The sequence below is a fragment of the Nonlabens spongiae genome (genome assembly GCF_002117125.1).
GTDB lineage: Bacteria > Bacteroidota > Bacteroidia > Flavobacteriales > Flavobacteriaceae > Nonlabens > Nonlabens spongiae.
Window position 1 is genome coordinate 1,095,756 of sequence record NZ_CP019344.1, and the last position, 57,671, is coordinate 1,153,426.

Genomic DNA, 57,671 nt, shown 5'->3' on the forward strand with positions numbered 1-57,671 from the left:
TCTGAATTCTGAACTCTTAACTCATAAGTCTCCATTCTTCACCTTCTCTGCAATATCCTTATCAAACTTGATAAACATGTGTGCCCAGATGGATTTAGATACTGCACCTATATAGGGGAAAGTCAAAATTAAAGTACCCAAAATGGCTAGAAAGATGATTAGAGGATCATCGATAAGGTCAAAGATGGCTAAGATTACAAAAACCGCAACAGCGACCGCAACTCCCACTCCATAAGAAACATACATTGAACCTGTGTAGAAACTAGGCTCTATATGATATTTCAGCCCACATTTTGGACAATGCTCGCGCACCTTATTCATTTTTGACAACTTATAAGGATTAGCTTCCAGAAAAGCTCCTTGCCTACAACGAGGACATTTTAAAGTGAGAATACTTACCAGCATAGACTTGTGCTTCATCTCTTAATCTTTGTAACAAAATTAAGGATTGGCCAATTGCCAAAAGGTAACAAAAATCACAATTATTGACTTATTACATAAAAATGTGTAACTCAAAAGCAATTCAGTTATTTTCAAAATCATGTATTATCTTAGAGCAGATATTTCTGCCATTAAATCAACCATGAATCGATATAAACCGACTTTTAGCATCCATGAGATAGGTAAAGTTAGGTTTTATGGAGGGGTTTTGTTTGGTTTTGTTTTGAGTTTAGTGCTTTTTTGTTCGTTTGTGATGTTATTTAAATGTCAATTCATTTATGCTGGAATAATTGACGGCGATTGGAATCGTTATCTCAAGTTTTGAACTTAATAATTATTCTCTATACTTTTTCTCACTAGCCTCATCTAGTCTTGGTTCTTGTATTACAACTCAATTTTGGTTGAATTCTAACCACAGGTATCTTCAAAGAAAAAGAGCAAAAAGTAGATCATCTAATACTCAAATCATACTGATCTATTTTATTTCACTGATGATGATTTTTAGGTATGTCTCAAGTTTGATCAGCTTTGATTTGTGGGAACATGAAAAATATCTATATGATGAATACACGCTCGTCGCTTACCTTCTACTCACATTCATATTTCTCTACAACTGGAATATGATCGCGACCATTTATCAATCTTTAAAAGCTCAACTTCTATCCATTCCTATCTGGTTAGTTGTTTCCTATCTCATTAGTCTTACCTATTATCTGATCTAGATCTATAAAACAGCCAGTGTAAATAACAATTATAGCTCGTTATAGCTTGCTATTGCTATAAATTGTATTTTTGTAGATATAGCGATGAAAGTTGCATGCCAGATGGATTGCCTTGCAACACCAATAATTTGAAATTATGACAAATATACCTAGCGTAGATCTCGCAGATTTTCTAAGCGATGATCCTAAAAGAAAACAGAAGTTCATCAATGAGATAGGTAAAGCCTATGAAGAAATAGGTTTCGTATCCTTGAAAAACCACTTTTTGGATGATGAACTCACTGAAAAGTTATACAGCCAGGTAGAACAATTCTTTAAACTTCCCGTAGACGTAAAACGCGGTTATGAGCGTGAAGAAATAGGTGGCCAGCGTGGTTATGTGTCTTTTGGTAAAGAACATGCCAAAGGAAAGAAAGAAGGTGATCTCAAAGAATTTTGGCATTTCGGTCAGGAGGTAGATCCAGAGGTAAAACTTGAGGAGGATTATCCAGATAATGTGATCGTAAACGAGCTCCCAGAATTCAACAAAGTAGGTATGGAAGCTTACCGCATGCTCGAGAAAACCGGTATCTATGTATTGCGTGCTCTTGCACTTTATATAGGTCTTGATGAAAAGTATTTTGATCCATGGGCCAGCAACGGTAACAGTATTTTGCGTCCCATCCATTACCCGCCTATCACAGAGGAGCCTGATAACGCCGTGCGTGCAGGAGCTCATGGTGACATCAACCTTATTACGCTTCTTATGGGAGCGAGCGCGCCAGGTTTACAAGTAAAAAACAGAGAAGGTGAATGGCTGGATGCCATCGCCGGTGAAGATGAACTCGTGATCAATGTAGGCGACATGCTGGAACGTCACACAAATAACAAATTGCGCTCTACGATCCACCGTGTGGTAAATCCGCCGAGAGAATTGTGGAATACCAGCCGCTACTCCATACCTTTTTTCATGCACCCGCGTAGCGACATGAGACTGGACTGCCTGGAGGAATGTATCACAGAGGAGAACCCTAAACAATATGAAGACATCAGCGCCGGTGAATTCTTGCACCAGCGTCTCGTTGAAATAGGACTGATCAAAAAATAATTTCAATCCCATAGTAAATAAGAACCGGCTTCGGCCGGTTTTTGTATTTAATTTACTTAAAATGAATAAAGGTCAAGCGACAACATTTCAAGATTACTAGTTTAATTATTCTGATTAGCGTGATAGGTATTTCCGCTTTCGCGAAAGCGTATATCAAGTTGAGTTCTGTTAATGAATTAGTCTTGTTCGGAGCATAACATTTTTTTCCATATCTAATACACTTGTTCACCAAGTTTATTATGCACTGAATTATATAATTTTCAATGAATTACGCGAATAATTGAACAATTTTAAAACTAAACTCATTTTAACAGATTTCGGCGGTTATTTATTAGGCTAGCATAGTAAAATGTATTTTTTTTACCAAGATTGAATTATTTTGAGGCAAATGAAGTCGAAGATTACTGGCGTAGGAAGCTATATACCCGATGTGGTTAGGAAAAATGAGGAATTTATGAATCATGAATTTCTCAACACGGATGGTTCATCTTTTGGGAGTGATAATGCTACAATAATTGAAAAATTTGTCGCGATCACTGGTATCGAAGAACGCAGATACATACAAGAGCACCAAAATACGAGTGATATCGCAAGCTTTGCGGGCGCCAAGGCTATAGAAGATGCTGGAATTGATAAAGAAGATCTGGACTTCATCATCGTAGCTCATAACTATGGAGACGTTAAGCCAGACGGTGGAACCAGCGACCTCGTTCCCAGCCTTGCCAGCAGAGTAAAGAATAAGCTGGAAATCAAAAATCCGGCTTGCGTTGCTTACGATGTTCTTTTTGGTTGTCCAGGATGGATTCTCGGAGTCACTCAAGCAGATAGTTTTATTAAAAGTGGTCTAGCAAAAAAAGTCCTAGTTATAGGTGCAGAGGCTTTATCACGAGTGGTAGATCCTCACGATCGCGATAGCATGATTTATAGTGATGGTGCCGGTGCAGCCTTGTTAGAACCCAGCAATTCAGGTCAAGGAATTTTGGGTCAAGCTACAGCAACCTACACCGAGGAGGAGACCTATTTCATTTTTAATGAAAAATCCTATAACCAGCAACTAGAAGACAAAACCCAATACATAAAAATGTATGGGCGTCGCATCTATAATTTTGCACTGTCTAAAGTTCCTGAGGGTATGAAAGCAGCGATGGAAAATGCGGGTGTAGACATTAAAGATCTTAAAAAGATATTCATCCATCAGGCTAATGAGAAAATGGATGAAGCCATCGTTCAGCGATTTTACGGTCTATATGATATGGAGGTCCCGACTGATGTGATGCCTATGATTATCCATAAACTAGGAAACAGCTCAGTGGCTACAGTACCTACGGTTATGGATCTAGTTGCCAAAGGAAAAATGCCTCAACACCAAATCAACGATGGCGATGTAGTCATGTTTGCCAGCGTGGGTGCCGGTATGAATATCAACGCTATCGTTTATCGTATTTGATGGGGTTAAAGGTGTTCTGCTTTCCCTCGGTCGCCAGAGGCTTGCCGACGGCGATGCGCGAAAGCGGAAACACAAAGTGCTACTGAAAATTTATTCAGGTAACTCCGTCCACATTTGATCACCGAGCAAAGTCATTTTCTCACTTCCAGACAATTCCTGAAGCTCGACACTAGATCTCGGGAATGAGGATGGGATCCTGCCATTTAAGGCGATATCATTTAAACAACGTGCCAGCAATGGCTCACTAGGATCACCCAACTCACCGAGGTTTTCAAAATCTTCTCGCTGCTCAATATCAGGAGCAAGTCCGTCAATATAATCAGTAAAGCCAACTGAATTGACAGATTTTAAAACCAGCGGCTGTAACGCATATCGATGTGAAGGATCAGCCTCTGCTCGTCTGAAGTTAGGGCTATCGTACAGCGTAATACTCGCTTGAAACTTACCGGCTGTATTATCGCCCACTTGTATCACATCAATGTACGGATTTAAGGCGTTTATCACCAGCTCGCTGGCACTAGCGCTACTTCCTGTAGTGATGATGTGCACCTTAGAAAGATTAAGTGCGGCAAATGAGCTACTTCCTTCAATGCTGTTCACAAAATAATTGATCAATTGTTCGGGATCAGCATCGCTCAAAGCCTGCTGCACGTCAGGATTCCACTGTTCAGTAGAAAATACATCTGTGGTAGGGTTTCCAGAAATGAGACTTCCTAATGCAATAGCGCTCGATACGGCTCCTCCCCCATTATACCGCAAGTCAAGCACTAAATGTGTAATTCCTTGAGCCTGAAAATCAGCAAAGGCATTATTCAGTTCATCATCGTAATCAGATAAGAAACTATTATACATCAAGTAACCTACTTTTTGTGATCCTTGATCAATTACACTAGTCACATGAATAGGATCTTCCTGCATTACCATTTTAGTCAAACTGATCTCCAGACCGGTAGAGGTAGTCACTCCCCCACTCAAAGTTGCTAACCCAATCGTATAAGAATCTGGTGCAAGAAGTTCATTAAAATTGGTACGTGACAATCTGGTCCCATCTATCGAGTTAAAAATCATTCCTCTTTGAACGCCTTGAGCATCAGCATCTGATCCATCGAGAACGTAACGTACATAACCAAAAACATCCGTAGAGCTTCCATTTTCAGCTACGAGACCGAATTTCATTCCATTAGTCTTAGTATTTCCAGAAAGAGCGTTTTCCAAAGCGACATAATCACTCACGATAATACTGAAGCGATCTGTACGTTCTGGATCAAAAAGTAAGGTTTGAAAAAACTCTTCAGGAGTGGCAAACTGATCGTGATAAGCTTCTAATTCTGCCGTATTTGCAAATCGATCATTAGCAAGTACATCGATTTGAGGCTTATACAGATAAAAGGCATTCATACCTCTCCACACGAAATTTTTGATCGATCCTCCAGCCGCTATATTATCGTCTAAATCATCAGAACAACTGATGAGAACAGTAAGAGAAATTATGCTAAGGAGAGCTATTTTGAACTTTTGAAACATGGATTTCTTATTTAGGCACAAGTTATGAAAAACATATAATCACATTATTAGGTTTAACGTGATTGTATGCTTACTATTTTAAAGTGCTCATTTAAATTGACACTTGCAAAACCTGCGCCTATATAAAATCTAAGGAAAATTAATCCCACTTAGTTCCAAAAAACTTAGAGCGGCCTTTACCTCCCTTTTTCTTGTTAGAATTGCTTTTTCCTTCTCTCTTTCCCGAAGAATCACCTTTGGGTTTAGTCTTACGATCCTTAAAGCGAGGTGGAGCGTCATCAGAGTTAGAGTCGGGTCGGGAAGGTCTTCCCTTGAAGCTTGTAGGTTTTCGATCGTCTCTTCTACCTCTACCTCTTCCGCTGCGTTCTCTTGAGCTGGTGACCTTACCTTTGTGCTCGTTAGCACGCAATTCACGGCCATCTCTTTCGGCGCCGTTGATTTTAGACATCTTGTTAGCCACCTCGTCCTTCACATCAATGAATGAATGAGCACCGTCTAAAACTATGCGACCTATATCATTTCCAGTAAGCCCGGTTACATCACAAACAAATCCTAGCAGGGCACCCTTGTTCATATTGTCTTTGCGGCCGAGATTGATAAAGAACGTCTTCATCCCTTCCTCTTTACCATGGCTACGTCTTCCTCCTCGATCTCTAGAATCACCTGAATCTTTATACTCACGCCTATCGTTGAGATCTGTTATGGAATTTCTTTTATAGATACTGTTATATTCTCTAGTCAGAAGTTTAGCAACAAGTTCCTCTTTAGAAATATCGTCAAAGTGATCAAGAACTTCCTTGAGCAAGTCACCTTCTACCTTGTCATTTACCTTTTGCTTGATCAGATTTTCAGACCATCTGTTAATACGCTTTGAAGTTATTGCGTCTAGTGCTGGAATTTCAGCTTTTTCAAAAGTAATTCCCAGTTTGCTTGCGATAAATTTGAGCTTACGGTTATCACCTTTGGTGATTAACGCGAGTGAAACACCTTTTTTACCTGCCCTCGCTGTTCTACCTGATCTGTGCGTATAAAACTCTGGATCGTCTGGTAAAGCAAAGTGAATTACGTGGGTGATGTCATCTACATCTATTCCTCTCGCAGCGACGTCTGTCGCAATCAACAACTTGAGGTTTTTGTCTCGGAAACGCTTCATCGCAGCATCACGCTGCGCTTGAGACATATCGCCGTGCAAAGCTTCAGTAGAATAGCCGTTGTTGTTTAACTCATCGGCAACTTTTTGGGTATCGCGTTTGGTACGGCAAAAAACCACTCCAAACATCTCTTCGTCATAATCAAGATACCTACGCAGAGCCTCAATCTTATCAGAAGCTTTAAGCTGAACTACCTTGTGTTCAATATTTGTATTTACAATATGCTCCCTATTGATCTTCACCTCTTCTGGCTGGACCATATAGGTATCTACAATCTTCTTGATGTCTCTCGCCATCGTGGCTGAGAACAACCAGATATTGCGGCCTACATCAGTTTTAGAAAGAATGTAATCGATATCTTCTCTAAATCCCATGTTAAGCATCTCATCTGCCTCATCAAGGATCAAGAATTTCAGAGCATTTAATGAAATCTCCTTACGTTTCATAAGATCCATAAGTCGACCAGGAGTCGCCACAACAACTTGTGCCCCCCTGCGCAAATCCTTGATTTGCCCCATAATGTTTGCTCCACCAAAAACGGGAACAACATTCAATTTTCCCATTTTTTTTGACATCAGCTCGAGCTGACCGCAAATTTGCTGGGCTAGTTCTCTAGTAGGTGCTAAGATCAACGCCTGAAGATCTTTAGACGAGGTATCCATAAGTTCCAGTAATGGGATACCAAATGCAGCAGTTTTACCTGTACCGGTCTGCGCCAGACCTATAAAATCACCATCATGCTGCATGAGGATGGGGATCGCTTGCTGTTGAATTTCAGTAGGATTTTCAAATCCCATTTCGGCAAGTCCTTTAAGTAAAGGTTGTGAGAGCCCTAAGGCTTCAAAATTTTTCAAATAGCTGTTTTTAAATATTTTGCAAAAGTACGATTTTAAAATGCTTCGATTAATCGCACGATGATTCCATAATTTTATTTAACTCAAAAAGTGAGCGATTTCATTAACGCTCAGTCGCTCTGGCATTTCTATCTCATTGTCATCTATAGTGCCCACAAAAAAGAATCCCAGAAACCGTTCACGATCCTGAACCTGGAGCTCATTTAGGTTGCTCATGTCAGCAAAAGATTTCGGTGAACTCCAGTAGGCACCATATCCCATGGCGCAGGTTGCGAGCCACATGTTTTGCACGCTCATGCTGGTTGCCGCGATCTCCTCCCATTCTGGAACGCTTTCTTTTTCATCGCGATTCATAAATATCAGAACAATAGCTGATGCTTGTTCCATCTTTTCGGCCAGTTTGCGGATCTTCAGGGTGGGCTTTTTTTTTTCAGAGCGTTCAAATTCTGACATTAAAAATGCGCCCAGCCGTTCCAGAGCCGCTCCTTGTAAAACACGGTATCGCCAGGGCTCGGTTTTCTTGTGATTGGGCGCCCAGCGTGCGGCGTCAAGAATTTCTTCAAGATCATCACGGTTGATTTCACCACCTGTGTAGGAGGCTGGAAATACGCTGCGTCTCGATTTTATTACTTCTAGAACATTTTTCATTGCTTTGTTATAGGGTTATTGATTTGTTACGCTTTCGCGAAAGCGTACTAAAAACGATTTTTTGTGCTGGTATCAGAATAATTGCGCCTTACAAACTCAAGAGCAGAACTTACCAATCCACCCATATTACGGCAGTTTCTAAATTTAATATCGCCGGTGAAGTCAAATAACTCCCTGCGCAGCTGTTTGAATTTAGCGGGAGAAGAAAGATAATCGGCTTTCATGCACTTCATAAGGTGGCGGTAGCGGGTCTGGGTGTTTATCAATCTTTTTGCGATGAGGGAGCGCTCCTCCTTTTTATATTGCTCGATACTCTCATTTTTGAGATGCTCTGCCACGTTCATCACCATGGGTAAGTTTTCCTTAAAAAATTGTGGACGATACACCTTGAGCCGACCTTCATAAGACTGCTGGTCAAAGTCGATCGCACGGATCGCGTAGCTCACCCGATCAAAGTCGTGTGTAGGAATCACCACATAATTATAGGCTCGCATATCTCCCAGTAAACGAATCAAACAACGCTCATTAAATTTCACAAATTCCTTTGCGATTTGTGTGAGTTCTTGATGATCACAACTTTCCATATAGTCCTCAATAAATTCATCACCAGGAATACCGGCGATGTGTTCCTCTATGAGAGTATCCTGATAAACTAGAAAATTGATCCTGTGAGGAGACAATAGGTGTTCCAGCTCTAAACCATATACACGAGAGGCGTCTGCGCGCTTTACATAGAAATAGGTAAACCCATCATTTAAAGTATTTCTAATCTTGATGCGGAAAGGTTTTGTGTTTCCAAATGTGCAATAATCTACAGCGTCAACACTCAAATAGTCTAGGGTCTCGTCCCTACCGTCTGAGTGGAGAATGTCATAGATTTTTTTAAGATTCTTATCAATGTGGATGCGTTCATGATCAGGATAATAACAGCGTACCCACAGGGTATCTTCATCGTTTTTATCATAGACGGTTATACTACCCGAGAAGCGTAGCAAATCTTCATAGGAAACTGGTATGGAGGTTCCCCTGCGGTATTTTTTGACATAGTCTGCCAGAGATTTTGCGATGGGGAAATTGGGTTTTTTATTAGACAATAATTTGTCTTCTATTACCTTTTGTGACATATTCGGTAACAAATTTACTTTTGACCAGTCGTATAATACAACAAATAACTGTGATTCATGGAATACATCCTTGAAATTGATCAACTTCATAAAAAATATGGGGGTCTCACGGCCGTAGACCATATTTCATTCAGAATTGAAAAAGGACATGTTTATGGGATTTTGGGCCCTAATGGTAGTGGAAAATCTACCACGCTAGGTTTGGTCCTGAACGTAGTGAATCCTACCAGCGGAACTTATAGATGGTTCGGCGGGACAGTTTCTACTCATGACGCCTTAAAACGAATAGGCGCGATTATCGAGCGACCCAACTTTTACCCGAGCATGAGTGCCGTGCAAAATTTGCAGTTGGTTTGTAAAATAAAAGGTGCCTCTCCATCGAGAATAGATGAGACACTTAGCTTGGTAGGGCTACTAGAGCGAAAGAATAGCCCTTTTAAGACTTATTCATTAGGTATGAAACAACGACTTGCCATTGCGAGTGCGCTGCTTAATGAACCAGAGATTTTAATTTTGGACGAGCCGACCAACGGGCTGGATCCTCAAGGGATAAGAGCCATACGCGACATTATCAAAAAAATAGCAGAGCAAGGAACTACTATTTTACTAGCATCCCACCTACTGGATGAAGTGGAAAAAGTTTGTACCCACGTGGTGGTATTGAGGCAGGGAAAAATGCTTTACACTGGACGCGTAGATGAGATGAATAAGAATTTTGGATCTGTAATCTTGGATGCTGAGGATCGTGATCGACTTATTTACTTTATCAATCAACAGAATGATCTGGGAAGTTATGAAGTAGGTATGGAGGGCATAGAAGTCACCTTAACCCGAGAGCCTGATCTAGCTTCAATCAATAAGAGCGCCTATGAGGCAGGAACGATACTTACTAAAATCGTTCATAAGAAGCAGAGTCTAGAAGATCAGTTTATAGAACTTACCAAACAAAACCAATAAGATGCTACGATTACTTGATATAGAATTTCATAAATTCAAACATAGCAAAAGCAGTAAGGTACTTACTATAATCTATCTAGCTGTGATTATACTTTTATTATCAGCTGGAGCCTGGCGTATTGATATCAATGGGCAATCAATGAGTCTTGCTGATATAGGTGTATTCAATTTCCCTTTTTTATGGCATCTGAGCACTTATATGGTAAGTTTTTTAAAGTTTTTGATTGCCATTGTGATTGTTTCAATTACAGCCAGTGAATACAGTAATAGAACATTAAAACAAAATTTAATTGATGGCCTCAGTAAGAAAGAGCTGATCTTATCTAAGTTTTATCTTGTATTTACACTTGCCATCGCCGTAACTGTGGTATTAGTTCTAGCCGTATTAGTTTTGGGACTTTTATATTCTGACTATACTGAAGCTTCCCTAATTTTTAGAGATTTGCAATATGTGGGCGGGTTTTTCATAAGCCATCTCACATTTTTTAGCATGTGCCTTTTTGCAGGTATACTCGTGAAGCGTAGTGCTTTTGCTTTAGGATTGATAGGAATATGGGGGATTTTTGAATTGGTTCTACTAGGTATAAGTCAATACGTGAATTATAGATTCAACGTAGACATATGGGAATATCTAGGAAATATCCTACCTCTTCATTCCATCTCAAATTTAATCGTTGAACCTTTTACTAAGGTTACATTGGTTAAAGCAACTATGGAACAAATATCCCAAGGTGAGTTCATTAAAGACTATAGTGTACCACTTTTGAATACGGTTATCTGCCTTGGTTGGACATTTCTATTTACATACTGGTCTTATGCGCTGTTGAAACGTCGCGATTTATAACTTTTGTGAGTTAAATTCGCGGCATGATGATGAAAAGGATTTATGCCGCGCTAGCGATAACATTATCGCTTTTTTTACCCCAGCAGTTATTTTCTCAGCTTGAAGCTTCAAATTGGTACTTTGGATTCGGAGCAGGAATCCAGTTTGATCAGACTACAGGAAATGTAACAGCCTTGACCGATGGGCAGCTCAATACAAATGAAGGTTGTACCGCTATAAGTGATGATCAAGGAAATTTACTTTTTTATACAGACGGTTCAACCGTGTACAACCGCAACCATGTGGTAATGCAAAATGGTAATGGGCTGAAAGGAAATTCTTCAAGTTCTCAAAGTGCTGTAATCATCCCAAAACCCCAAGATGATAATATCTATTATATCTTTACCGTAGATGCTCCAAATGGTGCTGGTCCAGGAGCACAGGACTCAGGTTTACATTACTACGAGGTGGATATGTCACTGGATTCTGGTCTAGGAGCCGTAACGTCTAGTATTGCACAACCTAACAATCTTATAGCTACTACCTCTGAGAAGATCGTAGCAATCAATCATGAGACTCGAGATGAGATTCTAGTCACTGTTTATGCTAATGCCAATGGTTTTACATCAAATGCCTACAATACGTTTTACACTTTTACCATAAGCGCTTCTGGTGTTGATCCGAATCCAGTTGTAAGCGCAAATTTTGGTAATCGAACAATAAGCGACCCTCGTGGCTATTTGAAGATTTCTGCAAATGGACGATTTTTAGTGAGCTGCAATATGGGAGACGGTACTTTCCTCTACGACTACGACAGAACGACGGGTATCGTAAGCAATGAGAGAAGACTAGTCCTAACAGGTAGTGCTGCTAATCAAGGATATGGCGCAGAATTTTCACCCGACGGACGTTTATTATATGTTTCAGCAGTTAGAGCTGGTACTGCAGGTGACCCATTATCACAACAAACGGCTGCTCTCTATCAATTTGACTTATCAGATAATACCGCAATATCTCAAGACAATATTAGAAATAGTATAATTGTCGATCAAACTAATACCTATAGAGGCGCAATGCAATTGGGTATTGACGGTAGGATATATAGGTCTCTATCTGAAAATTTTGATACAGGTTATCCGTTTTTAGGAGTAATCAATAATCCTAATGCTCGTGGTACAGCGTGTAATTACGTTCATGATGCTATACCTCTTAGTGGTAAATTGTCAACTCAGGGTCTACCTCCTTTCATTCAAAGTTTCTTTGCCGCAATTGATGTAGAAAACTTATGTTTAGGCAATGCAACAACATTTTCCTTTGAGGCAGATACGCTACCAGATTCCATTCTATGGGAATTTGGAGATGGAACTGGAACTTCCACCATAGAAAATCCTTCCTACACCTATTCCAGTCCAGGTCAGTATGAAGTAAAGCTTACCTTGAACACAGCTGGAGCAACGAGAATTTACCGGACGAACATCGAAATTTATAACGTGCCAGTTGCGGCCCAAATCAGTGATATAGAAGTTTGTGATCTAGATCTAAGTGGTGACGAAACCATAGATTTAGATGCAGAGGTAGGTCAGTTAGTTAGAGGCTCACAAAACACCCAAGAATTTGAGATACGCTACTATAATAATATCAATGATGCTCAGAATAATGAAAATGAGCTCTCCAGTTCTTTAGATATCACCACTGGAATGGTAACGGTTGTTGCAAAAATTTTCAATATAAATAACCAGGATTGTTTTGACACAGCGAGTGTTGATATCACTCTCTACGCTCAACCAGTTGCTAATCCACTTGAAAACTTAGAAGAATGCGACGACGATTTTGATGGGTTTGTAAATTTTGACCTTACACAGCAAAACAGTGATCTTCTAGGTACTGCCCAAAACGCGGCGGATTTTGTTATCACATATCATAGAACTCAAGCTGATGCACAATCTGGTGATGATCCAATAACCAACGCCTCAAATTATAGAAATGAAGATCCTTTTAGTCAAACTATTTACGCTCGCATTGAAAATAGGCTGACTGACCAATGTGCGGATGTTTCTGAACCTTTTGAATTGATTGTCAATCCAAAACCAGTAGCTCTTGATTTTGCTGCTTTCCAATGTGATGAAGATGGAATCGCAGACCGTAGAACGATTTTCTCCCTACAAAGTTTTGATGAATCCATTTCAGATAATGCAATGGGCGTTCAAGTGAGTTACTACGCAACCAGAAATCAAGCACAAACTGGTGATTTTCAGAATGCCCTTAATCCTGTGAGTTATAGAAACACTGCTCCATCGCAGGTGATTTTTGCTCGTGTAGAAAACGAGTCCACACGTTGTTTCAGTGTCTCTGAGGTAACACTTGACGTAAGCGCAAGTGATGCTCAAGATACAACTCTTGAACTGTGTGATGATGATGGGACTGAAGACGGGTTTACAGAATTTGATCTCTTTACAGCAAACGATGTCGTATTATTAAACGCTCCAAGTGACGTTACCGTAAATTACTATGAAACACTTGAAGGCGCGCAAACAGAGCAAAATCCTTTGCCTCGATTCTACACAAACACGACGGCAGGTAGACAACTTATCTATGCAAGAGCAGAGTCTGAAGATGGTAATTGCTTCGGTTTTGGTGAGGTCACGCTAATTGTAAATGAGTTACCACAAATCGAGACCTACGAATTTATAAGAAACTGTGGTACGCCAGAACCTCCCATTACCATAGACGCTGGATTGCCTGCCGGTGCTATTGAGACAGACTTCACCTATTTATGGAGTACGGGTGAGACCACCCAGGCCATAGAGATAGATGCAAGCGGCACCTACGAGGTAATTGTAACTAATGAAAACAATTGTACCAAGATCAGGGAAGTGGAGGTCATTTTAAGTGAGGTTGCCACGATTGAAGGAATAAGCGTGAGCAATGCTGTTTCTGGCGGGCGCTCAGGCAATGTTGCTATCTCGGTGAGTGGGCGCGGTGACTACGTTTTCAGTATTGAGGACGGATTTGGCTTTCAAGAAAACCCTGTTTTTAATGATTTGAGAGCTGGATTTTATGACGTGGTAGTACTGGATCGTTTAGGTTGTGGAGAAGCCACTACACGTTTTGCCGTTTTAGGCTACCCTAGATTTTTTACCCCAAATGATGATGGGTTCAACGATTTCTGGAATTTGAAAGGAACTGACGGTATGCTGGAACCGGAAGCCGAAGTCTTCATTTTTGATAGATACGGTAAATTATTGACTCGAGTCACGCCCTCAGGTCCTGGCTGGGATGGAACTTTCAACGGTCAGCCTCTGCCATCGAGCGACTATTGGTTCAGAGCGACGCTTACAGATGGGAGTGAGTTCTCAGGTCACTTCTCATTGAAGAGATAGTTTTTCTGATTTCGCTTTCGCGAAAGCGTAACAATCATAAAACTACTGAACACATTTTAACTTTGGTAAAGAGTAATTTTAAATAAATACCTTTACCTCACTATGAAATACAAGGTGTTTTGGATGCTTTTTTTGCTGTGTGCTTTCGCGAAAGCGCAACAGGAATCCTCCTGCTGGTATTTTGGGATAAACGCTGGAATTGATTTCAGCTCGGGAACACCACAACCTTTGTCTGACGGGCAAATTGTAACTCTAGAAGGATGTGCAACCATATCTGATAGATCGGGAAACCTTCTTTTTTACACAGATGGAACGAGTGTTTATAATCGCGATAACGCGTTGATGCCTAACGGTGATGACCTCAAAGGAGATAGTTCCAGTACCAGTAGCGCGATTATCGTGCCTATTCCTAACGATCCTTCAAGATACTATATCATTACCGTGGATACTGACGATAACCGATATCGCAACAATGAAGGCATGTTTTACAGTGTTGTGGACATGAATTTAGATAACGGCAACGGAGATATAGATGTCTTTGAGAAGAACATCAATCTTTTGACACTGACCTCAGAGAAATTGACATCAGTTAAAAACGCAACAGATGATGGCTACTGGATCCTTACGCAATTTGAAGACAGGTTCTATGCCTATGAACTAACGAGTAGCGGTTTGAATACCTCGCCCGTAGTCTCTACCGTAGATCCTTTTATAGAGCTGATTACTTCTAGTATTACTAATGTAGATGTTTCTGCAATGCGAGGTTATATAAAATTAAATTCTGCTGGTGATAAACTTGTCGCGGCACATTTCAGCAATAATTCGACAAGTGAATTTTCTGGAATTACTGATGTAACTACCGCGCGAAGCCTAGCTTACAATAATGGTGGTGAATTGTATCTCTATGATTTTGATAACGCAACGGGCATCGTTTCTAATCCTGTACCACTCGCTACTAAACAAGATGGTGGTTCCTATTACGGTGTGGAATTTTCTAGTGACAATAGATATCTATATACTGAGGCAGATTATCTGATTCCCTCCACTACTCAGGTAATCAATTTAGATCGAGCGGAGATTCAGCGATTTGACCTCACATCATCAAACATCGCTGCTTCAAAAGAAGTTCTTTATACCGATGATACTAATACGCTACGAGGAGCTTTACAAATAGGATTAGATGGGAATATTTACCATGCGACGATCGGTTTAGAAAGTCTGGCACGCATTGAGAACCCAAATGATCCAAATGCGACCTATGAACAAAATGCTTTTGCTCTTGCTCCAGGCACTTTGTCACAATATGGGCTGCCCATATTTGTTCAATCCTTTATTGTAAATGCCGACATTAATGGCGAAGACAGCTGTCTGGGTGATCCTGCTCAGTTTAGCGCTAGTTCCCCTGATTCTATTCTATCCATAGAATGGAATTTTGGGGATCCTGCGTCTGGGAATGACAATACCTCTACTCTAATCAACCCAGAACACACGTTTACCACTACGGGAGATTTTACTGTTACAGCAGAGATAACTACAGCCTTTGGTGTGACTATTCAGAGTATAACAGTTTCTGTTTTTCCAGATGTGGTCGTAAATCCTTTTCAAGACAGTTTTACCGTTTGTAACGAAGGTTTTGAAATCGGCACATTTGATTTAACCTCAGTGATCACCGAGCTTGAACAAGATGTTGATAATCAAACTATAGAATTATATCCTTCAGAAGAGCACGCCCAGAACCAGACCTCTCCTATTACAGATATCTCAGCCATCAACAACACAACTAATCCTGAGACCATTGCCGTGCACATTGCCAATGATAATTGTGAGGAAATCCTCCCCATCTATCTAGCGATAGAAAACTGTGACGTTGAAATATTCAACATTCTTACTCCTAATGAAGATGGGAAAAATGATGAATTTGTCATCACCGGATTAAGAAATATATACTTCAATCATAAACTTTCCATTTACAATAGATACGGAGCAAAAGTTTGGGAAGGAGACAATGACGATTCTCCTTGGAACGGTACAGCAAATACTGGATTACTCAGTACAGGAGAAGTTCTTCCATCTGGGACCTATTTTTATATTCTTGATTTTAATGAGGCCGAAAAAGAACCAAAATCTGGTTATGTTTACCTTCACTGAGATTAATTTGATTTTTTCCTAACATTTAATTTACTTATTTTCAGTACTTAAGACCTAATTTTAAAAATATTCTAAATTTACTATGCACGCATAGTAAAAGTTCTTATCTTGCCTACGCAATCGTAATAGATGAGAGACAAAACTTTAGATTATATATTAAGGACGACCTGGATGTCCATTTCAAAGATGTATAACGAGCAGGCTGCAACTAAAGGAAGTACCATGGCGACTGGATTTGCACTCATAAGCATCGATCCAGAAAATGGTACGCCATCAACAGCATTAGGACCCAAAATGGGAATGGAAGCGACATCACTTTCCAGAACCCTCAAAATGATGGAAGATAAGGGCCTAATTGAACGCAAACGTAACCCAGAAGATGGACGCAGTGTTTTAATACACCTTACCGATTTTGGGCAAGACATGAGAGAGTTCTCAAAAGAAGTGGTAAAAACCTTTGATAAGAAGGTCAGAGAAGAAATAGAGGCTGAAAAGATTAAAACTTTTCTGGAGGTAGCTTATAAAATTAACGAGATAGTCTGTTCAAAAAAGATTTTTAAAAAACAAACAATACTAGCGACTAAATAATATGGGAAAAAGAAGAATAAAACACGTTACCGTTATAGGTTCTGGTATCATGGGAAGCGGGATCGCCTGCCATTTTGCTAATATAGGTTGCGAGGTGCTCCTTCTGGACATCGTACCTAGAGAACTTAACGATAAAGAAAAGTCAAAAGGATTAACTCTAGAGGATAAGGTTGTGCGCAATCGCATGGTAAATGAAAACCTGCAATCTGCTATAAAGAGTAAACCGGCACCACTTTACGACAAATCATTTGCAAAACGTATCACGACTGGTAACCTTGAAGATGATCTGAAGAAAATTGCAGATACTGACTGGATCATAGAAGTGGTAGTTGAAAGACTTGATATTAAAAAATCAGTCTTTGAGCAAATTGAGAAGTATCGTAAACCTGAAACGCTGATCACTTCAAATACTTCTGGAATTCCTATCGCCTTTATGAATGAGGGCCGTAGCGAGGATTTCAGAAAACATTTTGCAGTAACACATTTCTTTAATCCACCACGATACTTAAAACTGTTTGAAGTTGTTCCTGGTCCAGATTGTAAATCAGAAGTCACTGATTTCTTAATGGATTATGGAGACCGCTACCTAGGTAAAACATCAGTGCTTGCAAAAGACACTCCAGCATTTATAGGGAATCGTATCGGTATTTTTAGTATACAGAGTCTTTTCCACCAAGTGAAAAAAATGGGGCTCACGGTAACTGAAGTTGATAAACTCACCGGTCCGGTGATCGGCCGTCAGAAGTCAGCTACTTTTAGAACTGTTGATGTAGTAGGTCTCGACACCCTAGTCCATGTGGCAAATGGCGTTTATGAAAACTGCCCTGAGGATGAACATCGAGACACTTTTAAATTACCAGATTTCATCAACACTATGATGGAAAATAAATGGTTAGGTTCTAAGACAGGTCAAGGTTTCTATAAAAAAGAGGTTGATAAGGACGGTAAGAAACAAATTCTAGCTCTCAATCTTGATTCTATGGAATACGAGAATCAAGGCAGAGCAAAGTTTGCCACCCTTGAAATGACTAAATCTATTGATAAAGTCGCTGATCGTTTTGCAGTATTAATAAACGGTAAAGACAAGGCTGGAGAGTTTTACAGAAAAAGCTTTGCATCGCTTTTTGCATATGTGCAACACCGCATCCCTGAAATTTCAGACGAGCTTTACAGAATTGATGATGCGATGAGCGCCGGTTTTGGTTGGGAACATGGACCTTTTCAGGTTTGGGATGCTGTAGGGATCAAAAAAGGTGTTGAACTCATGAAGGCCATCGGTAAAGAGCCCGCAAGCTGGGTCACAGAGATGCTGGATAAGGGATTTGAGAGTTTCTACACTGTTAAAAATGGTAACACCTACTACTACTCCATACCAGATAAAGACTATGTGAAGAAACCAGGTCAGGACAGCATGATCATTCTTGATAATTTGAGAGAGCAATCGCCAGTTTTCAAAAATTCAGGAGTAACTGTTCATGATTTAGGTGATGGTATCTTAAATGTAGAATTCACTTCTAAAATGAATAGCATCGGTGGCGATGTTCTGGCTGGAATGAACAAAGCCATTGATATTGCTGAGGATCGCTTTGACGGTCTGGTGGTTGCAAATAATGGAGCTAACTTTTCAGTAGGTGCAAACATCGGGATGATTTTTATGATGGCGGTAGAGCAGGAATATGACGAGCTCAACATGGCGATCAGACAATTCCAGAACACCGTAATGCGCCTGCGATACAGTAGTGTACCAGTTATCGTCGCTCCTCATCAAATGACTCTGGGTGGAGGCTGCGAGATGACTATGCATAGTGATATGGCTGTTGCGAGTGCTGAGACCTACATAGGATTGGTAGAATTTGGTGTGGGAGTAATCCCAGGCGGTGGAGGTTCTAAGGAAATGGCGCTACGCGCTAGTGACACCTTTGAAGAGAATGATGTTGAATTGAACCGTTTGAGAGAGCACTTTCTAACCATCGGTATGGCAAAAGTAGCTACAAGTGCTTATGAAGCTTACGATCTAGGCATTCTGAGAAAAGGTTTGGATCAAGTTGTCGTAAATGATAATAGACGTATCGCTTTCGCGAAAGCGCAGGCACGCCTCATGGCAAACAAAGGATATACACAACCCGCTCCACGCAAAGACATCAAGGTACTGGGTAAACAGGCTCTAGGAATGTTCCTCGTAGGAACCGATCAGATGGAAGCTGGAAAATACATCTCTGAACACGACAGGAAAATCGCCAATAAGCTTGCCTATGTAATGGCCGGTGGAGATTTGAGTGCCCCTACCATGGTATCTGAACAATACTTATTGGATCTAGAACGAGAGGCCTTCTTGAGCCTTACAGGTGAGCGCAAAACACTAGAAAGACTGCAACACATGATTCAGAAAGGGAAACCTCTTAGAAATTGATGCAAAGATCAATTTCTTGACGGTCGACCTATTGACATTTGACGACCGACAAATTGAAGATAAAATGATACAACACAATTTTAGAAAGCTGAATATCTGGAAAGAGGGAATTCAAGTGGTTAAAGAAACCTACGCGATGACCAAAGTTTTTCCGAAAGAAGAGAGGTTTGGTTTGTCAAGTCAGTTGCAACGAAGTGCTGTTTCAATTCCTTCAAATATAGCTGAAGGAACTTCTCGATCCAGGAACAGACATTTCAGACAATATCTTGAAACAGCGTTGGGGTCAGCGTTTGAATGGGAAACGCAACTAATAGTAAGTTTTGAAGTTAATTATTTATCTAGAGAAACGTTTGATCACCTTTCGGAGAAAATCCAAAAAATTCAAAATCAAATAATAAAATTCATGAACTCACTGAAAGACTAGTCGGTCGTCCGTCGTCAATCAGTCAATAGTCGTTAAAATATGAAAACCGCATACATAGTCGCAGCAAAAAGAACAGCTGTAGGAAAAGCTCCCAGAGGAGTATTTAGATTTAAAAGACCAGATGAGCTGGCAGCAGAAACTATTGAGGCACTTTTGAAAGATGTACCAGGTCTCGATAAAAAACGCATTGACGATGTTATCGTAGGTAACGCAATGCCCGAAGCTGAGCAAGGCTTAAACATGGCACGGTTGATCTCCCTTATGGGACTGAAAATCGATGATGTACCTGGAGTTACGGTGAATAGATACTGTGCAAGCGGTGTCGAGACCATCGCCATGGCAACTGCAAAAATCCAATCTGGAATGGCAGATTGTATCATCGCAGGAGGTGCTGAGTCCATGTCCTACATACCTATGGGAGGTTATAAACCCACTCCTGATTATAAGGTGGCTCAAGCCGGTAACGAGGATTATTACTGGGGAATGGGTTTAACCGCTGAGGCCGTCGCTAAAGAATTCAATGTTTCCAGAGAAGATCAGGATGAGTTTGCCTACAAATCGCATCAAAAGGCACTCAAAGCACAAGCAGAAGGTCGTTTCCAAGATCAAATCGTCCCGATTGAAGTAGAGGAAACTTTTCTTAATGATGCTGGAAAGAAAGAAACACGTACTTACACTGTAAATAAAGATGAAGGTCCTCGCGCCGATACTAAGCTGGAAGTATTGGCTAAACTGCGACCCGTATTTGTTGACGGTGGCTCAGTTACCGCTGGTAATTCTTCACAAATGAGTGATGGGGCTGCCATGGTGCTGGTAATGAGTGAGGAGATGGTTAAGGAATTAAACCTGGAGCCCATTGCGCGCATGGTCAACTTTGCCGCAGCAGGAGTACCTCCTAGAATCATGGGAATAGGACCAGTAAAGGCAATTCCGAAAGCTTTGAAACAAGCTGGCCTGGATCAAAAAGATATCGATCTTATAGAATTGAATGAAGCTTTTGCTAGTCAATCACTAGCCGTAATTCGCGAGCTTAATTTGAATCCCGATATCACCAACGTTAATGGTGGGGCCATTTCTTTAGGTCACCCCTTAGGTTGTACAGGTGCAAAACTGAGCGTCCAACTCTTTGATGAAATGCGTAAGCGCGATATGAAAAACAAATATGGTATCGTAACCATGTGCGTAGGAACCGGACAGGGAGCCTGCGGAATTTATGAGTTTCTTTCGTAAAGACTGAAAGATGAAAGAAAAAAGATGAAAGACTAGTTCATATCTCATGAAAAGACATAACTATAAAGAGCTTAAAATTTGGCAGAAAGGAATTGAAATAGCATTTGAAGTAAGCGACTTGGTCGATTCGTTCCCAAAACATGAACGATATGATTTAAGCTCGCAAATTTCTAGATGCTCCGTTTCAATGCCCTCAAATATTGCTGAAGGAAGCGCAAGAACTAATAAGTCTTTTAGTCATTTCATTGATATTTCACTCGGTTCTTCTTTCGAATTGGGAACTCAACTTTTGATTGCAAATCACAAAAAATATATAACAGCAGAAAAATTAAATCAATTAGAAGAAATGAATGCTGAATTTCAGAGAATGAGTGCTGGATTTCAAAACAAACTAAAAAGAGGCTGATTTATGTCTATTCTCTTTTTTCTTTCTTCTTTATTCTAAAATTGAGCAACAATGGGAACAACAGCAGAACAAACAAAAAAAGACACAATCCGCGGTGGTCAGTTCATCGTGAAAGAAGCAAATCCACAAGACATTTTTACTCCAGAAGACTTTACGGAGGAGCAGGTTATGATGAAAGAATCTGTGAGAGAGTTTGTGGATAAGGAAATCGTACCTCACAAGGAGCGTTTCGAGAAAAAAGATTACGCTTTAACTGAAGAGGTCATGCGTAAAGCAGGGGAAATGGGCTTCTTAGGTGTAGCCGTACCTGAGGAGTATGACGGCCTAGGAATGGGATTTGTCTCTACCATGCTCGTTTGTGACTACATCTCAGGAGCTACTGGATCAATTGCGACCGCTTTTGGTGCACATACTGGAATTGGTACCATGCCTATTACCCTTTATGGAACTGAAGAGCAGAAGAAGAAATACGTTCCTAAACTAGCTACCGGTGAGTGGTTTGGAGCCTACTGTTTGACAGAACCAGGTGCTGGATCAGACGCTAACTCTGGTAAAACAAAGGCAGAGCTTACAGAAGATGGGAAGCATTACAAGATTAACGGTCAGAAAATGTGGATTTCAAACGCTGGTTTCTGTGATGTATTTGTTGTTTTCGCTCGTATTGAAGACGATAAAAACATCACCGGTTTCATCGTTGAGAATGACTCAGAAAATGGAATCTCAATGAACCCAGAGGAGCACAAATTGGGAATCCACTCCTCCTCTACCCGTCAGGTGTTTTTTAATGACACTTTAGTTCCTGTAGAGAACATGCTAGCCGGTCGCGGAGAAGGATTTAAAATAGCTATGAACGCACTCAACGTGGGACGTATCAAACTCGCTGCAGCCTGTCTTGACGCACAGAGAAGAGTGATTTCACTTGCTACCCAATATGCAAATGAGCGCGAGCAATTCAAGACACCTATTGCAAAATTTGGCGCGATCCGTAAGAAACTGGCAGATATGGCTACCAGTGCGTACGTGGGAGAAAGTGCAAGTTACCGTGCAGCAAAAGATATAGAAGACCGTATTCATGAGAGGCTTGAAAATGGTGACGCTTTCGCGAAAGCGGAACTAAAAGGAGTTGAGGAATACGCGATTGAGTGCTCGATTCTCAAGGTCGCAGTTTCAGAGGATATCCAGAACTGTAGTGATGAGGGAATTCAGGTTTATGGAGGAATGGGATTCAGCGCAGATGCGCCTATGGAAGCCGCATGGAGAGATGCTCGTATATCACGCATCTATGAAGGAACTAACGAGATCAACCGCATGCTCGCGGTGGGAATGCTGGTGAAAAAAGCCATGAAAGGTCATGTAAATTTATTGGAACCAGCAATGGCGGTGGCTAATGAGTTGACCTCTATCCCTTCTTTTGATGTGCCAGATTTCTCAGAGCCACTATCTGAGGAAATGGACATGATCAAAAAACTGAAGAAAGTCTTCTTAATGGTTGCTGGAAGTGCGGTACAGAAGTTTGGTACAGAGCTGGAAGAGCACCAGCAGTTGCTACTCGCGGCATCTGACATTTTGATCGAGATCTACATGGCAGAAAGTGCGATACTCAGAACCCAAAAGAACATCACACGCACAAGTGCTGAAGAGCAAAAAGAGCAAATCGCGATGAGCAAGTTGTATTTATACAATGCTGTAAAGACCATTCAAAACAGAGCTGAGGAAGGTATCTCAAGCTTTGCCGAGGGTGATGAACAACGCATGATGCTTATGGGATTGAAACGCTTCACTAAATACACAAATCTGCCTAACATCGTTGAGCTACGCAATACAATCGCCGATACAGTAACAGTAGAAAATAAGTACCCTTTTTAATAAGTTGAGTTAAGTTAAGTTGATCAAGCCCGATTCAGAAATGGATCGGGTTTTTTTGTTCCAAACTCAAAATGAAATAAGCTTTTAAGGTAATTATATCATAATCAGAAACAGGAAATCTCGATATTCGTGAAACGAGTTGAGGAATTTTGACAAGCAGCACAGGCCTATTTTTATTAATCACTTTAAATAGATAGGTATCAGCTAATAAATGAAAAATAAAATATGAAATACCAAATTGAACTGCTGAGTTTCAAAACCATAGATGAAATTAAAGATAAATGGTTGCACGATGATTATGTGAACCTACTGGAGGCAATCGAATTTGGCGATATTGGAGATGCCGATGATCAGGATTTAAAAGAGCTGCTATTTCTAGGACTGTCTGAATCTGAACCACAAGAAGCTGCTGAAATTGTTTTGAGGTATAAGTTCAAAGATGAACTCAATGATGGGCAGTATCAGCAAATTTCCAATGATATGCTTAAGGAAAATGTTGCAGAACATTATTCTGACATATCATTTCACAGCAGGCTTTTTGATGTCAATGTATTTCTGTATAAGGCATTCAACGGTAAATTTCCTCGGGCAAGAGCGAGCGTAATAAAATTCAAGGCCATAAGCAAGGATCCCCAAGCCTCGTTACTTAACAAAGCAGATGCTCTTAGGCTTTTAAGTTCTGGTATGGATGGTCATACTGTATTCAAACGTCTTTATAAAAGACAGATAAGTGGTGAAGAAGAGTTTGAAGAAGCCGAGCATATCGCTTGGTATTTTGAGCATCTTGATGATGATACTTATCAACTTATCACCTCTGACTATTGGATCAGCGAGGATGAGATGATCGCAAACGAGTTTGAGTCCACTTTGCCAGAAGTTGATTAGTCTTTCTTTCCATATAATAAGTAAGTAGCTCATTGAGTTTTCCGCTTTCGCGCTGCGCCGTCGGCAAGCCTATGGCGACCGAGGGAAAGCGTAACTAATATTAAACTTAACTGGAAGCCAGGCTGAGTGTCTCCCTAAGCTTGTCAAAGGGCGGTCAAAGACTCATAATGAATATGTGGCTATATCCTATTTTACAAATTTGTCAGAGTAAATGACAGGATGTCACAGGGATTGCCGTGGCATAAACCTTGACTTATGCAAAACGTAAAATTGAGAAACTAAACATAAAACCATTTATAATGAGTAAGATTATAGGAATTGACTTGGGTACTACAAACAGTTGTGTTTCCGTAATGGAAGGTAGCGAGCCTGTAGTAATCCCAAATGCCGAGGGTAAAAGAACAACTCCCTCAGTCATTGCCTTTGTAGAAGGCGGTGAGATAAAAGTAGGTGACCCTGCAAAAAGACAGGCAGTTACTAACCCTACCAAAACGGTAGCATCCATAAAACGTTTTATGGGTAATAAGCACAGCGAGGTGTCTAACGAGATTTCACGCGTTCCTTATAAAGTAGTAAAAGGTGACAACGACACGGCTCGTGTAGATATAGACGGCCGTTTGTACACTCCACAAGAACTGAGCGCCATGATTCTTCAAAAAATGAAGAAAACGGCTGAAGATTACCTAGGAACTGAAGTGACTGGTGCGGTGATTACGGTACCGGCATATTTTAACGACTCTCAGCGTCAAGCGACAAAAGAGGCTGGTGAGATCGCAGGTCTTAAAGTAGAGCGTATTATTAACGAGCCTACTGCTGCGGCCTTGGCTTATGGATTGGACAAAAAAGATACTGATCAAAAAATCGTTGTATTCGACTTTGGTGGTGGTACGCATGACGTTTCTATTCTAGAATTAGGTGATGGTGTATTTGAAGTACTTGCTACTGATGGTGATACACACTTAGGAGGTGATGACGTGGACGAAAAATTGATCGATTTCCTTGCTGACGAATTCAATACTGCAGAAGGCATAGATCTTAGAAAAGACCCTATGGCTTTGCAACGGTTAAAAGAAGCTGCTGAAAAAGCTAAAATAGAGCTTTCTTCAAGCTCTCAGACTGAGGTTAATTTACCTTATGTTACTGCAACAGCTTCAGGACCTAAGCACTTGGTTAAAACAATCACGCGTTCAAAATTTGAACAGTTGATTTCTGATCTAGTAAAAAGAACTATTGAGCCATGTCAAGCTGCATTGAAAAGTGCAGGACTGAGTACAGGTGATATCGATGAAATCATCTTAGTAGGTGGTTCAACTCGTATACCTGCCGTGCAGGAAGCTGTTGAGAAATTCTTCGGTAAGAAGCCTTCTAAAGGGGTGAACCCTGACGAGGTTGTTGCCGTAGGTGCTGCTATTCAAGGTGGTGTATTAACTGGAGATGTCAAGGATGTATTGCTTCTAGATGTAACACCACTTTCATTAGGTATTGAAACCATGGGAGGTGTAATGACTAAGTTGATCGAAGCAAATACTACCATCCCTACTAAAAAGTCACAGGTATTCTCTACAGCTCAGGATAATCAACCTAGCGTTGAGATCCATGTACTTCAAGGAGAGCGTAGCATGGCTGCTGATAACAAAACCATAGGTCGTTTCCACTTAAGTGATATACCACCAGCGCGTCGAGGTACGCCACAGATTGAGGTTACTTTTGATATTGATGCAAATGGTATTATTAAGGTAAGTGCTGAAGACAAAGCTACTGGTAAGAAACAAGATATCAGAATCGAAGCTTCTTCAGGATTGAGCGAGGAAGAAATCGAGAAAATGAAACGCGATGCAGAGGCAAATGCTGAAGCTGATAAGCAAGCTAAAGAGAAAGCTGATAAGCTGAACCAAGCTGATCAATTGATTTTCCAGACGGAGCAACAATTAGAAGAGTTTGGTGACAAGCTTCCAGCTGATAAAAAAGCTCCGATTGATGAAGCTCTAGCTGAATTGAAAACAGCTTATGAGTCTAAAGAAATCGAGAAAATCGATCCAGCACTTGAAAAAATGAATCAAGTATGGACCGCTGCTAGTGAAGAAATGTACAAAGCACAAGCCGATGCTCAAGGCGGTCAACCAGGTCCTGATGCTGGAGCAGATCAAGCTCAAAGCGGCGACGATACTAGCGATGTTGAAGACGTAGACTTCGAAGAAGTAAAGTAAGCTTCGTCAAAATAGATAGACAAAAGGCTCTGAGTTTTCAGAGCCTTTTTTTTATTGTATGGATTTAAATAAAATTTAATCATCAACCCGATACGCATTCAATTCATTCATAAAAAAGTCATCATTTGGCACGTCAAAAGAGATTCCAGTTACGTTATTATAAGCATCTTTTTCAATTTCAACCGTCCCGAAATCAAACCATACTTGTGGATGATTCCATTCCATCACGTAAGAATCATAATTAAAATGTTTCAAGGTACTTGACAAAAGTGGACTATGTTCCCAGAAAAGCTTGAGTTCATCACCTTCCTTTTTTACAGTAAAATGTCCATAAGCTGGCGTATAATATCTTCCTATAATATCTTCTTCGTCAAGAATAGGAACCGTGCCTTCTACCCTAGCCGTTTTACGATCTGCCACGCGCGTGTCACTTGCTTTCCACTTGTTGTAACCTTCTAGCATTTCTGTACTCCAGTCCTTTTCTGGACGGTTGAGGTACTGATCAAAGATGTAGTAAACAATCGCATTAGTCGGGACCTTTACGCCGTTTGTGAGCACGATTACTCCTAGGTTTTCATCTGGTAACATCTGAACGCTAGAGATCATCCCATCATAACCACCGCCGTGACCCACTTGGAAAGCATTGTGGTAATTTGTGATAAACCAGCCCAAACCATAGCCATTGAATCGCTGACCTCTTGAATTAGGGTCAGCTTGATTCACTTCAAATGAGTTTTGAAGGCTCCACATTTTATTACGGTTTGATTTACTTATCAGCGTATCTCCATTTATAATACCATCATTCATGTTGAAAATGAGCCATTTAGCCATATCATGAACACTGGAAATCAAGCCTCCCGTAGATTGGACATTATCCCAAGCTACATGATCAATTTTATAGTTTCCATCATTTCTTCTTCCATGAGGTGTGGCTACGTTAGTATTATCACCGTAATCATTGACACTTACTACCGCATCGTCCATATTTAGCGGCTGTAGAAATCGTTCGGTTACATTTTCTTTGAAAGATTTTCCCGTTACTTTCTCAATGAGATCACCAGCAGTTATAAACATCAGATTAGAGTAACCATATCCATTTCTGAATTCATAGGCAGGCTTCACATATTTAATTCTTTTGACAATTTCTTCAGTGCTTAATTCACTTTTATACCAGATTGCATCTCCTGAAAAAGTTCCCAATCCCACATTATGACTCAATAAATCTTGGATGGTGACCATCTTTGAGATCGCTGCATCGTAAAGTTCAAAATAAGGCAAGTACTTTTGTACCTTATCATCCCAATCGAGTTTCCCCTCGTCCACTAACTGTGAAATAATCGCTGCTGTAAAAGCTTTTGTATTACTGGCAATTGCATAGAGCGTGTGCTCGTCTGGCTTTTTGCTAGTATTAACTTCCATAGTTCCATAACCCTTCTCAAAAACGATTTCCCCATCCTTAACTATAGCAACACTCAATCCAGGCACATCCCAGTCCGTTTGTGCCTTTTGTATAAAACGATCTATTTTTTTGAGGTTGGTTTTTTGAGCTGCAGCAGTGAATATTACTGCGATAAAAAAGATAATTGAAAGTGACTTTCTCATAATTTTTGAAAATTGATAATGTAATTTCGTCCCGTTAACTATCGGGATCGCGAAAGCGTGAATTTATCAAATAATGGATATTTATTGAGTCTATCAACAAAAAACCGTGACCTTAATAAGATCACGGTTTACAAACAATCAAGTTTTCAATTTATTTAATCACAATCTTCTTGGAAGTAGATTGTTCATTTTGCAAGATAGTCACATGGTAGATCCCAGCCTTGAAGCTGTTTACACCGCTGATGGCAACCTGACCATTTCCTGACATTTCTTTAGTCTCGATCACAAGTTGCCCTAGCAAATTTGTGATGGTGAGTTCCACATCTCCGGCCTGTAGACCCGAGATGTTCAACACATCCCAGTTACGGAATTTGGGTAGAGCTGTACCGCTTTCGCGAAAGCGTAAACCCTCACCTACCCCTCCACAAAATGTTCATTCTTAAAGCCTATAAGGTATAATTGTTTCTTTGCTCTCGTGACTGCAGTATATAACCAGCGTAGGTAGTCGCGACTGGGGCCTTCTGGGAGATAGGGTTGCTCGATGATCACGTTTTCCCATTGCCCACCCTGAGATTTATGACAGGTGATCGCATAAGAAAACTTGACCTGTAACGCATTAAAAAATGGATTCTCCTTGATGGCCTTATACTGTTTCCATTTGGGCAACTTGAGGTAATCCATACGCACTTCTTGATAAAGCTTATTACTATCCTCATAGGTGAGCGAGGGAGTCTCGGCTGTTAGTGTGTCAAGAATAAGGACTGTTTCAAAAGGTTTCATGTTAGAATAATCCACCATCCTGACCTTGACCTCGGCAAACTTGAAGGTATAGATCTCTTTGATCGCAAAAATCTCCAAAACCTCAACGATATCGCCATTGGCAATAAAACCTGCATCGCTTTTTGCCTCCAGCCAGTGGTAATTGTTCTTAACTACCATGAGGAAATCTCCTGGTTCTATATCGCTTTCGCGAAAGAGGATACGCGACCGGATCTGTTGGTTATAAAGATTTGCTCGTTTGTTAGAGCGCACAATTATTGCGGTTTCTTCATGCCCGTGCTGATCGTAAGCGGTTTGAATGGTTTCTAGAATCTCATATCCATCAATGAGTCTATGGATATCTTGATAATGAGTGACATCAAATTTATAATCGTATTCCTCATGCTCGATATGCTGTCTGATTCCTGTTGCATTATCCAGAATTCCTGAATTCTGCGCTTGTCTCTTTACTTCATCCAGTTCAATTTCTGTCACCTTCATCAAATAGCGCTGTTCCAATAAACTTGAGTCCAGCGCTGGTGAAACATCTAATTTTACTGGAGGTAATTGTGCTGTGTCTCCTATTATAAGGAGTTTGCAGTTAGTGCCGCTGTAAACGTATTCCAGTAAATCATCCAGCAAGGAGCCGTTACCACCAAACATTTTATTCTCAGCAGCCACATCAGGAATCATGGAGGCCTCGTCAACTACAAAAAGCGTATCGCGGTATTTGTTTTTCTTGAGTGTAAACTCCACTTTACTACCTCCTTGACCTTTGGGATAATAAATTTCCCTATGGATGGTCGCGGCCTGCTTGTTTGCATAATTACTGATCACTTTTGCAGCCCTACCCGTGGGAGCCAGCAAAACATATTTGAGTCTGATCTTCCAGAGGCTTTTTACGAGTGACCCTATAATGGTTGTTTTTCCAGTACCTGCATACCCTCTCAATAGAAAAAGTCTATTGCGCTCGCGGTCGTGCAAAAAATCTGAAAGTGCTTCTAAGGCTCTATCTTGTTGATAGGTAGGCTTAAAGGGAAAATCAGAAAGGAGTATTTTGTAGAATTCGTTTTGATTCATGCGAGGCTGTGGAAAAACAAGGGATAAACTTAACCATAAAGTTACTTAGCCTATTAGGACGAGCGAAAAAATATTGTAGATTTGTTAGCTTTGAAACTCATAAAAAACCATTAATTATATGCTAACGCTAGTATTGTCGATTGTAGGAGGTCTCATAGCAGTGTTCCTTCTAGCCATCTTTATCAATAAGATCCCTAAGAAGTTTCACATCATCATGGTGGTACTTCTGCTAGGACTGAGTGGTTTTTTTGGTTACAAGCTTTACAAAGCCATTGAAGAGCCGGTAAAATTTGAAGCGGTAAAAGAGAAACGCTACAGAAAGGTAATTGAAAAACTGATTCATTTGAGAGAGGCTCAAATGGCTCACAAAACCATTACGGGAGATTACAGTGGCGATATAGATAAGTTGGCAAAGTTTGTAGATACGGCAAAGTTTGCATTAACCATGCAAAGAGATAGTACCATTCCAGACCGTGAAAAGAATAAAAAGTTCAGACTGGACGAGGAAACTGGTGGTTATTATAAAGAAATTACGCTTACTGATACTCTAGGTTTTAAATCTGTAAAGGATTCACTTTTCAAGGAAGTTGAAATACGCAACCTGCTTAAGTACGATATCAAGGACGCTCCAGGTCAAATAGAGTTGGAAACCGATTACGTTTTTGACAAAGAAAATAGAATCCCTGTTTTTAGAGCTCGTGCCGATAAAAAAGATATCCTCTTTGATCAACCAGAGCGTTTGCTAGAAAGAGAGCTGGAAGTGATCGCCATTGAAGCCGTACCTGGTAGATACATCAGAGTAGGTTCACTAGACGAGATATCAACAAGTGGAAACTGGCCTAGACAATATGCCCCAGGAGCTTCAGAATAATATATCTGCAATACATAAAAGTCTGTCCGTCTTGATTTCTCAAGATGGACTTTCTTTTTATATCTACCACGATCAAAAAGTGCTGGATCAGTGGAACACCTCTTTTGAGCGATCCATGAATCCCTCCTTTATTCTAGAACAGGTTGAGAAAGAATTTGAGCGAAACCAGGCTTTATCATCCGCATTTCAAAAAGTGACATTGCTCTATAATCATGATTTGTTCTGTCTAGTTCCTGCTGCCATTTTTCAGGAAAGCAATGCCGCTGATTATTTAAAATATAATGCCCGTCTGCTCAAAACTGACCTCATCAGTCATGAGAAAGTGGACAATGTGGTTATGGTTTACATCGCATTTGAAAATATCAATAATTACTTTTTTGAGAAGGTAGGAAGCTTTGATTATTATCATTATGGATCACAATTGTTGAAGCTGCAAACAGATACAGCTCCAAAAGATCAGAATGTCATTTACACCGATTTTTTTGACAACAAGTTCTACATGAGCATTTACAAGTCTGCAGAATTGCAATCGCTTAACTTGTTTCCCTATGAAAGCATAGAAGATGCTTTATATTATGTTATGTTCGGTTTGCAGCAGCACGATTTTGATCCTGCAAAAGTCCTATTGATCTTACGAGGCGAGGATTCAATAAGTAAGGTAGAAGAATTACTCAACGCTTACGTTTCTAACATTCAGGTAAAAGTTAATCAAGCTACCTATCAAGAAAAATTACTATGCGTATAATTTCAGGAACCCATAGAGGACGTCGCATCTTAGCGCCAAAAAACTTGCCTGTGCGCCCCACGACGGACATGGCAAAAGAAGCCTTATTCAACATATTACGCAATCAAGTAGAGCTTTCAGTGCTTCATGTTTTGGAACTCTTTTCTGGTAGTGGCAACATATCTTATGAATTTTGCAGCAGAGGAGCCCAGAGCGTAGTCGCCGTAGACCAGCATCACGCTTGCGTGTCGTTTGTTCAAAAAACTGCAGAGGAATTAGAATTCCCCATCACTGCGGTCAAGTCAGATGTTTTCCCCTTTCTCAACCAACATAGTGGTACTTACGATCTCGTTTTTGCTGACCCACCTTATGCCTTGGAATTAGATGACTTTATGAGTCTCGTAGATCTTATTTTTGATCAGAATCTGTTGCAAACAGAAACTGATGAAAAATATGCTGGGATGCTTATCATAGAACATTCTAAACATACTGACCTGAGCACCCACGCAAGATTTGACAACGCTCGCAAATACGGCGGTACGGTCTTTAGTTTCTTTAAATAAATTCAACACATCATGTTTCCTTTCCAAATTTCACATCACTTTGCTGATGCACTTCCTAAGGATCCTATAGATGAGAATTACACGAGACAGGTAGGAAATGTAGCATTTTCACGGGTAGAACCGGTCAAGTTCCCAAAAGCGCGACTTTTACATGTTTCTAATTTTGCCAATGATTTGGGCTTTGACGAAGCCTTTATAAATTCAAAAGAATTTCAAGAGATTTTTACGGGTCAGAAAATACCTAGCGAAGCCCAACCCTACGCCATGGCTTATGCTGGACATCAGTTTGGACACTGGGCTGGTCAGTTGGGAGATGGTAGGGCGATCAATCTTTTTGAAGCAAATTCAGAAAATAAAAACTGGACTTACCAGCTCAAAGGCGCCGGACCTACGCCCTACTCCCGTAGAGGTGATGGTTTTGCTGTCTTGAGATCCAGCATCAGGGAACACCTTTGTAGTGAGGCGATGCATCATTTGGGAATTGCGACGACTCGATCATTAAGTCTTTCTCTTACCGGAGAAAAAATTTTACGCGACATGCTCTACGATGGTAATCCAGAATTTGAGCCCGGCGCTATAGTGTGTCGTGTGGCCGAGAGCTTTGTGCGGTTCGGTAATTTTCAACATTTTGCCGCTCAAGGCGAAAACGAATCCTTGAAAAAGCTCACAGATCATATCATCCTTCATCACTATCCCAAAATTGCTGAAAGTCCTAATAAATACATGGAATTTTTCAGTGCCGTTTGCGATCGCACCCTTAAAATGATCATCGACTGGCAACGTGTGGGCTTTGTTCACGGCGTTATGAATACAGATAACATGTCCATTTTAGGACTCACCATCGATTATGGGCCCTACGGCTGGCTGGAACCTTATGAACTGGACTGGACGCCTAACACGACAGACCGCAACGGCCGTTATACGTTTGGCCAGCAACCTGAGATCGCGTTATGGAATCTGTTGCAGCTCGCAAATGCGCTCTATCCCCTCATCGAGGATAGCAAACCGCTGGAAGCGCGGCTCATGCAGTATAAAACCGATTATTTCAACTCTTACCATACCATGATGAGTGATAAGTTAGGTCTGTTTAATGAAAAAAATCAGGATCAGAAACTCATTGCAGACTTAGAATCTACTCTTCAACTCCACGAGTGTGACATGACGCTATTTTTTAGAGAACTTAGTAAAATTGATCAAGACAGCTCTGTTCAGGATTGCTGGAACACGTTGCAAATCGCATTCTATAATTACGATCAGCTTCAAGAAACCCATCGAGATCAATTGGAGAATTGGTTCCAAACCTATTTGGATCGACTCAAAGTTGAAAGTGTAGGATATGATGGTGATGATCTCACTTTCGCGAAAGCGAGAACTCAAAAAATGAACGCCACAAATCCAAAATACGTATTGCGCAACTACATCGCACAACTAGTAATCACGGAAGCTGAAAAAGAAAATTACGAGCTGCTGAATGAGGTTTATGCCATGCTCAAAAACCCATACGATGAACAGCCAGAGTACGAGAAATGGTATCAAAAAAGACCGGAATGGGCGCGTTCAAAAGTAGGTTGCTCACAATTGAGTTGTAGTAGTTAAAATCTGTAAGGAAAAGATTACCTGACGAACTTATATCTTTTCTAAAAATATCATTTAACATCCTTTATTAGGAATTATTCCATAATTTTGGAACTTTTCCAACTTCTATGAGTGTAACCAATAATTATTTTGCAGTAGTCGATATAGAAACGACCGGTAAAGGTTTGGGTGGCAATCGTATTACTGAAATCTGCATCGTGCGTATGCACGGTACTGAGATCGTTGAGAAATACACCACGCTGATTGATCCCGAATGCTTAATACCTGATTTTATTACTTCGCTTACTGGTATCGATAACGAAATGGTGGCGACGGCTCCAGTTTTTCAAGATGTGGCCGAAGAGGTTGAACGCATGACTCGTGATTGCATTTTTGTGGCGCACAACGTCAACTTTGATTACAACATCATCAGGAATGAATTTAAGCGGTTGGGACATGAATTTAAGAGAAAGAAACTTTGTACGGTAAGGCTTTCCAGAGAACTCATACCCGGGATGAATTCTTATAGTTTAGGAAGATTATGCAATTCTCTGGGCATCGCACTCAACAACAGACACCGCGCTGAGGGCGATACGGACGCAACTGTATCTCTTTTTCAACGTTTACTAGAAACCGAAGATTGTGAAGCCACTTTTGAGAAGTTTCTCAAAGGCACCAATAAAGAAGGTACGTTCCCTCCTCACCTAGATCGTTCTCAGTTTTCACAATTACCAGATGCTCCGGGAGTTTATCTTTTCAAAAATCAAGCGCACAAAGTGATCTACGTAGGCAAGGCGATCAATTTACGAAAGAGGGTACTTTCTCATTTTTACACTAAAAAGAGTAAATCCTACCTCATGTGTCAGGAAATTCATCACATTGAACACATTCCTACAGGAAATGAACTCGTGGCGCTCTTACAAGAAGCTGATTTAATCAGACATTATTATCCCAAGTACAATAACGCACAGAAAAAACCACGTCGCGCCTACCAGATTCTCTATTATAAGAATCAGTTAGGGATCATTCAGTTTGCTGTAGGATTAGTCAAGTCTTATGATAGTGCCATCGTTACTCATTATAATAGATCTCATGCCGTTGAACAACTGGAAGAATTATGTGCTGAGTTTAAGCTATGCCCTAAATATTGTAGCCTAAAGGTTCAAGACGACTGTTCCTCTCACTATAAAATTAAAAATTGCAAAGGCGTTTGTAAGAAAGAAGAAATGGTTAGTCTTTATAATATAAGGGCTAATCAAGCGATAGAAGCTTTAAGAGCGAGTAATGCAAATTACGTGATCAAACAACCAGGCCGTACCCAGCACGAAAACTGTTTTATTTTAGTCAAAGATGGTGAGTATCAAGGTTATGGCTTTGTTGACCAAAATGTAGGGATAAGCAGTCTCGCTGAATGTGAAGATTATATCGATCGCAAAACGACCAATTACCATACAAATCAAATATTGAGATCTTATCTGGATAAACACAACGGGCAAGAAATTATTTATGAAACTTTGCAAGCTTCATAATAAAAAAGAGCTGTATCTAGTATTGCACTTTTCAATTGGGTAATTATTAACGATTTAGGCACAAATCAATAATATTTCATTAAGAAAAACTACTATGCTAGCATATTAAATTTGTTTAAAAAGAAGCGATGGATTTAATAATTTCCCCAAACGGTTACAGTGATTGGAAAAGAAAGGTTCTTGAAGATCACGATGATCATGAAGAGGAGTCGGTAACCAGCCCGCTTTCCAAATCTTGAACGCAGTTAAACCAGCTGTAAGAAATCAAAATGTCAAGCAAATTGCTTGACATTTTTTTATTTTAACCGTTAGAAAGATTTACCTAATTTCTGCCGCGTCTTCTGTTGTTATTTCTATTATTCTTTTTACCATTATTACGCCTACTATTGTTCTTAGATCTGTGGGTATTTGTATTGCGGTAGATGAGATCTTTAGACTCCAGTAAATCTTCATCTTTTACGGCGAGATTGATCTTACCATCACTCATTTCAAACAGGTGTTTAAAAATGACTGCATCATCGACTGAATCCTTATTCCAGTTCAAGTAAGATTTCTTCATGTGATTTGCAATGATGAACGTGAGCGCTTCTCGCTTCTCTCCCTTCTCCCAGCCAGTAGCAACATCTATCATTCCTTGAATGTTATTCCCGTAAAAACGGTATCGTGGACGTTTTTGAGGATAAGACATGCGCTCTGGCCGCGCATTGATAACTTCAGGATCAGGTTTTGGAAACGGTGAGTCTACATCCAGATCAAAATCTGCGATCACAAAAAGTTGATCCCACAATTTGTGCTGAAAGTCATCTATATCCCGTAAATGCGGATTCAAATTACCCATAACACCTACGATAGCATGAGCCATACGGTTGCGCTCTTCCTTAGAGGGTAGTTCCTTGCAGTGCTCTACAAGTTTCTGAATATGTCTTCCATATTCAGGTATATTTAGATGGTTACGCTCTGTATTGTATTCTAATGATGAAATCAAAACTTAATGAGATTTAATGGCAATGTAAGGTTTATCTACGAGATGTTATAGAGAAATAACACCTTCAACTTCCCCTACCTCTTTGTACTTTTCAATAACGGCGTTAGGATTTTTCATCTTAACCATTACAGAGACACTGGTATAGGTTCCTTTACTACTTTCCTTTGTGTTGATAACCGCTCCTAGATTATCAAACTTATCTTCAATTTGCTGAATTTTACCTCCAGTGGATGGAACTATAAATTTGAAAAGGTATTTAGAAGGCCATAAACTGGTATCAGCCAGTTGCTTTTTCAGCTTTTTGTAAAATTCGTCGGGATTAGGTACTGCCATAATATTAGTGTGCAAATATAATTGATCAAAGTGGAGGATGCATCCACTATATTCTTTTAATTTGTGGTATGAACAGTATTACCCGTGCAGTCCTCATAGGCGGTCCTGGAACAGGAAAAACCAGCGTTATAAACGCATTAAAAGATATAGGTTACAATGTATTGCCTGAAATAAGCAGACAGGTCATAAAAGAAGCTCAGAAAAAAGGTATCGACCAGCTCTTTTTAACAGACCCTCACGCCTTCAGCGACAGATTGTTGGAAGGGCGTATTTCACAATACGGTGAAGCTACAAATGGCTTATATTTTTATGATCGTGGAATCCCTGACGTCCCAGCCTATCATCGCTTTACAGGTGATCCGATTCCCGAAATTTATGTGGAGAAGAGTATACGCTTGCGCTACGACTACTGTTTTTATTTCCCTATTTGGGAAGAAATATATCAGCAGGATTCTGAACGCTATGAAGATCTGAATCAAGCCAAAAAAATCAGCGGTATTATCAAAAAAGAGTATGAATCATTAGACTATCAGGTGATTGATGTACCGAAAATAAGTATTGAAGATCGCGTTGCTTTCATTTTAAAATACCTCAACCCATAGGTAAAGCCGAAGACATATTAAGAACAGTATTTGGGCATAGCCAATTCAGACCCAAACAAGAGGAAATCATAACATCAGTTCTGGAAAATCGTGATGTACTTGCTGTTTTACCCACCGGCGGTGGAAAATCGCTATGCTACCAGATTCCCGCATTGTGTAAAGAGGGAATTTGTATTGTGGTCTCTCCTCTCATCGCTCTGATCAACGATCAAATAACCCAATTGCAAAAGCGCAACGTACGAGCCGTAGGGATCACTTCTGGAATTTCAAGACAAGACCTGGATACTGTGCTGGATAACTGTATCTATGGCAACTATAAATTTTTATACTTAAGCCCGGAACGTCTGGAGCAACCGCTGGTTCAAGAGCGCATTTCACAAATGAAAGTGAATCTCTTAGCAATAGATGAAGCCCATTGCATTAGTGAATGGGGGCATGATTTCAGACCGGCCTATCTCAAAATCAAAGAGGTGTTCAGTTTTATTAATAAAGCTCCCGTAATTGCAGTTACAGCCACGGCAACTGTAAATGTTCAAGAGGATATAAAGGAGCACCTCAACCTCAAGAATCCTAGAGTATTCACGTCCTCCTTTGAGCGACGGCAACTAAATTATGATCTCGAGCACTCAACTCACAAAAGGAGCGCGCTTATCAACTTCTATAACAATTCTCAAGGCAGTTCTATTGCCTATGTGCGCAGTCGTAAGAATACCGTAGAATTCAGTCAACTTTTATCTCATAAAAACATCTCGTCTAGTGCTTACCATGGTGGCTTGGATTCAAAAATGCGTAAGGATCTAGTCTCTAAGTGGCTGAGCAATCAAACCCGGGTCATGGTTGCCACAAACGCCTTCGGTATGGGAATCGATAAGCCCGATGTACGTAGCGTAGTCCATTTACAGCTTCCTGACAGTATTGAAAGCTACTATCAGGAAACGGGCCGCGCCGGCAGGGATGGCAAAACAGGTATCGCAAAGTTTATCTATAACGAGAATGATGTGATCCACGCACGCAATCAGTTCATTAGAGCGCTTCCTACTGTGGATATCCTCAAGAAAACTTACCGGCATTTAAGCAACTACCTGCGCATTGCTTATGGTGAGGGTCAGGAGCACACCTATCAACTTCCGTTTGCAGACTTTTGTCGTACCTATGATTTGAATGGGATCATTACCTATAATGCACTGACTGCGCTGGATCGTTTTGGTGTGATATCGCTGGATCAGAGTTACGGTAATCGTTCTGTGGTACGCTTTCGCGAAAGCGGAACAAAAATCATGGACTTTACCAGTCACGATCAAGTGGCACATGCCATAGTGCAAGCTATTTTGAGAAGCTATGGAAGCAGCCGTGAACAAAATCTTCAAATCAATTCAAAACTGATTGCTGTAAGAAGTAACACCACGGAAAAAGAAGTCACTGAAACACTCAAACAACTGCATGAGCGCGAACTAATTTATGCCCGCATAACTGGAACAGACTTGACACTGCAATATCTACAACCTCGAGAAGACGATCGTACGATCAACCGTTTTGCTAGAGAACTGGAGCGATATAATGAAGTAAGAATTCAAAAGCTTAACGCGATGATTGAATTACTGGACCAGAACCAGTGTATGGAGCGTGGGATTTTAGCATATTTTGGAGAACGCCTAGATCAAAACTGTGGGCGATGTACGTATTGTAGAAAAGGTAAAATGGTCAATTTGAAGCTCATGATTGAACAATATGTTAGCCAAGGTGAGGTAAGTCTAGAGGAAATTTCAAATCACGTTAATGCCCCAAAAGATGAAATTCTTAAAACACTACGTCAACTTATAGACGATGGTATAATCCTTAATATTGCAGGCAAAGCTTTTAGGATCAATGAGAGATAAATTGAAGATTGTATTTTTTGGCACACCAGAATTTGCCACTCATATATTAGACGGTATCGTGCAATCCCATCATCAGGTTGTGGGAGTTGTTACCGTAGCAGATAAACCTGCCGGTCGAGGGAGGAAATTGCAGGAGAGTCATGTAAAGCAATATGCTGTAGGTACAGGTTTAAGAGTTTTACAACCTACAAATCTCAAAGATGAAAATTTCATCAAAGAATTGAGCGGCTTAGAAGCTGATCTATTTGTAATTGTCGCCTTTAGAATGTTGCCTAGGGTAGTTTGGGATATGCCAGAGATGGGAACTTTTAACTTACATGCCAGTTTATTGCCTCAGTACCGTGGAGCGGCACCCATCAACTGGGCGGTGATCAACCAAGAAAAAAAATCAGGCGTCACTACATTTTTCATTGATGAAAAAATAGATACCGGAGCGATGATTTTACAGGCAGAGTGTGCACTGGAACCTATGGAAACTGCAGGATCACTGTATACTAAGTTGATGCATCTAGGACGTACACTAACCCTAGAAACTATAGACTTGATCGCAGAGGGAGAGGCGTCTCTTACAAAGCAGACCAACTATGATGAGTTGAAAGATGCTCCAAAACTGACCACGGAGAATACTAAAATCGATTTTTCTAAGCCGGCCCAGCAAGTGGACGCAGTAGTACGCGGTTTGAATCCTTTTCCCATTGCAAAGGCAACACTCTTAGATAAGAACAATATTTTACAGGTCAAGATTTTTGAGACTTCAATTGTTAATAAACCTCACAACATGATACCTGGAAGCATTGTAGTAAAAAATAATGAGATCATGATTGCTTGCTCTGATAGCTTTGTGCTACTAGAAAAACTTCAATTACCAAATAAAAAAGCAATGGATGCCAAAAGTCTTTTGAATGGATATAGCTTTTCCTCTGATGCTAGATTTGATCTAGGATAGACAGAAAACCTTAGAATTCACAAGGAGTTATTAACAAAACGTTATATTTATTAACAATAAATGGAGAAATGTTGTTGATTTCTTGTGCGGTGTAAGAATCCGTATAATTTTGTTACCACGTTTTAGTTGAACTAATTAATTAATAATCTTATCATGAACAAAACTGATTTAATCGAAGGAATGGCCGAGCATGCCGGCATCTCTAAGTCTGCTGCTAAGAAAGCTCTAGAGTCATTTCTAGGTAATGTAGAAAAAAGCCTTAAAAATGGAGACCGTGTGTCTTTAGTAGGTTTTGGTTCTTTCTCTGTATCTAAAAGAGCTGCTAGAGAAGGTAGAAACCCACAAACAGGTAAAACTATCAAGATCGCTGCTAAGAAAGTAGTAAAATTCAAAGCTGGTAGCGACCTTCAAAAAGCTGTCAACTAAGCAATCGAAACAACTTTTTGTTTGATCCTGTTCTAACGAGCAGGATTTTTTTTGTACTTATCTTAAATATTAGTTAATAAAACTTGTAGTGTTACCCGTTGTTTTCATTACATTTAGATATAAAAGTGATCTTATGGAAAAAATTGCGCCACATAAAGGAAAGCTCTTAGTATCTGAGCCTAATATTATAGGAGATGATTCCTTTTCAAGATCAGTAGTGCTGGTAACAGAATACAATCAAGATGGTGTAGTCGGTTTCATCCTTAACAAGAGATTAGAATATACCCTTGATCAGTTGATACCTGAAATAGATGCTCAACTAGATATTTATGCTGGTGGACCTGTAGATCGAGACAACCTTTATTTTTTACATAACATACCTGAATTAATTCCTGGCTCTCATCTTATAGAGGATGATATATACTGGGGTGGAGATTTCGGTATTGTAAGTGAATTGATTAAGCAAAACAAGATTACGGGTTCTGAAATCCGCTTCTTTCTGGGATATTCTGGATGGGAAATACATCAGCTTGAAAATGAGCTTCAAGGAAATTCATGGGTCGTCTGTGAAAACACCTCTGCAAGTGAGTTACTAGCATTAGATACTTTTGATATCTGGAAAAATCATATGCGTGAACTGGGAGGTAAGTACGAGTTATGGTCTAACGCTCCGGACAATCCTCAATACAACTGAGAAATTTAACTAAATTGCATAAAAAAAGGTTTTTGAAAAATTCAAAAACCTTTTTTTTGCGGTAATTTATTAAGATTTTACAAAGTCAACTATGAATTGAGAATATTAACTGCTTTAATATTTACAAATTCCTTGATACCAAATCCTCCGTGCTCTCTACCATATCCAGAATCCTTAACCCCTCCGAACGGCATGTTTACTTGAGCTAAACCAAATGAATTGATGAAAACCATTCCCGTATCAAAATGATCTTGTGCGAGTTTTACTGCTCTGTCTTGATCTTTAGAAAAGATTCCTCCTCCCAGACCAAACCTACTGTCGTTAGCAATACGCATAGCATCCTCTTCATCTTTAGCATGAATCAAAGATGCTACGGGTCCAAATAATTCATCATCATAAGCTGGTTGACCTGGTTTTACATTACCCAATACAGTCGAGGGGTAATAAAATCCATCTCGATCTTCAGGTTCACCACCACACAGCACTTCTGCTCCTTTATCGATACTTTCTTTAACTTGGTCATGAAGTTTCTCCATAAGATCTTTACGAGCCATGGGGCCTAACTGAGAATTTTCATCATTTGGGTCTCCCAGAGTAATGTTGCTCATGCGTTCAACAAAAGCCTTCTTGAATTCTTCAAAAACTTTGTCTACAACGATAAATCTCTTTGCTGCAACGCAAGTCTCTCCATTATTGTATATCCGACCGTTGGCACAGGTCTTTGCAGCCATTTCAATATCAGCGTCTTCTAACACGATGTAAGCATCATTACTTCCAAGCTCTAAAACTGTTTTCTTAAGCGCTTTTCCAGCTTGTTCACCTATTTTTTTACCTACGCCTGCACTACCAGTAAATGTTACTCCCCTTACAAGATCGTGCTCTATAATTTTCTCAGAAATTTCGTGGCTGATCACTAAGGATTGAAATAAACCCTCAGGCAAACCTGCCTCCTCATAGATTTTTTGAAGCAACAAAGAGCAACCAGTGACATTTTCAGCGTGTTTTAATAGCACTGCATTACCCGCCATAAGGTTTACGATAGAATATCTTACTACTTGATAAGCAGGGAAATTCCACGGTTGTATCCCGTAAATTATTCCCATTGGTGAATAGGTTACGATTCCTTTGCCACCGCCATCGAGTTCTCGTTCTTCATCTGCTAAAGCGTCCATACCACTTTTTGCGGTATAATCGCAAATTCCTTTACAGAGATCTATCTCTTGTTTACCGTGCTTGAATAACTTACCCATCTCATCAGTCATGAGTTGAGCAAATTCGTCTTTGTATTCGTTCAACTTTTCTCCGATGTTCTTGATCACCTTTGCTCTTTCCTCCAGTGATTTCAGTTTCCAGGATTCAAAGGCCTTTTGAGATTGCTGAATCTTTTCCATTGCTTGCTCCTCTGTCAAGAAATCATAAGATTTGAGCTCTTTCCCATTTGCAGGGTTGATAGTTGTGATTTTATCTGCCATTTTATTTTTATTTTAAAATTACATAGACTAGTCTGAATCAACCCTTAATTTTAAAACAATACTGTCCCATAGGTTTCATAATAACTCTATATCTCTCTGGTATCCATCGATTCTCGCCTCGTCTTAGAAATAAGATATTAAAAAAGCCACCTTACGGCGGCTTTGATAGATTATAGACTTTATGTAAAACCTAATTAGTTGAAGTATTTTCTTCAGATGACATATTTGTGTCCATAGAATTCAGAAATCCATAAGTTTCTGAATACGTCAACATTTGCTCAGCAAAACTATCGGGTTGTTTGATTTCAAAACCAGTGATCTCACCATTTTCTTCAACGGGTACGATCATAGGATTCACAAAACCACTATAAGCCGGAGCTTCAAATTTGCTCGCACGATCTTTTACTTCTTGATGAATATCTTGATCTACCTTAACGCCATAATCTTCTACAAGTGCTTTGGCTGCTTCAAAGTCACCTTCACTCGTCATGCGTTGAGTCTCACGGAGCAACTCACCAAAAATCTCTCGCAACGCTTTATAGTCCTTGATATCATAATAAGTCTTACCGTCTTTAGTTACTTTCTCGATTACTCCGTTTTCTTCGCCTCGTTCATACGCCCAGGCACTTACCCACTGGCGGTTTCTCATATGAGCTTCTTCTACATTCTGCCCTACTTCTAAACGAGTCAATTGTGTCATAAGACCATTTCTTATATAACCATCATATGCCGCCATACCGGTTTTTTTCCAATCTTCAACCAGACCTAGTTCCTCAAGCTTGGGATCCATCAAGTAATAAAGACCGAAAAGGTCTGCTCTCCCCTCTTCGATGGTGCTTTTATAGCTTCCCAGTGTTTCCTTAGGAGTTCCTACACCTGGATTAATCTGACCGCTGGCATGTCCCACCACCTCGTGAAGTGCCGTGTGTAACTTGTCTGCGAGAGCACCATATTTCTTCTCCAGCTCGATTTCTTCCTCATCGTGAGCAAACTCCTCAAGTTTACCTGTACTACCTGCTCCATTATAAGCTGCAATAATGTTTCCTAGAGAAACTGATTTACTACCATGCACGTTTCTGATCCATACGTTGTTTGGCAAGTTTACACCTATGGGAGTTGCTGGACTGGCATCCCCTGCTTCACCGGCCACATTTACTGTTTTATAGCTTACTCCTTTAACAGAGTCTTTCTTGTGCTCATCCATAAGTGGCGAGTGATCTTCAAACCATTGTGCATTCTTGCTCAAGACTTCCATTTTACGGCTCATGTCAAAATCCTTGATCTGCACGATGGATTCATAGCTCCCTTTATAAGCAATTGGGTCGTTATACACTTCTATAAAACCGTTGATCCAATCTACTGCACCATCAGTACTGTTAGTCCAGGCTATTGCATAGTCATCCCAAGTATCTAGGCTTCCCGTTTTATAATACTCTATGAGCAATCCCAGTGCTTTTTCTTGTGCTTCTGTTTCTGCAACCCCTTGTGCTTTTTCTAACCAATAGATGATGCGATCAATCGCAGCTCCATATTTACCTCCGCTCTTATAAATTTCTTCTACCAGCTCACCATTTTTTTTCACGAGTCGCGAATTCAACCCAACCTCAATCGGTTCATTTTTATCTACTGCAATGCTGCCGTAAAATTCCTTAGCCTCTTGTGTAGTGACATCAGGACCGTACAGGTTAACCGCACTTGCAAGAACTAAGTCCTTATCCTCATCTAGAACCACTTTCTTACTATCTTGATCGTCATAAAGCAAGTTTAATATTCTAGTATCCAGCTCCACGCCAGCTTCTTCCATCATTTTGGACAATTGCTCTTTAGGTAGTTCTGGGATCATCTTATCCATACTGTAGTGGTGGTGGATTCCGCTAGCAAACCACACCCTATTGAGGTAGGTTTCAAATTGTTGCCATGCTTCACTCTCTTTATCGCCCTTATAGTTGGTATACAGATTTTCAAGTGCCTGACGGATCGCTAGATTGTGCCTGTAATTCTGATCCCATGTGATATCTCTACCGCTCAGCCCTGCCTGGGTCATGTAGTAAACCAACTGTTGTTGTTTGAGACTCAGCTCGTCCCAGCCTGGGATTTCATAATGTAGTACAGCAATGTCTGCAAACTCGGTGACTTTACCGTTGTTTTTTTCCGTTTTGGCTTTGACTTCTGTGATGGGCTCATCTGTACTGTTGTTGCATGAGACCATTAAGGTAGCAGCTAGAATATAAGCTGCAATTTTCATGTTTTTCATTGAGGTAGTTTTGTTTGTTTTTCCGGCGACACTTATCTATTTCTCAACTCCACATTTATGAGAGTAATGATTTTTGATGTTCCGCTTTCGCGAAAGCGTGCCAAAAACAATTTTCTTAACAAAATCAAAAATAGGGAAACAATTCTTGAATCTAAACACGACCATGCATAGGTTGACGAATGAAATTCAATAAATAGAATCATTCTGAATACTCCATTTCATATCCTCTTGCTAAAGAAATCTTTTATAATTGCAGCATGAAAACGCAAAGAACCACATATCACATTTGCTCAGATAATCCAAGAGGATTACAGGTAGCGCTCTTTTTGAGCGAGGTATGCAGGTGCTTTAGAGTATGATTTTATGAGTTAGAAACTATTAATTAACCATAGATGGGGCGCCTTAAAATTGATTTAAGGCGCTTTTTTTATGCAGCAACCAAAAAATTTTTAATTGATAAGTGATTTTTTACATAGTTGAATAGGTTGAGTCAAGTTACAGTATTTCAAATACTTTAATTTAAAACCAGAATCTGCTAACAGCGGACAAGAATTCAACAGCCTAAATTCATCTATTAAACAGCTGATTATCAATTATTTATTTTTAAAAAAGTTTGGTAGTTACAGAAATTTGTATTCATCTTTGCACCGCCTTTGAGAAAGAAAACAATGATCTCGAGTAAGGCAACAAATAGAACAAACCAGATCAGTAGATCACAAAAACAGAAGTTATGCAACGTATCATTTTAACATCAGTACCAGATTTTATGGTAACGATATACGGCTGGCTTCGGGAACATTCATAGAAAATACTACCTCATGAATAAACCCGAAACAGCACCAGACGATTGATTCGGGTTTTTTGATGGATGACCTTTCCATCTTACCGTTACAGCGTCGCAACAGCCTCAAGAAGGCAAAAGACAATATTTTAAATAACGGTAATGAATTCAAACAATTACATCTTCAAGGCTATAGATGCCTATCCCTATGAACTCGCCGAGACGGTGGAGTCACTGGATTACGCACTTGCCTATGAACCAGAAAATACTGAGGCTCTTTATCTCATGGCGTGCCTACACATGTATGACCTTGAAGATTACAGTACGGCTATAGATTATTGTGAGCAGATCATGGCGATAGATCCATATATGATAAAGGTTTATTCCTTGTTCATCAATGTTCTGACTTGCGCAGAGGAGTTTCAAAAAGCCCAGAAGGTTCTCGCATTTGCCTTTACGGTCAAAGGTTCAAATCATGGTTTATTACGTATCATGCAGGGACGCTTGATGGAACGCCAGGGGTTGCTCAAACCAGCGATCGCCGCACATAAAGAAGCGCTCAAGTCATGTACCGATCGGTTTTTAACCTGTTTTGCTCAGTCAGAACTGGATCGCGTTAAGGCAAAACGTAGACTGGTCTTCAAAAAGTCCAAGAAAACGGAAAAGGCAAAAAAGAAAAAAAGCAAAAAAAAGAAGAAAAAGTAGTCTCGGTAAAAGCGCCGTAGTGTAACGGCTAGCACGTCGGGTAGATCCCTTCAGATTTGAGTTCGATCCTCAAAGGGCGCTTTTACAAAATGGTGATTGAAGTTGATTTGATAAAATCAACTTTAAGAAACAGTAGCTAAGGGTTGCCAAAGACAGTCCTGAATAAGTCCAATAAATTGGATCTTTTTCCTCATTTCATCGTTAAAAAGCCTTGCGGTAGTATTACCTATCGCAGCGTTTTTTGCCTTGAAATGATAAAAAATCGCTCAATTTATTTTGCCCAGATTCAGAACTGCATTTGGCATAAAGCACCCGCTGAAGACGGGAAGATACCTGTTCGACTCAGGTCTGTTTCGCACTTTACTGGTAGCGGTCGTGTTTCTGTATGGCACGCCTGTCTGCTGCGTTGCAAGTTTGTATCACGCAAGCAGATGCAACTGGTTGAGAGGTTTTTTGGTTTCCTTAAATCAAAGCAACGATTATGTAGGTTCGAGTCCTACTTCTGATCAACAGATCGGAATGGCGGAATAGGTATACGCACTGATTTTAGAATCAGCAATCGAGAGTCATAGATCTCGTAAATCTAGGACAATCACCCTTTGTGGATAGGGAGAGTTTGAGGGATCTCGTTAAAAATCCTTCTCTTGGAGCGGTGGCTCGCCTTAGTTAAGCCAAAAGAAGAAACCCTGCGGGACAGGTCGGGAATTTAGAGCAATCAAGGTTCCAGTCCAGATCTCGCCTTGAATGTAAGTCCAGTCACGATTCGAGACCGTGATTCTGGAATGGCTTGGAGAACTAAAACGAAGATCGTTAGATCAGACTAAATAGTTCAAAAACCTATTTCGGGTAGCGGTTGAGACGAACCGACAGACTCACATTCCGCGAGGGATGGATGACCTCAACGCAGGGTTTCTTTAAAAAAGTATTGTTTCAGGGTTTTACCGGTAACGCCCTGTTCAAATAGTGTAAATTTTAATCGATCGCAGATTGTGGTCACAAAGAAAAGAGAAATGAAAATTTCTAGAAAAGTCATCAAGACCGGTACTGTGGGACTGGTCTTCAAAGACGGTGAATTTGTCAGAATGTTGAATGCAGGCGTTCACTGGGTACGCTTTCGCGAAAGCGTAAAAATCTTCTACATGACTGCACAACTTAAGCTGGACGTGCGACTGGAAGAAGTCTTGCTCAAGGATGCGAAAGTTCTAGAGAACCTACATGTTGTTGATGTGGGTGACGGCGAGCTGGTTTTTAAATTTGTCAATAACATCTACAGTCATGTACTCACCACCGGAAGATACCTCTACTGGAAAGGGTTCATGGACTACAAGTTTGTCAAGGCAGATTTGAGTAAAATCGAGATCACCGAGGATCTGGACAGCAGCATTTTAAGTCGCTACGGTGTGAATCAATATGTTAGAACCTTTGAAGTAGGCGCTACTGAAAAAGGGGTGTTGCTAGTCGAGGACAAATTTGATCGTGTGCTGGAAAGCGGTGTGTATAGGTTTTGGAAGAACGACATCAGCATCAAGTTTGCCAAAACTGACACGAGAACCCTTCAAATGGAGGTAAGCGGTCAAGAGTTGCTGACGAAGGATAAGGCGAGCATCAGAACCTTTCTGTTTGCAAAATACCGAGTAGTGGATGTGAAACGTGCGCTCATGGGAACCAAGGATTTTGAAAAACAATTTTATGTGGATCTACAACTGGCTCTGCGTGGTTTTGTAGGAAACTTTACGCTGGATGAACTCCTTGAAAGCAAGGAAGATCTAGCCGCGAGCATCAATGCAAAAACTGTGGTTACAGCAAGGGATCTAGGCATTGAGCTGCTTGATGTGGGAGTGCGTGATATCATCTTGACTGGAGAAATGAAGGAAATCATGAATAAAGTCTTGATGGCACAAAAAACCGCTCAAGCAAACGTGATTACCCGAAGAGAGGAAACTGCTAGCACCCGTAGTTTGCTCAACACGGCAAAGCTCATGGAAGAAAATGCCATGCTCTATAAGCTCAAGGAAATGGAGTACGTAGAAAAGATCGCCGATAAAATCGGTGAGATCACCGTAACCGGTAATGGTGGTATGGTAGGACAGCTCAAAGAAATTTTTGCCGCTGGGAAATGAGTCTTAGGACTTTGAATAGAAAGAGCGGACGTGGTGTCCGCTCTTTTTTATTTCCTAAGTATGAATTCTAATCAATTCTTTAAACTCTGCATGTCGATCACAAAACGGTATTTTACATCGCTATCCTGAACGCGCTGAAAAGCTTCATTGATCTCATCAATGTTGATCATCTCGATATCGCAGGTAATATTTTTTTCACCACAAAAATCAAGCATTTCTTGAGTTTCCTTAATCCCTCCTATTAGAGATCCAGCAACGCGCTTTCTTCCTATGATCAAGTTACCACCGTGCATGGGTTCTAAAGGCTCAATGGCTCCTACCATACACATGGTGCCATCAATGGTAAGTAGGTTCAGGTATGGATTAATATCGTGTTTTACCGGAACAGTGTTCAAAATAAAATCAAAAGAGCCTTTATGCTCTTTCATTTGGTCGTCGTCTGTTGAGATCAATACACCATCGGCTCCTAATTTTTTGGCATCTTCTTTTTTGCCTAGTGATGTGGTGATCATTATTGTTTCCGCACCCATCGCTGCGGCAAACTTGATTCCCATGTGGCCAAGACCGCCTAAGCCTACTACGCCTACTTTATCTCCTTTCTTGATATTCCAATGATTGAGGGGTGAGTACGTAGTTATTCCTGCACATAATAATGGTGCAGCTGCGGCAAGGTCTAAATTCTCAGGAACACTTAAAACAAATTCTTCTCTTACTGTGATGCTGGTTGAGTATCCACCGAAAGTGTGATCACTTTCTGCACCACCAATCTTGTCTTTGCCATTATAGGTTCCCGTCATTCCGTTCTCACAAAACTGCTCGAGATCGTTGTTACATGAAGGACACTCTAGACAGCTATCGACCATACAACCTACAGCCACAATGTCTCCTTCTTTAAATTTGTTTACATCTGAACCAGTCTCTGTGACCTTACCCACGATCTCATGACCAGGAACTATAGGATATTTAGCATTCCCCCAGTCATTGTTCTTTGCGTGAATATCGCTGTGGCAGACTCCACAGTATAAAATTTCAATTTTTACGTCGTTAGCATTCAACTCCCGACGCTTTATGGTCATTTGCTTCAAATCTGCATCAGAGCTTTGAGCTCCGTACGCTTTTACTTCTTGCATCTTTCTATATTTTACTCAAAATTACTGATGTCATGTTATAAAGACTTAAAAAGTCACGTTAATAGAGTCTAAGATTCTTTTGATGATCTTTTTGGATCATAGAGAATGATAATTTGAATTACAATAGCAAGGAAAATGAGTACATAGATTTCGATACTTGTGAAAAGTTCAACGGTTTCTACAGCCTTCTTAGTAATTCCCATTTGTACGCCTCCCTCAGCCAATTGAATTTCTGCGAGGTCATTTAATTTTTGTTTAAGCAATTGAGAGCTTTGCAACAACGTTGAGTCTATAGATTCTCTAGATCCAGCGGCACTTTTTGCGGATAGGTCTTGAACGCCTTGTTTGAATTTTTTAAAAACCTTTTCTTCTTCTTTAGTTAGTTTAGTGGTTTCAAACCTAACGATGAGATTCTCTAAATGATCTTTAGTAGTCTTTATTTTATTATCAGCCTGGAACGAGGAATCTGTTACAATAGCTAGTTCCAAGTCGTGAATAGAGACTGACATATCATAAATAATATTCTTTGCCACTAATCTATCCTCATATAAAGAGGTCACCGAGTCCTTGACTTGAATAAAGTTGTTGCGATCGATCAAATTTGTGGTCACAATCAGAACAAAAACCATTGAAATACCTAGCAACCACTTAATTTTGTTATATGTTTTCATAGAAAAGATTTAGCTCTCTAAGATACGAATTCTGGTCTTGACTAGAATCAAAAAAGCACTGCTTACTGCAGTGCTTTCCATGTATTGAAAGGGATTCTATTAAGCTCCCCAGCGCGCTAGGTTGTCCTGATTGATCTTTACATAATCTTGGTTTCCACGTTCTTTTGCCAGAGCAAGTGCTTTTTTAGCCGATGTAATCGCAGCCTGCTTATTACCCATTTTTTCCTCGATCAAAGATTTACGTGTAAAAATCCAGAACGCCTTAGGGTTCATCTCAGTAGCTTTTGTGATCCACTCATGTGCTTGATTAAGATCTTGGTCTGCTTCTAGGTAGAATGCCGCTGCTTGATAATAATCATTTGCGCTAGGACCAGACATGGCTCTTTTAATATTTGCCATGGTTTTAGCTTGGGTGGGAACGGTAAAAGGAACTCTTACCAGAGTTTCATCCCACATCATTTGTAAGTGTGCACCACCCATGCTCAATTCATTAATCGCAATCGTCCATGATTCTTGAGGCATGTTGAGTTTTTCGGTTTTTGCCATGACGCTAGCAGCTACTTTAGAGGCATCCCACTCAGCAGGATTCCCCCAGTTATTAGTATCTGTATAAAGCATAACCTCCCACTGATCTTTGCCCGGTTTAGTATAAATGGCATATGTTCCAGCTTCAACATTTTTACCACCAAACTTCACCTCATCAGAAAATGTTATCAAGGTATTTTCGTTAGCTCCCGTACGCCATAGTTTGCCGTAAGGCACTAAACCACCAAAAATATCACGACCCTTCATAGCAGGCCTGCTGTATTCTACGGTAACGTCAGTCAAACCCACCGTTTGCATAACCTTTGCTTTAGGACTGGGTTGAGGTGCTTCAATTTGAGCTGTTGCAAAAACAGCAACGCTTAGAAATAATAAGAACAATTTGTTTTTCATGAGTATCTAATATTTGGGACCACTAAAATAAAGATACCTGCAGTCAAATTTGTTAGGGTTTTCCTAACTAACTCCTTTTGCTTTTGAGAAGAAAATCATTTTTACCGCAACAATGATAAGAATAAAACCAAAAATCTTTTTCATAAGCTGCTGATTGATGTTCACCGCAAGCTTAGAGCCGAAGTAACCGCCCACCACAAAAGAAAGTGCTATTATCAAAGCATAACGCCAGTCCAGCGTGTGACCACTATTATGATAGGTATAAGCAGCAACAAAGGTCACGGGAACGGCCAGCACGGCAAGACTTATCCCCTGAGCCTGATGCTGGGAATAGCCTAAAAAATATACGGCCAGAGGTACCATAATCACACCACCTCCCACGCCCACACTACCGCTCAAAACACCTGCTAATAATCCTATCGCTAGAAGTAATAAAATTGTCGTTAAATCCATGGAAGTTTTTTTCATCATTAAAGCATAGGAGCCCACAATCTACAAAAGGATTCTTTAAACTTATAGAAATGGGAGCGTTCTTCCCATTCTTGAGGGTCTAATTGTACACAATCTTCTTTATCCTTTTCAAATTTTTCATTCAAATTTTGAGCAACCGCTTCATCATAGATCAATGCATTGATTTCAAAATTGATATCAAAGCTGCGATAATCCATATTAGAGGTTCCTATTGTTGCAAACTGTCCATCCACGACCATCGTTTTTGCGTGCAACATTCCTCTACAATACCAGAAAACTTTAATACCGCAGTTCATAATTTCTTCAAAATACGATCTGGAAGCATATCGAGCGGCCCAGCTGTCGCCTATCCTCGGGACCATAATCTCGACATCAATACCTGATCGAGCGGCACTTTCCAGAGCAGTTAGAATCGCTTGATTAGGTATAAAATACGGTGTTGTGATACGTATGCTCTCTTCTGCAGTATTTATAGCAAGAAAAATCGCTTCCATGATATTTGCCCAATCTGAATCGGGACCGCTGGCAGCAATTTGAACGGGTTTATTTTCCCATTCATCCACATCTGGAAAATAATCTTTATTGATCATATCGTCTTCTTCCTGCTCCGTATGGTCGTGAACAAAAAACCAATTGAGCATCCACTGCGCTTGAATACTTTTGACGGCATGACCTTCAATGCGTAAATGCGTATCGCGCCAGTATCCATGCTTGTTTTCACCCAGATCATTTCGATAATCATCGCTAACATTGATTCCGCCAAGGTAACCTATGTGCCCATCAATGATAACGATTTTACGGTGATCACGATAGTTAGCCTTACGCGTAAAATTTGAAAAAATAACGGGCATGAATGCCTCAACATCAATTCCCGCATTCCTCATTTTTTTGATAGCATTGCCTGATAGGTCACTTCCTACACTGTCATAAATAAGTTTAACCAGTACATCCCGCTCTCGAGCAGCTAGGAGCCTATCGATGAATTCATTGCCAGTCGTGTCATCATTGAAAATAAAATATTCAATATGAATATGGTGTTTGGCTTGATCTATATCATGAAGAATAGTCTTGAAAGTATTCTCTCCATTATACAAGACCTTCAGATCATTCTTAAGAGTAAGTGGTGAATCCTCGTTATGCCTTAGAAGTTTTACCAGTTTCAGCCTGTCTTTAAGAAAGTCTTCTTCAAATTTTGCTAGCTCTTCATCAGTAAGAAAAAGTTTATCGTTCCACTTTGAAATAATCTTGTGTGAATCGAGGTTTTTACGTTTGAAAATCTTTGACTTTCTATACTCCAGGCCAAAGAAGTAATAGATCAAAAGTCCCACAAAGGGAAAGGCGATGAGAAATAGCAGCGACGATAGGGTCTTGCGCGGATTCTGATTATTACGCAGCAAAAAGAACGCTGCACTTAGGGCAACAATATAATTGACGATAAGCGCCGTAATAAACCAGTGTGTCCAGACCCAGTTGATCATTTTATCTATAATATCCCTCTAGCGGGATATCAATCTCATAGCGTTTACGTGATTTATTGTTCAAATGAGCCTCCCTTAACCACGGGTTGTGTATTTTGAGGATTTTGTAGTTGATGTTTCTCGCTTTCGCGAAAGCGGCCAAATCATCGATCTCATAATCCACGACCTCAGCTTTTGTAGGTATCAATTGATACATGTGCTCCTCATCCACATTAAACCCGAAGCTCTCTGGGTTACCTAAAATCTCCTTTAAAGCAAGAATACGGAACATGTAACGACCCGTTTCCTGACCGAGCAATAGATCATAATAATCACTTACCTGCTGGCGCTCCAGCTGGCGATCAATTCCAGCATTTCCAGCGTTATAAGCCGCTGCAGCTAGAGTCCAGGAGCCAAATTTCTCTTTACTCTCCTTCAAATACTTACAAGCTGCTCTAGTAGCCATTTCTAGGTGATAGCGCTCATCTACATTATCATTTACCTCAAGGCCTAGCTCCTTACCAGTACTTTTCATGATCTGCCAGAATCCTCTCGCTCCAGCTGGAGAAAACACGTTTTGCAAGCCACTCTCGATTACCGCGAGGTATTTGAAGTCATCTGGAACACCTTCTTCTTTGAGAATCGGTTCAATGATCGGGAAGTATTTTTTACTGCGTTTGATAAGCAAAATCCCATTAGACTGCCAGTAAGTATTTACAAGAAACTCACGATCTGCCCGCTCTAAAATATCTGGATCTTCCAGAGGAACTTTTTCACCTGCAAAGTCGAGGTCTTGCGGGATTTTGTAACTATATACATTGTAATCTTTAACCCTACTCTTTTCGGGATCTGTTTGGGTAGTTTCAGCTTTTGAAATAGTAGCGCTGTTACTCATTTGTAAAGCACCAGCACTCACGATTGCCACTACGGCAATGCCCATTCCTATCAGTATTTTTTTCATGCGCTTTATTTTGTATAAAAATAGTGAAGCTGTATGAAGTAGGTACTTGTTTAACGTTTAGTTGTTAACGTTTACCAAACATAATATGTTGATACAGCAAACACAGATTAAGTTAGATCTGGAAAATGTCGGAACAAAAAAAGGCTCCCGATCGGGAGCCCTTTGAATATCTAATTGAAGTTTACTCTAGTTATAAACATCTTCTTTGCCGTGGTGCTTGCAAAGCATGTAATAAATGATCGCACGGTACTTTGCACGCTCGCTCTTACCATACTTTTCTATCACCGCCTCAACTGAAGAAAGAAGATCATCTCCTTCTAGACCTAATTTTTTCTTGAGGTAGTTTTGCACAACACGCTCCATTTCAGACTTTTCAGCGCTTACGGTTTCTGCATCCCTATTATATATCGATGGACCCAGTCCTTTAGTCACTTTTCTCAATAGGTCTACGTCTAGATCGTCCCCTATTTTGGTTTTGTAGGCATCGATATACTTACCTACTTTCTCTTCAAATTTACTCATAGTGCGATTATTTTAATGATTAGATCGCCCAAGTTAATACATTAATAGCCGTTCTTAAAACTATTTTAAAAATTTAAAATAATCCAGTAGAATTCTATCGTTTAAAGCTCCCGGAGTGAATATTTCTAAGATTTGAGGAGCTGTGTTATCTAGTAGGAATTCTTGTAACGCTTTCGCGAAAGCGGACTCCTCACCTACCTCTCGATAGCCAAATCCAAACATCTTGCTCAAATGCACCGCCGTGAGCTGGTGTTGCGTCTCAAAATAGGTATCAAAAACCTCAGTATCCTGATGCCCAGGCAAAATCCTAAATATTCCACCACCTGAATTATTGATCAAAATGATTTTAAAGTCGTTAGGCAAGTAATTATTCCACAATGCATTAGAATCGTAGAAGAAGCTGACATCACCCGTAACAAAAATCACCTGACGATCTGCGACCATGGCACTACCTGCTGCCGTACTGGTAGATCCGTCTATACCGCTCGTCCCTCTATTGCAGTAAATATCGTGGGACGCATTCATCTTGAACAATTGTGCGTAGCGTATGGTGCTGCTGTTACCTAGTTGTAAAACAATGTTATCTGGTAGGGATTTGAACAGTTGCGAGAACACCTTAAAATCAGACCATGGAATTTGTTCTAGATAGTCCATTTTCTTTTGCATGCAACTCTTAAAATGCTGTAGCCATAAACTCTGATAATTGCTCTCGATCTTAGGTTCCGGAAGCTGATCAATCCAAACCGAGGGGTGCACTTTATAGGAATTTTTTAGACAGAAGAAAGTATCGGTTGCTCGCCATGGACCCAGGTGAAAATGTTTCAGACCATCTATAGCTCTAAGTTGCTGCTTGATTTTTTTTGAGACGATCATGCCGCCTATGCTCAAAACGAGTTCAGGACGCCACTTCTCAAGCATTTTCTCATTCTGCTCAATGGGTGCAATAAGTGAGTCTATTCCCCATACCACTTGCTCGTGTACTAGGTTACCACTCACTTCCGTCATCACAAGCACGCTGGAATCCTTGATAAGTGTGTCTATTTGCTCCTCGGTAATATCATCAGGATCTGCGGTAGAAATCAATACCAGTTTCCGGTTTGCTATTGACCAGGCTTCATTTAATTCTGAGAAATCTTGGTTAGATTGGTCAGGTTTATAATCAGGAATAGAAATTCTCACTTGAGCCTGATTAACAAGATTGTAAAGAGGTTCCTCAAATGGGATATTAATATGAACAGGCCCTTGCTCTTCCCTACAAATTTTGATGGATTCTGAGATGATCCGTTGATTTTTTTCTAATTCCTGCTCACCTGATAAACTATCGATCATTTCTAGCGTTGCTTCATGTAATATATGATCTTGATAGACATTTTTCTGCCTAATGGTTTGCCCATCTCCTATATCGACCTTGTGTGGCGGACGATCTGCACTTAGAACTATAAGCGGAATCTCGCTGTAGTAAGCCTCAGCAACTGCTGGGTAATAATTCAGCAGAGCACTACCGCTCGTACAAAGCACAGCAACAGGTTCTCTAAGACGTTGCGCCATACCCAAGGCTACATGCGCAGCGCAGCGTTCATCTACTATGCTGTAACACTTGAAAAATGGATTATGGTTTAAGCCAAGCGTGAGCGGTGCATTTCTAGAACCGGGAGAGATAACAATATGTCTGACAGAAAACTTTTCTAGACCTAAAACTACTTGTTGTGCGTGAAGTATACTGCTGTGCATATTGACAAAAATAGTGAGCAATGCTATTATGGCCGGTGAATTAACAGCAACTTATCAAGACCGACAAAGGGACACTAAACATCGGTTAAACACACTATTATAATTAGATTTCAGGTATTAAGCGATAAATTCATAAAAAAATGGTGTAATCGTTTTGAATTGAATATTTCTTACGATATTTAGGCAACCAATTAATAAAAGCACATGATTCTAATAAAATACCTCGTTTACTACTCGTTTATAGTTCTGTATGAAACAGGTATCTTTATAACTAGAACATTATCAAAAATTTACGCTTTTTTCACCAGACTCAATACTATTAAACCTGCCACATCCAATCAAAAACCCGTTCTGCGCACAACATTACTAAGAACTGCTTTTAGAAGTATTCTATAGGTAGCGACGCTTCATATTGTTAGATTATAATACGCGCATCATCGCTTTCATTTTGTTTTCCGTTTCTAGAAATTCAAGCTCTGGATCGCTTTGTAAGGTTATACCTCCACCTGCATAAATGGTCGCTATATTCTCCTTAAGCCGCATACATCTTAAATTGACATAATAATCGCTCTCTTTAGGAGATATAATTCCAAAGTAGCCCGTGTAAAATGCTCTATCATAATTCTCATGTTCCAGGATAAGATCTAGAGCAACATCTTTAGGCAGCCCACATACCGCTGGCGTGGGATGCAAATCGCTCAAAATTGAGCTAATTTGATCTTGTTTTGCAGCTGCAGAAATCTCAGTTTTTAAGTGGATCAAATCTCCAGATCTGATCGTTTTGGGGCCATCGGTTTGAACGTTTTCAGTCCCGTGATATTTTAAAATTGAGACGATGGAATCAGTTACGATTTGTTGTTCATGGCGTTCTTTTTCTCCCCAAACGTGATCCTTTTTTGCATTAAAAAGAGCCGTGCCAGCCAAAGACACAGTATTTAATATATTTCCCGAATAAGACAACAACACCTCAGGAGTAGATCCGCACCAAGTACCTACTTTGGGATGGTGAAAAAAGTAGGTATGATTGTCAGGATATGCTTTAAAAAGTCGGTCGGCAATTTGCGGGTATGATAATGTTGTTTGAATATCTCGCTTTCGCGAAAGCACCACCTTTTCCAACTTACCAGAGGCGATAGCCGCAACACCTTTTTTCACAAGATTCATGTGATTCAAACGGTCGGCCAGTGTTGTCTCACCGAAGAAATCTGATTTGAATTCATCAATAGAAGCGTGAAAATCAATAGTAAACTCATCATAAACTTCACCATAAATAAAATACTGGTTATCATTATTTTTAAATTTTGAAAAACAGCAACAAGTCAAAGTGTCATGTTGTCTTTTATGAAGTTTTAGGTTCTTCTGTTGAAGTATTTGAACAGTTGTGGACCCTCCTTTTCTAAAAACAAAAAAAGGCAGGTCAGCATCAAGCAATTTTTGGATTCGTTCTTGGATATTTTTGAAATGCATAACGAGATCTAAGTGGGGAATCTACGGTTAATTTTGCGGAGATAAAAGCCTCTATTCCTACTTTGATTTAACTGAATTTTTCTCTAGACAAATGGTCGTGAGCTT

General features: G+C 40.2%; 50 protein-coding genes (1 of these 50 only partly in view). 28 read left to right on the forward strand and 22 right to left on the reverse strand.

What is annotated here, in order from left to right:
- Window positions 1–21 precede the first annotated feature (21 nt).
- The gene (locus tag BST97_RS05015) at window positions 22–420 is read right to left on the reverse strand and encodes a DUF983 domain-containing protein (protein ID WP_085766201.1); all 399 of its coding nucleotides are present in this window, start codon (window positions 418–420) and stop codon (window positions 22–24) included.
- Between the two features lie 121 nt (window positions 421–541).
- Between BST97_RS05015 and BST97_RS05020 the strand changes: the two genes are divergently transcribed.
- The 4 genes from BST97_RS05020 to BST97_RS05035 all read left to right on the forward strand — a co-directional run bounded on the left by BST97_RS05020 (window position 542) and on the right by BST97_RS05035 (window position 3,697).
- Entirely contained in the window at window positions 542–766 is a 225-nt protein-coding gene (locus BST97_RS05020) for a hypothetical protein (RefSeq protein WP_085766202.1), read from the forward strand.
- 166 nt (window positions 767–932) lie between these two features.
- Window positions 933–1,163, forward strand: coding sequence for a hypothetical protein (locus tag BST97_RS05025; protein ID WP_157111465.1), 231 nt, complete (start codon window positions 933–935; stop codon window positions 1,161–1,163).
- Between the two features lie 136 nt (window positions 1,164–1,299).
- Window positions 1,300–2,250, forward strand: coding sequence for an isopenicillin N synthase family dioxygenase (locus BST97_RS05030; protein WP_085766204.1), 951 nt, complete (start codon window positions 1,300–1,302; stop codon window positions 2,248–2,250).
- Window positions 2,251–2,638: 388 nt separating this feature from the next.
- Window positions 2,639–3,697: a 3-oxoacyl-ACP synthase III family protein gene (locus tag BST97_RS05035; RefSeq protein WP_085766205.1), complete on the forward strand. Its 1,059-nt coding sequence runs from the start codon at window positions 2,639–2,641 to the stop codon at window positions 3,695–3,697.
- A gap of 90 nt (window positions 3,698–3,787) precedes the next feature.
- Here the strand turns inward: BST97_RS05035 and BST97_RS05040 are convergent, their stop codons facing one another.
- From BST97_RS05040 to BST97_RS05055, 4 genes are all read right to left on the reverse strand, one after another.
- Entirely contained in the window at window positions 3,788–5,221 is a 1,434-nt protein-coding gene (locus BST97_RS05040; RefSeq protein ID WP_085766206.1) for a S41 family peptidase, read from the reverse strand.
- Between the two features lie 139 nt (window positions 5,222–5,360).
- Window positions 5,361–7,226: a DEAD/DEAH box helicase gene (locus BST97_RS05045; RefSeq protein ID WP_085766207.1), complete on the reverse strand. Its 1,866-nt coding sequence runs from the start codon at window positions 7,224–7,226 to the stop codon at window positions 5,361–5,363.
- 78 nt (window positions 7,227–7,304) lie between these two features.
- A complete protein-coding gene (locus tag BST97_RS05050; RefSeq protein ID WP_085766208.1) occupies window positions 7,305–7,874 on the reverse strand; it encodes a nitroreductase family protein in 570 nt (189 codons plus the stop codon).
- Window positions 7,875–7,921: 47 nt separating this feature from the next.
- On the reverse strand, window positions 7,922–8,998 hold the full coding sequence (locus BST97_RS05055; protein ID WP_245833663.1) for a hypothetical protein: 1,077 nt from the start codon (window positions 8,996–8,998) through the stop codon (window positions 7,922–7,924).
- A gap of 57 nt (window positions 8,999–9,055) precedes the next feature.
- On the opposite strand from BST97_RS05055, the gene BST97_RS05060 reads away from it, so the two are divergent.
- The 12 genes from BST97_RS05060 to dnaK all read left to right on the forward strand — a co-directional run bounded on the left by BST97_RS05060 (window position 9,056) and on the right by dnaK (window position 26,322).
- Window positions 9,056–9,955: an ABC transporter ATP-binding protein gene (locus BST97_RS05060; RefSeq protein ID WP_085766209.1), complete on the forward strand. Its 900-nt coding sequence runs from the start codon at window positions 9,056–9,058 to the stop codon at window positions 9,953–9,955.
- Between the two features lies 1 nt (window position 9,956).
- On the forward strand, window positions 9,957–10,799 hold the full coding sequence (locus BST97_RS05065) for an ABC transporter permease (RefSeq protein ID WP_085766210.1): 843 nt from the start codon (window positions 9,957–9,959) through the stop codon (window positions 10,797–10,799).
- A gap of 23 nt (window positions 10,800–10,822) precedes the next feature.
- Complete coding sequence (locus BST97_RS05070; RefSeq protein WP_085766211.1) at window positions 10,823–14,158, forward strand: T9SS type B sorting domain-containing protein; 3,336 nt, start codon at window positions 10,823–10,825, stop codon at window positions 14,156–14,158.
- Window positions 14,159–14,260: 102 nt separating this feature from the next.
- Window positions 14,261–16,306: a T9SS type B sorting domain-containing protein gene (locus BST97_RS05075; protein WP_085766212.1), complete on the forward strand. Its 2,046-nt coding sequence runs from the start codon at window positions 14,261–14,263 to the stop codon at window positions 16,304–16,306.
- A gap of 129 nt (window positions 16,307–16,435) precedes the next feature.
- On the forward strand, window positions 16,436–16,894 hold the full coding sequence (locus BST97_RS05080; RefSeq protein WP_085766213.1) for a MarR family winged helix-turn-helix transcriptional regulator: 459 nt from the start codon (window positions 16,436–16,438) through the stop codon (window positions 16,892–16,894).
- A 1-nt stretch (window position 16,895) separates the two neighbouring features.
- On the forward strand, window positions 16,896–19,304 hold the full coding sequence (locus tag BST97_RS05085; RefSeq protein WP_085766214.1) for a 3-hydroxyacyl-CoA dehydrogenase/enoyl-CoA hydratase family protein: 2,409 nt from the start codon (window positions 16,896–16,898) through the stop codon (window positions 19,302–19,304).
- A gap of 31 nt (window positions 19,305–19,335) precedes the next feature.
- Window positions 19,336–19,728 carry a four helix bundle protein gene (locus BST97_RS05090; RefSeq protein ID WP_245833664.1) on the forward strand — a complete coding sequence of 131 codons (393 nt, stop codon included), beginning with the start codon at window positions 19,336–19,338 and terminating at the stop codon, window positions 19,726–19,728.
- Window positions 19,729–19,767: 39 nt separating this feature from the next.
- Entirely contained in the window at window positions 19,768–20,958 is a 1,191-nt protein-coding gene (locus tag BST97_RS05095) for an acetyl-CoA C-acyltransferase (RefSeq protein ID WP_085766216.1), read from the forward strand.
- Window positions 20,959–21,004: 46 nt separating this feature from the next.
- Window positions 21,005–21,364, forward strand: a complete 360-nt coding sequence (locus BST97_RS05100; protein ID WP_085766217.1) for a four helix bundle protein — start codon at window positions 21,005–21,007, stop codon at window positions 21,362–21,364.
- Window positions 21,365–21,415: 51 nt separating this feature from the next.
- Window positions 21,416–23,230: an acyl-CoA dehydrogenase family protein gene (locus BST97_RS05105; RefSeq protein ID WP_085766218.1), complete on the forward strand. Its 1,815-nt coding sequence runs from the start codon at window positions 21,416–21,418 to the stop codon at window positions 23,228–23,230.
- Between the two features lie 225 nt (window positions 23,231–23,455).
- On the forward strand, window positions 23,456–24,115 hold the full coding sequence (locus BST97_RS05110) for a hypothetical protein (protein WP_085766219.1): 660 nt from the start codon (window positions 23,456–23,458) through the stop codon (window positions 24,113–24,115).
- Between the two features lie 299 nt (window positions 24,116–24,414).
- Window positions 24,415–26,322: a molecular chaperone DnaK gene (gene dnaK / locus BST97_RS05115; RefSeq protein WP_085766220.1), complete on the forward strand. Its 1,908-nt coding sequence runs from the start codon at window positions 24,415–24,417 to the stop codon at window positions 26,320–26,322.
- A 75-nt stretch (window positions 26,323–26,397) separates the two neighbouring features.
- On the opposite strand, the gene BST97_RS05120 is transcribed toward dnaK, so the two are convergent.
- The 3 genes from BST97_RS05120 to BST97_RS05130 form a co-directional block, all read right to left on the reverse strand.
- Complete coding sequence (locus tag BST97_RS05120) at window positions 26,398–27,924, reverse strand: serine hydrolase (RefSeq protein WP_085766221.1); 1,527 nt, start codon at window positions 27,922–27,924, stop codon at window positions 26,398–26,400.
- Between the two features lie 151 nt (window positions 27,925–28,075).
- Complete coding sequence (locus tag BST97_RS05125) at window positions 28,076–28,279, reverse strand: T9SS type A sorting domain-containing protein (protein ID WP_085766222.1); 204 nt, start codon at window positions 28,277–28,279, stop codon at window positions 28,076–28,078.
- A gap of 59 nt (window positions 28,280–28,338) precedes the next feature.
- Window positions 28,339–29,763: an ATP-dependent DNA helicase gene (locus tag BST97_RS05130; protein ID WP_085766223.1), complete on the reverse strand. Its 1,425-nt coding sequence runs from the start codon at window positions 29,761–29,763 to the stop codon at window positions 28,339–28,341.
- Between the two features lie 118 nt (window positions 29,764–29,881).
- On the opposite strand from BST97_RS05130, the gene BST97_RS05135 reads away from it, so the two are divergent.
- From BST97_RS05135 to BST97_RS05155, 5 genes are all read left to right on the forward strand, one after another.
- The gene (locus tag BST97_RS05135) at window positions 29,882–30,634 is read left to right on the forward strand and encodes a hypothetical protein (RefSeq protein WP_245833665.1); all 753 of its coding nucleotides are present in this window, start codon (window positions 29,882–29,884) and stop codon (window positions 30,632–30,634) included.
- Entirely contained in the window at window positions 30,612–31,379 is a 768-nt protein-coding gene (locus tag BST97_RS05140; protein WP_085766224.1) for a DUF3822 family protein, read from the forward strand. The genes BST97_RS05135 and BST97_RS05140 overlap by 23 nt, the downstream gene beginning before the upstream one ends.
- The gene (locus tag BST97_RS05145) at window positions 31,370–31,921 is read left to right on the forward strand and encodes an RsmD family RNA methyltransferase (protein ID WP_085766225.1); all 552 of its coding nucleotides are present in this window, start codon (window positions 31,370–31,372) and stop codon (window positions 31,919–31,921) included. The genes BST97_RS05140 and BST97_RS05145 overlap by 10 nt, the downstream gene beginning before the upstream one ends.
- Before the next feature lie 12 nt (window positions 31,922–31,933).
- Window positions 31,934–33,517, forward strand: coding sequence for a protein adenylyltransferase SelO (locus tag BST97_RS05150; RefSeq protein WP_085766226.1), 1,584 nt, complete (start codon window positions 31,934–31,936; stop codon window positions 33,515–33,517).
- Between the two features lie 107 nt (window positions 33,518–33,624).
- Entirely contained in the window at window positions 33,625–35,025 is a 1,401-nt protein-coding gene (locus BST97_RS05155) for an exonuclease domain-containing protein (protein WP_085766227.1), read from the forward strand.
- A gap of 322 nt (window positions 35,026–35,347) precedes the next feature.
- On the opposite strand, the gene BST97_RS05160 is transcribed toward BST97_RS05155, so the two are convergent.
- Together BST97_RS05160 and BST97_RS05165 are read right to left on the reverse strand one after the other, a co-directional pair.
- Window positions 35,348–36,010, reverse strand: coding sequence for a DUF4290 domain-containing protein (locus tag BST97_RS05160; protein ID WP_085766228.1), 663 nt, complete (start codon window positions 36,008–36,010; stop codon window positions 35,348–35,350).
- Window positions 36,011–36,055: 45 nt separating this feature from the next.
- Complete coding sequence (locus tag BST97_RS05165) at window positions 36,056–36,343, reverse strand: DUF493 family protein (protein WP_085766229.1); 288 nt, start codon at window positions 36,341–36,343, stop codon at window positions 36,056–36,058.
- Between the two features lie 68 nt (window positions 36,344–36,411).
- On the opposite strand from BST97_RS05165, the gene BST97_RS05170 reads away from it, so the two are divergent.
- The 5 genes from BST97_RS05170 (at window position 36,412) to BST97_RS05190 (ending at window position 40,888) form a co-directional block, all read left to right on the forward strand.
- A complete protein-coding gene (locus BST97_RS05170; RefSeq protein ID WP_085766230.1) occupies window positions 36,412–36,945 on the forward strand; it encodes an AAA family ATPase in 534 nt (177 codons plus the stop codon).
- Window positions 36,946–36,959: 14 nt separating this feature from the next.
- Window positions 36,960–38,822: a RecQ family ATP-dependent DNA helicase gene (locus BST97_RS05175; protein WP_245833687.1), complete on the forward strand. Its 1,863-nt coding sequence runs from the start codon at window positions 36,960–36,962 to the stop codon at window positions 38,820–38,822.
- Window positions 38,812–39,768: a methionyl-tRNA formyltransferase gene (gene fmt, locus BST97_RS05180; RefSeq protein WP_085766232.1), complete on the forward strand. Its 957-nt coding sequence runs from the start codon at window positions 38,812–38,814 to the stop codon at window positions 39,766–39,768. The genes BST97_RS05175 and fmt overlap by 11 nt, the downstream gene beginning before the upstream one ends.
- Before the next feature lie 153 nt (window positions 39,769–39,921).
- Entirely contained in the window at window positions 39,922–40,194 is a 273-nt protein-coding gene (locus BST97_RS05185) for an HU family DNA-binding protein (protein ID WP_085766233.1), read from the forward strand.
- Between the two features lie 133 nt (window positions 40,195–40,327).
- Window positions 40,328–40,888 (forward strand): YqgE/AlgH family protein, encoded by a 561-nt coding sequence (locus BST97_RS05190; protein ID WP_085766234.1) that lies wholly within the window; start codon window positions 40,328–40,330, stop codon window positions 40,886–40,888.
- An 89-nt stretch (window positions 40,889–40,977) separates the two neighbouring features.
- Here the strand turns inward: BST97_RS05190 and BST97_RS05195 are convergent, their stop codons facing one another.
- Both BST97_RS05195 and BST97_RS05200 read right to left on the reverse strand, forming a co-directional pair.
- Window positions 40,978–42,360, reverse strand: a complete 1,383-nt coding sequence (locus BST97_RS05195; protein WP_085766235.1) for an NAD-dependent succinate-semialdehyde dehydrogenase — start codon at window positions 42,358–42,360, stop codon at window positions 40,978–40,980.
- A 190-nt stretch (window positions 42,361–42,550) separates the two neighbouring features.
- Entirely contained in the window at window positions 42,551–44,614 is a 2,064-nt protein-coding gene (locus BST97_RS05200; protein WP_085766236.1) for a dipeptidyl-peptidase 3 family protein, read from the reverse strand.
- Window positions 44,615–45,557: 943 nt separating this feature from the next.
- Here BST97_RS05200 and BST97_RS05205 point away from each other — a divergent pair.
- Window positions 45,558–46,100: a tetratricopeptide repeat protein gene (locus BST97_RS05205; RefSeq protein WP_085766237.1), complete on the forward strand. Its 543-nt coding sequence runs from the start codon at window positions 45,558–45,560 to the stop codon at window positions 46,098–46,100.
- Between the two features lie 1,010 nt (window positions 46,101–47,110).
- Window positions 47,111–48,220: a slipin family protein gene (locus BST97_RS05210; protein WP_085766238.1), complete on the forward strand. Its 1,110-nt coding sequence runs from the start codon at window positions 47,111–47,113 to the stop codon at window positions 48,218–48,220.
- Window positions 48,221–48,291: 71 nt separating this feature from the next.
- Here BST97_RS05210 and BST97_RS05215 read toward each other — a convergent pair whose 3' ends face one another.
- From BST97_RS05215 to BST97_RS05260, 10 genes are all read right to left on the reverse strand, one after another.
- On the reverse strand, window positions 48,292–49,350 hold the full coding sequence (locus BST97_RS05215; protein ID WP_085766239.1) for an NAD(P)-dependent alcohol dehydrogenase: 1,059 nt from the start codon (window positions 49,348–49,350) through the stop codon (window positions 48,292–48,294).
- 68 nt (window positions 49,351–49,418) lie between these two features.
- Entirely contained in the window at window positions 49,419–50,021 is a 603-nt protein-coding gene (locus tag BST97_RS05220; protein ID WP_085766240.1) for an MCP four helix bundle domain-containing protein, read from the reverse strand.
- Between the two features lie 99 nt (window positions 50,022–50,120).
- Entirely contained in the window at window positions 50,121–50,957 is an 837-nt protein-coding gene (locus BST97_RS05225; RefSeq protein ID WP_085766241.1) for a DUF2911 domain-containing protein, read from the reverse strand.
- Between the two features lie 63 nt (window positions 50,958–51,020).
- Window positions 51,021–51,410: a sulfite exporter TauE/SafE family protein gene (locus tag BST97_RS05230; protein ID WP_085768167.1), complete on the reverse strand. Its 390-nt coding sequence runs from the start codon at window positions 51,408–51,410 to the stop codon at window positions 51,021–51,023.
- A gap of 17 nt (window positions 51,411–51,427) precedes the next feature.
- Window positions 51,428–52,906 (reverse strand): cardiolipin synthase, encoded by a 1,479-nt coding sequence (cls, locus tag BST97_RS05235; RefSeq protein WP_085766242.1) that lies wholly within the window; start codon window positions 52,904–52,906, stop codon window positions 51,428–51,430.
- A 1-nt stretch (window position 52,907) separates the two neighbouring features.
- A complete protein-coding gene (locus tag BST97_RS05240; RefSeq protein WP_245833689.1) occupies window positions 52,908–53,855 on the reverse strand; it encodes a lytic transglycosylase domain-containing protein in 948 nt (315 codons plus the stop codon).
- A 177-nt stretch (window positions 53,856–54,032) separates the two neighbouring features.
- A complete protein-coding gene (locus tag BST97_RS05245) occupies window positions 54,033–54,368 on the reverse strand; it encodes a DUF2853 family protein (protein ID WP_085766244.1) in 336 nt (111 codons plus the stop codon).
- Between the two features lie 60 nt (window positions 54,369–54,428).
- Window positions 54,429–56,099: a 2-succinyl-5-enolpyruvyl-6-hydroxy-3-cyclohexene-1-carboxylic-acid synthase gene (gene menD / locus BST97_RS05250; RefSeq protein ID WP_085766245.1), complete on the reverse strand. Its 1,671-nt coding sequence runs from the start codon at window positions 56,097–56,099 to the stop codon at window positions 54,429–54,431.
- Between the two features lie 420 nt (window positions 56,100–56,519).
- The gene (locus tag BST97_RS05255) at window positions 56,520–57,566 is read right to left on the reverse strand and encodes an isochorismate synthase (RefSeq protein ID WP_085766246.1); all 1,047 of its coding nucleotides are present in this window, start codon (window positions 57,564–57,566) and stop codon (window positions 56,520–56,522) included.
- A gap of 57 nt (window positions 57,567–57,623) precedes the next feature.
- Window positions 57,624–57,671, reverse strand: the final stretch of a protein-coding gene (locus BST97_RS05260; protein WP_085768168.1) for a PaaI family thioesterase. 384 nt of this gene lie beyond the right edge of the window; the window shows 48 of its 432 coding nt (coding positions 385–432); the start codon falls outside the window, past its right edge; it ends in the stop codon at window positions 57,624–57,626.

Bases quoted from the DNA above. Each gene is read 5' to 3' on its own strand.
- BST97_RS05015 (WP_085766201.1), bottom strand. From the start codon at position 420: ATGAAGCACAAGTCTATGCTGGTAAGTATTCTCACTTTAAAATGTCCT.
- BST97_RS05020 (WP_085766202.1), top strand. From the start codon at position 542: ATGTATTATCTTAGAGCAGATATTTCTGCCATTAAATCAACCATGAAT.
- BST97_RS05025 (WP_157111465.1), top strand. From the start codon at position 933: ATGATGATTTTTAGGTATGTCTCAAGTTTGATCAGCTTTGATTTGTGG.
- BST97_RS05030 (WP_085766204.1), top strand. From the start codon at position 1,300: ATGACAAATATACCTAGCGTAGATCTCGCAGATTTTCTAAGCGATGAT.
- BST97_RS05035 (WP_085766205.1), top strand. From the start codon at position 2,639: ATGAAGTCGAAGATTACTGGCGTAGGAAGCTATATACCCGATGTGGTT.
- BST97_RS05040 (WP_085766206.1), bottom strand. From the start codon at position 5,221: ATGTTTCAAAAGTTCAAAATAGCTCTCCTTAGCATAATTTCTCTTACT.
- BST97_RS05050 (WP_085766208.1), bottom strand. From the start codon at position 7,874: ATGAAAAATGTTCTAGAAGTAATAAAATCGAGACGCAGCGTATTTCCA.
- BST97_RS05055 (WP_245833663.1), bottom strand. From the start codon at position 8,998: ATGTCACAAAAGGTAATAGAAGACAAATTATTGTCTAATAAAAAACCC.
- BST97_RS05060 (WP_085766209.1), top strand. From the start codon at position 9,056: ATGGAATACATCCTTGAAATTGATCAACTTCATAAAAAATATGGGGGT.
- BST97_RS05065 (WP_085766210.1), top strand. From the start codon at position 9,957: ATGCTACGATTACTTGATATAGAATTTCATAAATTCAAACATAGCAAA.
- BST97_RS05070 (WP_085766211.1), top strand. From the start codon at position 10,823: ATGATGATGAAAAGGATTTATGCCGCGCTAGCGATAACATTATCGCTT.
- BST97_RS05075 (WP_085766212.1), top strand. From the start codon at position 14,261: ATGAAATACAAGGTGTTTTGGATGCTTTTTTTGCTGTGTGCTTTCGCG.
- BST97_RS05080 (WP_085766213.1), top strand. From the start codon at position 16,436: ATGAGAGACAAAACTTTAGATTATATATTAAGGACGACCTGGATGTCC.
- BST97_RS05085 (WP_085766214.1), top strand. From the start codon at position 16,896: ATGGGAAAAAGAAGAATAAAACACGTTACCGTTATAGGTTCTGGTATC.
- BST97_RS05095 (WP_085766216.1), top strand. From the start codon at position 19,768: ATGAAAACCGCATACATAGTCGCAGCAAAAAGAACAGCTGTAGGAAAA.
- BST97_RS05100 (WP_085766217.1), top strand. From the start codon at position 21,005: ATGAAAAGACATAACTATAAAGAGCTTAAAATTTGGCAGAAAGGAATT.
- BST97_RS05105 (WP_085766218.1), top strand. From the start codon at position 21,416: ATGGGAACAACAGCAGAACAAACAAAAAAAGACACAATCCGCGGTGGT.
- BST97_RS05110 (WP_085766219.1), top strand. From the start codon at position 23,456: ATGAAATACCAAATTGAACTGCTGAGTTTCAAAACCATAGATGAAATT.
- dnaK (WP_085766220.1), top strand. From the start codon at position 24,415: ATGAGTAAGATTATAGGAATTGACTTGGGTACTACAAACAGTTGTGTT.
- BST97_RS05120 (WP_085766221.1), bottom strand. From the start codon at position 27,924: ATGAGAAAGTCACTTTCAATTATCTTTTTTATCGCAGTAATATTCACT.
- BST97_RS05130 (WP_085766223.1), bottom strand. From the start codon at position 29,763: ATGAATCAAAACGAATTCTACAAAATACTCCTTTCTGATTTTCCCTTT.
- BST97_RS05135 (WP_245833665.1), top strand. From the start codon at position 29,882: ATGCTAACGCTAGTATTGTCGATTGTAGGAGGTCTCATAGCAGTGTTC.
- BST97_RS05140 (WP_085766224.1), top strand. From the start codon at position 30,612: ATGCCCCAGGAGCTTCAGAATAATATATCTGCAATACATAAAAGTCTG.
- BST97_RS05145 (WP_085766225.1), top strand. From the start codon at position 31,370: ATGCGTATAATTTCAGGAACCCATAGAGGACGTCGCATCTTAGCGCCA.
- BST97_RS05150 (WP_085766226.1), top strand. From the start codon at position 31,934: ATGTTTCCTTTCCAAATTTCACATCACTTTGCTGATGCACTTCCTAAG.
- BST97_RS05155 (WP_085766227.1), top strand. From the start codon at position 33,625: ATGAGTGTAACCAATAATTATTTTGCAGTAGTCGATATAGAAACGACC.
- BST97_RS05165 (WP_085766229.1), bottom strand. From the start codon at position 36,343: ATGGCAGTACCTAATCCCGACGAATTTTACAAAAAGCTGAAAAAGCAA.
- BST97_RS05170 (WP_085766230.1), top strand. From the start codon at position 36,412: ATGAACAGTATTACCCGTGCAGTCCTCATAGGCGGTCCTGGAACAGGA.
- fmt (WP_085766232.1), top strand. From the start codon at position 38,812: ATGAGAGATAAATTGAAGATTGTATTTTTTGGCACACCAGAATTTGCC.
- BST97_RS05185 (WP_085766233.1), top strand. From the start codon at position 39,922: ATGAACAAAACTGATTTAATCGAAGGAATGGCCGAGCATGCCGGCATC.
- BST97_RS05190 (WP_085766234.1), top strand. From the start codon at position 40,328: ATGGAAAAAATTGCGCCACATAAAGGAAAGCTCTTAGTATCTGAGCCT.
- BST97_RS05195 (WP_085766235.1), bottom strand. From the start codon at position 42,360: ATGGCAGATAAAATCACAACTATCAACCCTGCAAATGGGAAAGAGCTC.
- BST97_RS05200 (WP_085766236.1), bottom strand. From the start codon at position 44,614: ATGAAAAACATGAAAATTGCAGCTTATATTCTAGCTGCTACCTTAATG.
- BST97_RS05205 (WP_085766237.1), top strand. From the start codon at position 45,558: ATGAATTCAAACAATTACATCTTCAAGGCTATAGATGCCTATCCCTAT.
- BST97_RS05210 (WP_085766238.1), top strand. From the start codon at position 47,111: ATGAAAATTTCTAGAAAAGTCATCAAGACCGGTACTGTGGGACTGGTC.
- BST97_RS05215 (WP_085766239.1), bottom strand. From the start codon at position 49,350: ATGCAAGAAGTAAAAGCGTACGGAGCTCAAAGCTCTGATGCAGATTTG.
- BST97_RS05220 (WP_085766240.1), bottom strand. From the start codon at position 50,021: ATGAAAACATATAACAAAATTAAGTGGTTGCTAGGTATTTCAATGGTT.
- BST97_RS05225 (WP_085766241.1), bottom strand. From the start codon at position 50,957: ATGAAAAACAAATTGTTCTTATTATTTCTAAGCGTTGCTGTTTTTGCA.
- BST97_RS05230 (WP_085768167.1), bottom strand. From the start codon at position 51,410: ATGGATTTAACGACAATTTTATTACTTCTAGCGATAGGATTATTAGCA.
- cls (WP_085766242.1), bottom strand. From the start codon at position 52,906: ATGATCAACTGGGTCTGGACACACTGGTTTATTACGGCGCTTATCGTC.
- BST97_RS05245 (WP_085766244.1), bottom strand. From the start codon at position 54,368: ATGAGTAAATTTGAAGAGAAAGTAGGTAAGTATATCGATGCCTACAAA.
- menD (WP_085766245.1), bottom strand. From the start codon at position 56,099: ATGCACAGCAGTATACTTCACGCACAACAAGTAGTTTTAGGTCTAGAA.
- BST97_RS05255 (WP_085766246.1), bottom strand. From the start codon at position 57,566: ATGCATTTCAAAAATATCCAAGAACGAATCCAAAAATTGCTTGATGCT.